The organism is Floccifex sp., assembly GCF_051873555.1.
Taxonomy (GTDB): domain Bacteria; phylum Bacillota_I; class Bacilli_A; order Erysipelotrichales; family Erysipelotrichaceae; genus Floccifex.
Genome location: NZ_JBJEEY010000069.1, coordinates 1 through 50,863 on the forward strand (window position 1 = coordinate 1; position 50,863 = coordinate 50,863).

56 protein-coding genes, 2 riboswitches and 1 other annotated feature are annotated in these 50,863 nt (G+C 31.3%); of the genes, 8 read left to right on the top strand and 48 right to left on the bottom strand.

Annotation, left to right across the window (positions count from 1 at the left end):
- Nucleotides 1-164 precede the first annotated feature (164 nt).
- From ACI32A_RS03955 to ACI32A_RS03975, 5 genes are all read left to right on the top strand, one after another.
- Complete coding sequence (locus tag ACI32A_RS03955) at nucleotides 165-293, top strand: hypothetical protein (protein WP_439753728.1); 129 nt, start codon at nucleotides 165-167, stop codon at nucleotides 291-293.
- Nucleotides 294-302: 9 nt separating this feature from the next.
- On the top strand, nucleotides 303-758 hold the full coding sequence (locus ACI32A_RS03960) for a pyridoxamine 5'-phosphate oxidase family protein (RefSeq protein WP_439753729.1): 456 nt from the start codon (nucleotides 303-305) through the stop codon (nucleotides 756-758).
- A gap of 97 nt (nucleotides 759-855) precedes the next feature.
- The gene (locus ACI32A_RS03965; RefSeq protein ID WP_439753730.1) at nucleotides 856-1,038 is read left to right on the top strand and encodes a hypothetical protein; all 183 of its coding nucleotides are present in this window, start codon (nucleotides 856-858) and stop codon (nucleotides 1,036-1,038) included.
- A complete protein-coding gene (locus ACI32A_RS03970) occupies nucleotides 1,035-1,256 on the top strand; it encodes a hypothetical protein (RefSeq protein ID WP_439753731.1) in 222 nt (73 codons plus the stop codon). Before ACI32A_RS03965 ends, ACI32A_RS03970 begins: the two co-directional genes overlap by 4 nt.
- A gap of 114 nt (nucleotides 1,257-1,370) precedes the next feature.
- A complete protein-coding gene (locus ACI32A_RS03975) occupies nucleotides 1,371-1,658 on the top strand; it encodes a hypothetical protein (protein ID WP_439753732.1) in 288 nt (95 codons plus the stop codon).
- Nucleotides 1,659-2,062: 404 nt separating this feature from the next.
- Here the strand turns inward: ACI32A_RS03975 and ACI32A_RS03980 are convergent, their stop codons facing one another.
- The 42 genes from ACI32A_RS03980 to ACI32A_RS04185 all read right to left on the bottom strand — a co-directional run bounded on the left by ACI32A_RS03980 (nucleotide 2,063) and on the right by ACI32A_RS04185 (nucleotide 42,506).
- Nucleotides 2,063-2,311: a DUF1294 domain-containing protein gene (locus ACI32A_RS03980; RefSeq protein ID WP_439753733.1), complete on the bottom strand. Its 249-nt coding sequence runs from the start codon at nucleotides 2,309-2,311 to the stop codon at nucleotides 2,063-2,065.
- A 17-nt stretch (nucleotides 2,312-2,328) separates the two neighbouring features.
- Nucleotides 2,329-3,198, bottom strand: a complete 870-nt coding sequence (locus ACI32A_RS03985) for an SPL family radical SAM protein (protein WP_439753734.1) — start codon at nucleotides 3,196-3,198, stop codon at nucleotides 2,329-2,331.
- 37 nt (nucleotides 3,199-3,235) lie between these two features.
- Entirely contained in the window at nucleotides 3,236-4,087 is an 852-nt protein-coding gene (locus tag ACI32A_RS03990; RefSeq protein WP_439753735.1) for a Cof-type HAD-IIB family hydrolase, read from the bottom strand.
- A gap of 2 nt (nucleotides 4,088-4,089) precedes the next feature.
- On the bottom strand, nucleotides 4,090-5,019 hold the full coding sequence (locus ACI32A_RS03995) for a hypothetical protein (RefSeq protein ID WP_439753736.1): 930 nt from the start codon (nucleotides 5,017-5,019) through the stop codon (nucleotides 4,090-4,092).
- A 10-nt stretch (nucleotides 5,020-5,029) separates the two neighbouring features.
- Nucleotides 5,030-5,770 carry a type 1 glutamine amidotransferase gene (locus ACI32A_RS04000; protein WP_439753737.1) on the bottom strand — a complete coding sequence of 247 codons (741 nt, stop codon included), beginning with the start codon at nucleotides 5,768-5,770 and terminating at the stop codon, nucleotides 5,030-5,032.
- Complete coding sequence (locus ACI32A_RS04005; protein ID WP_439753738.1) at nucleotides 5,767-7,083, bottom strand: MurT ligase domain-containing protein; 1,317 nt, start codon at nucleotides 7,081-7,083, stop codon at nucleotides 5,767-5,769. The genes ACI32A_RS04000 and ACI32A_RS04005 overlap by 4 nt, the downstream gene beginning before the upstream one ends.
- Nucleotides 7,084-7,125: 42 nt before the next feature.
- A complete protein-coding gene (locus tag ACI32A_RS04010; RefSeq protein WP_439753739.1) occupies nucleotides 7,126-8,304 on the bottom strand; it encodes a cation:proton antiporter in 1,179 nt (392 codons plus the stop codon).
- A 39-nt stretch (nucleotides 8,305-8,343) separates the two neighbouring features.
- Nucleotides 8,344-8,414, bottom strand: a riboswitch (Fluoride riboswitch).
- A gap of 23 nt (nucleotides 8,415-8,437) precedes the next feature.
- Entirely contained in the window at nucleotides 8,438-10,162 is a 1,725-nt protein-coding gene (locus tag ACI32A_RS04015) for a bifunctional homocysteine S-methyltransferase/methylenetetrahydrofolate reductase (protein WP_439753740.1), read from the bottom strand.
- A 2-nt stretch (nucleotides 10,163-10,164) separates the two neighbouring features.
- Complete coding sequence (locus ACI32A_RS04020) at nucleotides 10,165-12,483, bottom strand: homocysteine S-methyltransferase family protein (RefSeq protein ID WP_439753741.1); 2,319 nt, start codon at nucleotides 12,481-12,483, stop codon at nucleotides 10,165-10,167.
- Entirely contained in the window at nucleotides 12,473-13,135 is a 663-nt protein-coding gene (locus ACI32A_RS04025; protein WP_439753742.1) for a vitamin B12 dependent-methionine synthase activation domain-containing protein, read from the bottom strand. Before ACI32A_RS04025 ends, ACI32A_RS04020 begins: the two co-directional genes overlap by 11 nt.
- Nucleotides 13,136-13,172: 37 nt before the next feature.
- Entirely contained in the window at nucleotides 13,173-13,664 is a 492-nt protein-coding gene (locus ACI32A_RS04030; RefSeq protein WP_439753743.1) for a hypothetical protein, read from the bottom strand.
- A complete protein-coding gene (locus ACI32A_RS04035; RefSeq protein WP_439753744.1) occupies nucleotides 13,654-14,046 on the bottom strand; it encodes a DUF4430 domain-containing protein in 393 nt (130 codons plus the stop codon). The genes ACI32A_RS04030 and ACI32A_RS04035 overlap by 11 nt, the downstream gene beginning before the upstream one ends.
- 63 nt (nucleotides 14,047-14,109) lie before the next feature.
- Nucleotides 14,110-14,279: riboswitch (cobalamin riboswitch) on the bottom strand.
- A gap of 7 nt (nucleotides 14,280-14,286) precedes the next feature.
- Entirely contained in the window at nucleotides 14,287-15,171 is an 885-nt protein-coding gene (locus ACI32A_RS04040; protein ID WP_439753745.1) for a ketopantoate reductase family protein, read from the bottom strand.
- Complete coding sequence (locus ACI32A_RS04045) at nucleotides 15,168-15,755, bottom strand: M48 family metallopeptidase (protein ID WP_439753746.1); 588 nt, start codon at nucleotides 15,753-15,755, stop codon at nucleotides 15,168-15,170. Before ACI32A_RS04045 ends, ACI32A_RS04040 begins: the two co-directional genes overlap by 4 nt.
- A gap of 19 nt (nucleotides 15,756-15,774) precedes the next feature.
- Nucleotides 15,775-16,605, bottom strand: coding sequence for an Mrp/NBP35 family ATP-binding protein (locus ACI32A_RS04050; protein ID WP_439753747.1), 831 nt, complete (start codon nucleotides 16,603-16,605; stop codon nucleotides 15,775-15,777).
- Nucleotides 16,602-17,504: a tyrosine-type recombinase/integrase gene (locus tag ACI32A_RS04055; RefSeq protein ID WP_439753748.1), complete on the bottom strand. Its 903-nt coding sequence runs from the start codon at nucleotides 17,502-17,504 to the stop codon at nucleotides 16,602-16,604. Before ACI32A_RS04055 ends, ACI32A_RS04050 begins: the two co-directional genes overlap by 4 nt.
- Before the next feature lie 11 nt (nucleotides 17,505-17,515).
- Complete coding sequence (locus tag ACI32A_RS04060) at nucleotides 17,516-18,169, bottom strand: tRNA1(Val) (adenine(37)-N6)-methyltransferase (RefSeq protein ID WP_439753749.1); 654 nt, start codon at nucleotides 18,167-18,169, stop codon at nucleotides 17,516-17,518.
- Nucleotides 18,166-19,332: a DNA polymerase IV gene (gene dinB, locus ACI32A_RS04065; RefSeq protein WP_439753750.1), complete on the bottom strand. Its 1,167-nt coding sequence runs from the start codon at nucleotides 19,330-19,332 to the stop codon at nucleotides 18,166-18,168. Before dinB ends, ACI32A_RS04060 begins: the two co-directional genes overlap by 4 nt.
- Nucleotides 19,325-20,956 carry a DNA repair protein RecN gene (locus tag ACI32A_RS04070; protein WP_439753751.1) on the bottom strand — a complete coding sequence of 544 codons (1,632 nt, stop codon included), beginning with the start codon at nucleotides 20,954-20,956 and terminating at the stop codon, nucleotides 19,325-19,327. Before ACI32A_RS04070 ends, dinB begins: the two co-directional genes overlap by 8 nt.
- Nucleotides 20,949-21,674, bottom strand: coding sequence for a TlyA family RNA methyltransferase (locus tag ACI32A_RS04075; protein ID WP_439753752.1), 726 nt, complete (start codon nucleotides 21,672-21,674; stop codon nucleotides 20,949-20,951). The genes ACI32A_RS04070 and ACI32A_RS04075 overlap by 8 nt, the downstream gene beginning before the upstream one ends.
- Nucleotides 21,661-23,517, bottom strand: a complete 1,857-nt coding sequence (dxs, locus tag ACI32A_RS04080; RefSeq protein WP_439753753.1) for a 1-deoxy-D-xylulose-5-phosphate synthase — start codon at nucleotides 23,515-23,517, stop codon at nucleotides 21,661-21,663. Before dxs ends, ACI32A_RS04075 begins: the two co-directional genes overlap by 14 nt.
- Nucleotides 23,518-23,531: 14 nt before the next feature.
- Complete coding sequence (locus ACI32A_RS04085; protein ID WP_439753754.1) at nucleotides 23,532-24,380, bottom strand: polyprenyl synthetase family protein; 849 nt, start codon at nucleotides 24,378-24,380, stop codon at nucleotides 23,532-23,534.
- Complete coding sequence (gene xseB, locus ACI32A_RS04090; RefSeq protein ID WP_439753755.1) at nucleotides 24,364-24,576, bottom strand: exodeoxyribonuclease VII small subunit; 213 nt, start codon at nucleotides 24,574-24,576, stop codon at nucleotides 24,364-24,366. Before xseB ends, ACI32A_RS04085 begins: the two co-directional genes overlap by 17 nt.
- Nucleotide 24,577: 1 nt before the next feature.
- Nucleotides 24,578-25,900, bottom strand: a complete 1,323-nt coding sequence (gene xseA / locus ACI32A_RS04095; protein WP_439753756.1) for an exodeoxyribonuclease VII large subunit — start codon at nucleotides 25,898-25,900, stop codon at nucleotides 24,578-24,580.
- A complete protein-coding gene (nusB, locus tag ACI32A_RS04100) occupies nucleotides 25,897-26,274 on the bottom strand; it encodes a transcription antitermination factor NusB (protein ID WP_439753757.1) in 378 nt (125 codons plus the stop codon). The genes xseA and nusB overlap by 4 nt, the downstream gene beginning before the upstream one ends.
- Complete coding sequence (locus ACI32A_RS04105; RefSeq protein WP_439753758.1) at nucleotides 26,271-27,167, bottom strand: 5'-nucleotidase; 897 nt, start codon at nucleotides 27,165-27,167, stop codon at nucleotides 26,271-26,273. Before ACI32A_RS04105 ends, nusB begins: the two co-directional genes overlap by 4 nt.
- A 38-nt stretch (nucleotides 27,168-27,205) precedes the next feature.
- Nucleotides 27,206-27,529, bottom strand: coding sequence for an Asp23/Gls24 family envelope stress response protein (locus ACI32A_RS04110; RefSeq protein ID WP_439753759.1), 324 nt, complete (start codon nucleotides 27,527-27,529; stop codon nucleotides 27,206-27,208).
- 27 nt (nucleotides 27,530-27,556) lie between these two features.
- Nucleotides 27,557-28,516: a bifunctional riboflavin kinase/FAD synthetase gene (locus tag ACI32A_RS04115; RefSeq protein WP_439753760.1), complete on the bottom strand. Its 960-nt coding sequence runs from the start codon at nucleotides 28,514-28,516 to the stop codon at nucleotides 27,557-27,559.
- The gene (truB, locus tag ACI32A_RS04120; RefSeq protein ID WP_439753761.1) at nucleotides 28,516-29,346 is read right to left on the bottom strand and encodes a tRNA pseudouridine(55) synthase TruB; all 831 of its coding nucleotides are present in this window, start codon (nucleotides 29,344-29,346) and stop codon (nucleotides 28,516-28,518) included. The genes ACI32A_RS04115 and truB overlap by 1 nt, the downstream gene beginning before the upstream one ends.
- 42 nt (nucleotides 29,347-29,388) lie before the next feature.
- Nucleotides 29,389-29,967 (bottom strand): hydrolase, encoded by a 579-nt coding sequence (locus tag ACI32A_RS04125; RefSeq protein ID WP_439753762.1) that lies wholly within the window; start codon nucleotides 29,965-29,967, stop codon nucleotides 29,389-29,391.
- Between the two features lie 404 nt (nucleotides 29,968-30,371).
- Nucleotides 30,372-32,123, bottom strand: a complete 1,752-nt coding sequence (gene aspS / locus ACI32A_RS04130) for an aspartate--tRNA ligase (protein WP_439753763.1) — start codon at nucleotides 32,121-32,123, stop codon at nucleotides 30,372-30,374.
- Between the two features lies 1 nt (nucleotide 32,124).
- Entirely contained in the window at nucleotides 32,125-33,399 is a 1,275-nt protein-coding gene (gene hisS / locus ACI32A_RS04135; protein ID WP_439753764.1) for a histidine--tRNA ligase, read from the bottom strand.
- 40 nt (nucleotides 33,400-33,439) lie between these two features.
- Nucleotides 33,440-33,628 (bottom strand) — a binding site (T-box leader).
- Nucleotides 33,626-34,360 (bottom strand): YebC/PmpR family DNA-binding transcriptional regulator, encoded by a 735-nt coding sequence (locus tag ACI32A_RS04140; RefSeq protein WP_439753765.1) that lies wholly within the window; start codon nucleotides 34,358-34,360, stop codon nucleotides 33,626-33,628. Its footprint overlaps the feature before it by 3 nt.
- Before the next feature lie 43 nt (nucleotides 34,361-34,403).
- Nucleotides 34,404-35,357: a PhoH family protein gene (locus ACI32A_RS04145; RefSeq protein ID WP_439753766.1), complete on the bottom strand. Its 954-nt coding sequence runs from the start codon at nucleotides 35,355-35,357 to the stop codon at nucleotides 34,404-34,406.
- A 44-nt stretch (nucleotides 35,358-35,401) separates the two neighbouring features.
- Nucleotides 35,402-35,581 carry a 30S ribosomal protein S21 gene (gene rpsU / locus ACI32A_RS04150; protein WP_276983618.1) on the bottom strand — a complete coding sequence of 60 codons (180 nt, stop codon included), beginning with the start codon at nucleotides 35,579-35,581 and terminating at the stop codon, nucleotides 35,402-35,404.
- Nucleotides 35,582-35,649: 68 nt separating this feature from the next.
- Nucleotides 35,650-36,996 (bottom strand): butyryl-CoA:acetate CoA-transferase, encoded by a 1,347-nt coding sequence (locus ACI32A_RS04155; protein WP_439753767.1) that lies wholly within the window; start codon nucleotides 36,994-36,996, stop codon nucleotides 35,650-35,652.
- A 73-nt stretch (nucleotides 36,997-37,069) separates the two neighbouring features.
- Nucleotides 37,070-38,509, bottom strand: coding sequence for a UDP-N-acetylmuramoyl-L-alanyl-D-glutamate--2,6-diaminopimelate ligase (locus tag ACI32A_RS04160; protein ID WP_439753768.1), 1,440 nt, complete (start codon nucleotides 38,507-38,509; stop codon nucleotides 37,070-37,072).
- Nucleotides 38,500-39,786: a tRNA (N(6)-L-threonylcarbamoyladenosine(37)-C(2))-methylthiotransferase MtaB gene (gene mtaB / locus ACI32A_RS04165; RefSeq protein ID WP_439753769.1), complete on the bottom strand. Its 1,287-nt coding sequence runs from the start codon at nucleotides 39,784-39,786 to the stop codon at nucleotides 38,500-38,502. Before mtaB ends, ACI32A_RS04160 begins: the two co-directional genes overlap by 10 nt.
- Nucleotides 39,776-40,507 (bottom strand): RsmE family RNA methyltransferase, encoded by a 732-nt coding sequence (locus ACI32A_RS04170; RefSeq protein ID WP_439753770.1) that lies wholly within the window; start codon nucleotides 40,505-40,507, stop codon nucleotides 39,776-39,778. The genes mtaB and ACI32A_RS04170 overlap by 11 nt, the downstream gene beginning before the upstream one ends.
- 1 nt (nucleotide 40,508) lies before the next feature.
- Nucleotides 40,509-41,231 (bottom strand): pseudouridine synthase, encoded by a 723-nt coding sequence (locus tag ACI32A_RS04175; protein WP_439753771.1) that lies wholly within the window; start codon nucleotides 41,229-41,231, stop codon nucleotides 40,509-40,511.
- A gap of 1 nt (nucleotide 41,232) precedes the next feature.
- Nucleotides 41,233-41,775, bottom strand: coding sequence for an SMC-Scp complex subunit ScpB (gene scpB / locus ACI32A_RS04180; protein WP_439753772.1), 543 nt, complete (start codon nucleotides 41,773-41,775; stop codon nucleotides 41,233-41,235).
- Nucleotides 41,772-42,506 (bottom strand): segregation and condensation protein A, encoded by a 735-nt coding sequence (locus tag ACI32A_RS04185; protein WP_439753773.1) that lies wholly within the window; start codon nucleotides 42,504-42,506, stop codon nucleotides 41,772-41,774. The genes scpB and ACI32A_RS04185 overlap by 4 nt, the downstream gene beginning before the upstream one ends.
- A 69-nt stretch (nucleotides 42,507-42,575) precedes the next feature.
- Between ACI32A_RS04185 and ACI32A_RS04190 the strand changes: the two genes are divergently transcribed.
- The 3 genes from ACI32A_RS04190 (at nucleotide 42,576) to ACI32A_RS04200 (ending at nucleotide 45,328) form a co-directional block, all read left to right on the top strand.
- On the top strand, nucleotides 42,576-43,295 hold the full coding sequence (locus tag ACI32A_RS04190) for an N-acetylmuramoyl-L-alanine amidase family protein (RefSeq protein ID WP_439753774.1): 720 nt from the start codon (nucleotides 42,576-42,578) through the stop codon (nucleotides 43,293-43,295).
- Nucleotides 43,296-43,365: 70 nt separating this feature from the next.
- Nucleotides 43,366-44,556: an ATP-grasp domain-containing protein gene (locus ACI32A_RS04195; RefSeq protein ID WP_439753775.1), complete on the top strand. Its 1,191-nt coding sequence runs from the start codon at nucleotides 43,366-43,368 to the stop codon at nucleotides 44,554-44,556.
- Nucleotides 44,557-44,596: 40 nt separating this feature from the next.
- The gene (locus ACI32A_RS04200; RefSeq protein ID WP_439753776.1) at nucleotides 44,597-45,328 is read left to right on the top strand and encodes an alpha/beta hydrolase; all 732 of its coding nucleotides are present in this window, start codon (nucleotides 44,597-44,599) and stop codon (nucleotides 45,326-45,328) included.
- Nucleotides 45,329-45,341: 13 nt separating this feature from the next.
- On the opposite strand, the gene ACI32A_RS04205 is transcribed toward ACI32A_RS04200, so the two are convergent.
- The 6 genes from ACI32A_RS04205 to ACI32A_RS04230 all read right to left on the bottom strand — a co-directional run.
- Nucleotides 45,342-46,166: an alpha/beta hydrolase gene (locus tag ACI32A_RS04205; RefSeq protein ID WP_439753777.1), complete on the bottom strand. Its 825-nt coding sequence runs from the start codon at nucleotides 46,164-46,166 to the stop codon at nucleotides 45,342-45,344.
- Nucleotides 46,167-46,170: 4 nt separating this feature from the next.
- Entirely contained in the window at nucleotides 46,171-47,208 is a 1,038-nt protein-coding gene (locus ACI32A_RS04210; protein ID WP_439753778.1) for a threonine aldolase family protein, read from the bottom strand.
- Between the two features lie 81 nt (nucleotides 47,209-47,289).
- The gene (locus ACI32A_RS04215; protein WP_439753779.1) at nucleotides 47,290-48,081 is read right to left on the bottom strand and encodes an enoyl-CoA hydratase-related protein; all 792 of its coding nucleotides are present in this window, start codon (nucleotides 48,079-48,081) and stop codon (nucleotides 47,290-47,292) included.
- Nucleotides 48,082-48,095: 14 nt separating this feature from the next.
- Nucleotides 48,096-48,968 carry a 3-hydroxyacyl-CoA dehydrogenase family protein gene (locus ACI32A_RS04220; protein ID WP_439753780.1) on the bottom strand — a complete coding sequence of 291 codons (873 nt, stop codon included), beginning with the start codon at nucleotides 48,966-48,968 and terminating at the stop codon, nucleotides 48,096-48,098.
- Between the two features lie 18 nt (nucleotides 48,969-48,986).
- Complete coding sequence (gene acrA / locus ACI32A_RS04225) at nucleotides 48,987-50,078, bottom strand: acryloyl-CoA reductase electron transfer subunit beta (RefSeq protein ID WP_439753781.1); 1,092 nt, start codon at nucleotides 50,076-50,078, stop codon at nucleotides 48,987-48,989.
- A gap of 18 nt (nucleotides 50,079-50,096) precedes the next feature.
- On the bottom strand, nucleotides 50,097-50,863 hold a 767-nt coding region (locus ACI32A_RS04230), incomplete at its 5' end, for an electron transfer flavoprotein subunit beta (protein ID WP_439753782.1).

Consider the following 50,863-nt stretch of genomic DNA (forward strand, 5'->3'; position numbering starts at 1 on the left):
TTTTTCGATTGATAATTCAACCAAAAGTGGCTCACATTTAAATTAACAAATACACTTATTGGATTAAAGATACAGAATTTATAGAAATTGCTCAAGAAACGAATAAAAATGCGATTAAACACTATCCATTCGCATCAAACAAAAAAAATGTTGTAAAGAAAGCCTTGAAAGATAGTAAAAAACATAAAGCAGTTAGTACACCTGGTTTAGTTTGCAGCATGCATCGTATTATCGCAAAAGTAATTCCATATACTTGGATGATCAAAGTCTGGACTTGGATGCAAAAAATATAGGAGATTTATATGTTTAGAGAAATGAGAAGAAAGAAACAGGAAGTATCTAAAGAATGTTGCATCAAAATATTAGAACAAGAAAAAAGAGCAGTGGTTTCATTTAAAACTGAAGACTATCCTTATGCAATTCCGATGAATTATTTATATAAAGACAATAAAATTTATCTTCACTGTGGTTTTTCTGGACAAAAAATAGATGCAATGATGCATGATAATCGTGTTTGTTTTACAACATGGGATAAAGGCTATAAAAAAGAAGGAGATTGGGCTTATTATGTAACGAGTGTGGTAATATATGGTCGTATTCATTTTATAAAAGATGATATTATATTAAAAGCATTAGGAATGAAATATTTTCCAAGTGAAGATGAATTAAATATAATTATTGAAAAACATTATAAAAATGTGCAATTATTGTGCATTGAAATAGAACATATGACAGGTAAACTCGTTCATGAAAAATAATTTTATTTTTCTCCTTACTTTTTGAAAAAACCAAAAAAGAAAAGGAGTTTTCTTTTGTCTTTTGAAATGATTAAATGATAATAAGAAGGTGAAAGAAATGTTAGAAAAAATAGTATATGAAACATATGAAAAAACAATGCGATCTTTAAAAAGCTATGAATTTAATAATAGAAGTCGTATCTTACAAGAATGTAAAAAAAGTATTGATAAAATAGTAGATTATTACACAGAAAATGATTTTACTGTTTTAGTACAGTATACAAAAGACATAGAAAAATGATTCAATTGAATTTTATAACACCAAACGAAGATAAAAAAGGAATTGAAACATTTGTTGGATTTGAAAATATAATACAAACATATACAGATACACTTTCCAATTTAGCAATCAAATACAAGAATCCAGTATATCATTCTTTATGCATTGAATTTTTAAAAAATATTCAAAATGCGAAATGGCCAAACAGCATATTTAAACAAAATCTGACTAAACTTTAAATACAGCAGGAAAAAGAATATGAAATAAGTTTAGAACAATATTGGATTTCTCATTCAAGTTTAAAAGAAGAATTAGAAGGGAAGTTAAAGGATCTTCAAAAACAAAAAGAAGAAATGTGGCAAAAGTTATTAAAAATTGATGTTATAAAAAAAGTAAATGATTTAGAAAATGAAATAAAAGAACTAAACCAATATAAAAGAAAGTTGCCACTAATCAAACGAAAAGAAAAACATAGTACAATAGATAAAATAAATCACAAACAAAAAGAATTAGATATACTGAAACCACAAAAAGATGAAATTCTGAATCATAATGAAGATTTTCATAGATTAGAAACTATAGAAAAAAATATACAAGAAATAGAAAATCAAATGGCATGTAAAATGAGTTATAAAGAGTAACACACGTTACTCTTTTTTGGCATTATTTTACGAATCATTTACTTCGCATAATATATCTTATGTAATATTTTTATGAAATTATACTTACATATTTTTTTTATTACATAATTGTGAAGTATAAAATTTATATGATTCTTTCATTTAATAAAATAAGTGTCATTATTCATCTTTTATTTGAAATTGACTTCTCACAGGATAATATATTCTAAGATCTAATAGGTTTAAATAACTTGTAATGTTTTTTTTATTCATACTGTATCAATGATTCAATATTAAAACATATCAATTGTTGTATGTTGTTTTTCAATGTTGTAACAAGATATTCATTTCTAAATCTTATGCATACTGTTTTTAATTACTAAATTATAGGATAAATATGATTTATTGATAGAATAGGTTGCTTATTATGTGAAATATTTCACATATAATGTATATTGTATAACTAATAGAATTGGAATGCCAATGTAGAATTTCCTTTTTCGAATTTTATGACGAAAAACAAACATCGCACATAGACTTCCGATTCCCCCACCTAGAATTGTTAAGCACAGTAAGATATTTTCAGGTATACGATATTTTTGATGTATTGCTTTATATTTATCGACTCCATAAACTATAAAACTCAAAATATTGATAAATATACAATAAATCATTAAAACTTTCCTTTCTTTTAGAACAAAGTTAATTGTTCTATTTGTTTCTTTGCTTCAAATTTATTTAAATATTTGAATATTTCATCCATTCTATATTCAATTCCATACTGTTGACACAAAGAAACAAATAAATGATAGAGTTCATTTGCTCTTTGTACCGGCAATTCATATGCATTTCCATATTTTTTGATATATACTTCTTTTAATCCAGGAAATAATTTATCTAATTTCTCATAAAAATATTCACGATTTCCTTCTCGTAATGTTAATCCCATTCCAAAATTAATAATTCCTTTTACATTTTCTCTAGCACAAGCTTTTACAATTTGTTCAATATTATATTTTGTATCATTTATAAAAGGAAGAATTGGACACAACCATACAATAGTCGGAATTCCTTTTTCTTTACAAATATGTAATACATTTAGTCTAGAGGAAGTAGAACATACATTTGGTTCTAAAATAGAACACAATGCATCGTCATACGTTGTAATTGTCATTTGTACAATTGCTTTACTTGTTTGATTGATTTTTTCTATTAAATCTATATCCCTTAAAATCAAATCCGATTTAGTCAAGATAGCTACGCCAAATTCATATTTATCAATGATTTCTAAGCAACTTCGCGTTAATTTTAATTCTTTTTCGATATGAAGGTATGGATCACACATAGCGCCTGTAGCAATCATACACTTTTTTCTTTTTCGATATAAAGCACTTTCCAGTAATTCAGGTGCATTGATTTTGACTTCAATATCTTCAAAATCATGATTCATTTGATAACATTTGCTTCTTGAATCACAATAAATACAGCCATGTGAACAACCACGATATAAATTTATTCCATTTTTATTGGATAAAATACCTTTAACTTTTACAAAATGCATATACTTAACCAATCTAAAAAAGACTCAAAAAAGAGTCTTATAAACCAAGTACCTGATCGATGACTTTTCCAATGCCATTGTCATCATTGCTATCAGCAACCATAACCGCGGCCTCCTTAACTTCATCCATGGCATTGCCCATAGCCACACCAATTCCAACACGTTTTATCATTTCAATGTCATTTTGTGCATCTCCAAAAGCCATAACCTCATTCATTGAAATGCCTAACTTCTTTGTGATTTTTTCTATAGCACTGGCTTTGCTGACATTTTTAGGCATAATCTCTATCCATTGAGGACCCACTAATAATACATCATAATCTGATAAAGCTTGTTTTAAAGCATCTATATTTTTCTCAAAGAAATTCCCGGTTTGTACAAGAATTACTTTATTAATATCTTGTGTTAATTTTACTTGTTCATATGGTAAATTGATAAAATTACGATGCTCCATCCCAGCTTTTAAACCATAATCTTCTGGTTCACCAAAAATGAAAGACTTTACTTTTTTCTTCATTCGATTCATAGTGGAAACATAACTATAAAAGTCATACCCACATTGAAAAATACCTTCCACTTTGAATTCCTTACAAATCTTTTGAATCTTTAGACCATCTTCCATTGTTAAAACATCATCTAAATCATATTCTCGATTTTCAAAATCATAAACAATTTGTCCATTGACTAAAGCCAGAAAATGCGGGCCATTTTCTAAACCCAAAGGCTCATAAACAAATTTACAGCCATTTTTATCGCGTCCAGAAGCAATAATAATATGGATACCATTTTCCATTGCCTTTTGAATGGAATACAAAGTACGAGGATCAATTGTTTTCTGACTTGTTAATAAAGTACCATCTAAATCAAATGCTAAACACTTTATGGTCATAACTAACTCCTGTCCAGTTTAATTGTACGATCAATTCCCAATGCCTGACATGTCAATTCAATGGTGATTGGTTGTGGATCTTCTTCCTGATAATAAATGAAAGCATTGTGGAATGTAATCATAATATTACAACTCAATGACTGTTCAGGATCCAGATACAACAATGCATAGCCACCCGATTCACCAGAAATATTTTTTGTTTGTGCCAATAATCCATCCGTTTTTAAATCCAGTTTTTTAATATCATCCATTGACATAGATTTAAAGTCACCTTTTGATGCATAATCGGTTGTTAAACAACCGTTTAAAGTCCCTAAAGGTGTAACATAAGGAATAACCATTCTTTTATCTGTTTTATTTTCATATTTAATATAAAAATTTGATACCACAGTATTTCCTTCAAAGAAATTAATTTCAGCTTGTGAATAATCATAGCTAATCAATAATTCATCACTTTCATATAATTTCTGTGACATACCCACTTGTTTTGTCGCAACATCCTGATTACTGGCAGTACGAACTTTCGCATTTTTAAAAGCTAAAAAATCTTTGGAAGAATTAAATTCAATTCCTATATTTTTCTGATCATTATTTGGAAAGCCAATATAACCAGCAATATAAGCTTTTTCCCCGGCTGGAACAATTTTAGAAGGAACAAACTTCTTTTGATCAATGGCTCCAATTTCTTTGTCACTTCCCTTTTCTTTGATGGAATACGACAAATTATCTAAATCAAACTCATCATCTGAACTGTTTTCAATGTCCATTAAATAATAATAATAAATCGTATTTTGTGCATCATTTTCTACTTTTAAAACATCTGATAACGTTAAAATAACATTATCTGATACTGTATAGGAAGGATTTTTTGAACAACCAAATAGAGAAAGACACAAAAATAAGCTCATGAAAAGACTCAATACTTTTTTCATTTTTTCCTCCTTATTCCACATCAAAACGCTTAAAAAGAACATCTCTGGCTTTTTGTTCAAACAAAGAAGGCAAAGACTTTAAATCACTAAATTCAATGACGGGATTTCGTTTCTTTAATGCTTTATAAATCACAAAATCCGCAACAACTGGATTTTTAGGCAGCAAAGGACCATGTAAATATGTTCCTAGAATTTTTCCATCATAAAAGCCTTCAAAACCAGCATCAAAACTATTTCCATATCCATGAAGGACTTTTCCTAACGGACTTGAAACATTTAAAGTCTGTCCACCATGATTTTCAAAGCCAATAATTTTTGTTTGAATACCATCTAAATTCGCATCAATAATTATATTACCAATACAACGAGACCCTTGTTTACCTGTATCCGTATAATAATCATAGAATTTTAATCCATCAATTTTTTGTCCATCTGCTGCAATATAATATTGACCAAATAATTGATAGCCACCACAAATCAATAAAACAAATGTATTTTCGTCCATGGCTTTTTTGATATTTTCTTTTCGAGAAAGTAAATCCGGAATCAAACTAATTTGTTCCTTATCAGCGCCGCCTCCTAAAAATAATAAATCATATAAACTTAAATCCATTTTTTGTCCGATTTGGCAAGTATCCAATTGAAAATCAATACCACGATCTAAACAACGTTTTTTAAGGACCATCATATTTCCTTTATCACCATATAAATCCATAATATCATGATACATCCAGCATACTTTTAAATTCATAGGCCCATCTCCTTTACAATGACATGACGAACAGGCAGAAGAGCTGTATATGTCGCGATAACATAGACTTTTTCAGGAAAAGAAAAACTTTTAGAAACAGCTTGTTCCATTGTATCATAGACTTCAATATCACCTTGGTAGCCACCATATTCAATACGCAAAGCCATATCATATCCACGCGTACCCGTACAAATGATACGCTTTGTTTGTTTATTCATAATTTTTTCAAAAAAAGTATCATAAATCCAGCTGACATCGGTTCCATCTTGTTCTCTATCATTTAAAACAATACAAATTGTTTTATTTTCTAAATCCGTTTCAATGACTTTCATAACTTCATTGGCTCCCGTTGGATTTTTAACTAAATTTAAAATACAAGTATGATTATAATTATTAAAAGATTCATTTCGACCTGCAGGTTGAGGAGCATGACTAAATACATATTCAATAACATCTGTTTTAATATTCAAGTATTTGCATACTGCACATACCGCCGCACAATTATACATAGAATACAAACCATGATACGGTTGACGGAAAGTATGCCCATCACAAGTAAAAGATTGTTTATTCAAATCAATATTTTTTAATTCAACATATAATTCAGGTGTCTGAAAATCACAATGTGAACAATGAAATTTTCCAATATGTGAATACTGATAAAAAGAATAATTTAATTTATGACCACATTCAGGACAAAACTTTCCTTCAGAAGCTTCTGAAGTATTCTTTAAAGAATATTTATTCTTTTCCATTCCAAAATAATAAACATGACTATTCACAGCTTTTTGTGCTAAACGAACCACGTTGGGATCGTTTCCATTTAAGATTAAGTCTCCTCTATAATTTGGCAAAACATCTTCAATGGTTTCAATCAGCTGCTCCATTTCTCGTGCACGATCCAATTGATCGCGAAAAAAATTATTCACAACAAAACAAGTAACAGGAATAAAAGGAAGAATATGGCGAACATTTAATTCATCGACTTCTAAAACACAAGCCGTAGCATGGATGCGTCCACTTAAGGAAGCATTCGTCAACAATGTCGTTGTGATGCCTGCTTTTAAGTTATCGCCTTTTCGATTGGAAATCACATGATATCCTGCATGAGCTAAACAATCCGCAATCATGTTGGCTGTACTTGTTTTTCCATTTGTTCCTGTCACCAAAATAACAGGTCCAGTAAAATCCAATTTATTTAAAATTTCGTGATCTAATTTTAAAGCGATTGAACCAGGTAAAGACCCTCCACGTCCAATGCATTTTAAAAATAGAGAAGATATTTTGGCAGCGCAAATCGCAAGTGTCTGCATAACAATCACTCCTTCACTATTCTTCTATTATACACGAAACTTCTATTGGGATAAATACTCCTTTTCAAGACACTTTTGATCGAGAATATGCATCAAAATGGCGCCTAGTGGTGCACTGACTAAAATGGAAAGAACAGAAATTGCCAAAATAAATTCTCCTTGTGATAGTCCCATTGCCAATGGAACAGAACCAATAGCTGCTTGAACCGTGGCTTTTGGACAATAAGAAACAGCTGTAAAAAAGCGTTCTTTTTTATTTAATGGTGTTTTGATCAAACATATAAATACACCAAGAATTCGAATCAATAAAATAACAAATAAGAATAAAACACTAATCCATCCATAATCAAAGGCAACACTTAAATTTACACTGGCACCTACTAAAACAAATAAGAAAATTTGTGCGATATTCCATGTTTGATTATAAAAATGGTTCAAAGACATACAAGAATTAGATGTATTATGCAAGGCAAGTCCCATAGCCATAATTGAAATATATCCGCTAAAAGGAATGGGTAAATTCTCTAATTTCATTAATAAAAAAGAAAAACATAATACAAAAATAAATTCATTTATAGAATGCATTTTTATTTTATTCAAAAATAAAGACACAATTTTTCCAGTTCCATATCCAATCAAAATACCAAAACCAATGGAAAAAGGAACACGCAATAATTCACTGGCATGAAAACCATTTCCCATCGCTAAAGAAGTAAAACAAGAAAACATTACAATCACAAAGACATCATCCACCGATGCACCTGCTAAAATCATTTGCGGAATTCCCTTTTTGGTACCTAGCTTTTTATCCATGCATTCAATCATTTTCGGAACGACAACTGCAGGAGAAACCGCTGCAATTACACTTGCCAGAATAGCTGCATCTAATGTGGAAATTGAAAAGAATTTTGGTGCGAAATAAATAGTAGCTGCCATTTCAAAACAAGCTGGCACAAAACACATTAAAATAGCTGGGCGACCTACTTTTTTTAAATCCGAAATATCTAAGGATAAACCAGCACGGGTCAAAATAATGATCAAAGCCATTTGTCGAATTTGTGAAGATACTTCTAGAATAGATATATCTAATAAAGATAAACAATAAGGACCTAAAATCATACCAGCAATAATCATTCCTAACAAACGAGGTAAATGACATTTTTGAAATAAAAAACCTAGAAACAATCCCAATAAACAAATATACGCAATACTCTCTACCATAAATCCTCCAAAAAGAAAAAACTGATGACACAACAAAAAAATGTTGTAGAAGTCATCAGCTTTATGCGGTTTTGCAATATGCAAGGGAGACATTCATTCCCTTTGAAAAGAAGAACTTTCCGAAAAAATACTATCACATTTTTTTATATAAATCAATAATTTTTACCATTAGTTCACTACGACCAAAAGGCGTCATCAAATAAAAACCATCTACATAATTTTCTATTTTCTTCATAATTGTACTTGAAACATGAATCGCAATTTCCTGGGCTTGTTCTCGATTTTTATTGACATATAAATCCATAATTTCTTTACAAACATGAATTCCATTGATTTCATTTTCCATGAAAACCGCATTTCGATATGAAACAACAGGAATAACGCCTCCTAAAATATAGGCATTTAATTCCTTTTTTGCTCGTTTTAAATTTTCAAATGCTTCTAAAGATAAAATAGGCTGCGTAAAGAAACCAACCATTCCATTTTCTATTTTTTCTTTTGCGATTTTTAATTGAATATCAAAATTCAATGCATTGACATTTAAAGCCCCAAATAAATGAAAAGGAGACATCATTCCTTTTTCTTCTAAAGAACAAATATATTTTGCCATTTTACGAGAATTAAATTGATATACCGTCTTAACTTCATCACGAGAATCACTTGGAATAGGATCTCCCGTAATTAAAAGTACATCACGGATTCCCTGGGCATAATCTGCCAATAATAAAGCCTTTGTCGCATTTAAATTACGATCTCGACAAGTCATATGTGGCAATACATCCATATTTAATTCACGTTTTACTTTACAAGCCAGTAAAGAAGCATCCATTCTTGCTCGTCCAATAGGACAATCCGCAATTGTTAAAGCATCTGCCACTTCTTTTAATTGCCAGGCCCCTTTCATAAACTTTGATAAATCCCAATTTGATGGAGGATCTAATTCCACTGCAATAACTTTTTGAAGATTGGATAATTTTTTATAGAAATCACTTGGATCTTCTATTGTATCAATATGTTTGATTTCCTTTTTTATAGGTTCATTTACTTCATAATTTGAATGCAAAGAATTTACAAGTTCTTTAATATGATCTGGTGTTGTTCCACAACAACCACCCATCATAAAAATATTATAATTTCTCATTTTCAACATTTCTAAAGCAAAATAAGAAGGATTAACTTGATAATATGTTCGATTATTGACAATGGTTGGATAACCAGCATTAGGCGAAACATAAGAAATATCTTCAAAAGATTGTAAAAGAGATACCATATGTGATACACCACATCCACAATTTAATCCAATTACATCAAAATGATTTTTTGTATGGGATATTAAATCTTGAATATGGATACCAGAACTTGAAAATCCATCACTTTGAACTGAAAAACTTACAATTAAAAAAGCATCTTCAACTTTGGAATGAATATAAGAAGCGATTTCATTTAATCCATCAATTCTAGATTGCGTCTCAAAAATAAAATATTTTATATTTTTTTCTAAAAAACGATCTACGACCCATTTCATTTCTTCAAACGCATCATATTCACTTGAAATGGGGCCAATGTCTGCAAATACAAAAACATCAAAAGCATTGGCAATATCACAAGCTTTATAAATAGATTCTTTACAATATGTTTCATCTTGAAAATATGGACGATTACAACAAAAAGTATTGGTTTTAATAGCTTGTGCACCCGCTTCAATATATTCATTATGAATCTGAGATATCCATCGCGGATGAATCACATTCATTTTTTCTACGCATTGTCTTTCAAATGGATGCAGTTTGGAAAAATAAGTACCCATAGCCCCATCAAAAACCAGTATATGATTTTTACAATATTCCTGAATCTTCATAACTATCCTAACACTTTCTTGGCAATATCTGCACTTTGTTTTGCATCTTTTGAATAATAATCGGCACCTATTTCTTTGGCATACTCTTCTGTTAAAACGGCTCCTCCAACCATAATGACACAAGGATGTTTTGAATCTTTCAGTGCTTGAATTGTTTTTTTCATTGATTCAACTGTTGTCGTCATTAAAGCCGATAGTCCAATTAAATAAACATTATGATAAATGGCTTGTTCCACTACTTTTGCAACTGGAACATCTTTTCCTAAATCAATGACTTGATATCCATAATTTTCCAATACAACTTTAACTATATTTTTCCCAATATCATGAATATCGCCTTCAACTGTAGCTAAAAGTATTTTTCCTTTTGAAATGTTTTGTCCTTTATTGGCAATACGCTCTTTTATACAATCAAAACCAGCACAAGCTGCATTGGCGGCATTGATTAATTGTGGTAAAAACAATTTATTTTGTTCATATAATTCTCCTACTTTATCTAAAGCCGGAATTAACTTTAAATTAATGATATCCATTTCATTCATGGTCTCTAATTCACGTAACGTGCATTTATAACATTCTTCTTTTAAGCCTTTAATGACAGCTGATTCAATATCCATACCAGAAGAAGAAATAACTTTTTCTTCTTTAATATTCGCAAACCGTTGAATATAATCCTGACAATCTTTGTCTTGACAAGAAATGGCTTTAAAAGAATGGATACAATCCATAATAGCCTGACTATTTGGATTCACAATAGGTAAATCCAAACCACAATATAAAGCACTCGTTAAAAAAGAACAAATAATATGATTTCGACTAGGTAAGCCAAAAGAAATATTAGACACACCCAATGTGCAATACAAACCAAGTTTTTCTTTGATTATCTGCATGGCTTTTAATGTCTCCATAGCCTGATTTTGTTGCGCAGAGATCGTTAATGTCAAACAATCTATAATAATATCTTTATCATCAATATCATAAGACTTAGCTTTCTGATAGATTCTTTGAGCAATATTAAAACGAGAAATCGCATCTTGAGGTATACCGTTTTTATCTAAAGTTAAACCAATGACACTGGCTCCATATTTTTTTACAATGGGTAGAATACTATCACAATTATCGCCATTCACTGAATTCACAATGGCTTTTCCATTACAGACTCTTAAACCCGCTTCAATGGCTTGTATATTCGATGAATCAATTTGTAAAGGAACCGTAACAACGCTTTGAATGGCTTTTATGACATCAATCATCATAGAAATTTCATCAATACCAGGTAATCCTACATTAACGTCCAATACATCGGCACCTGAATCGACCTGGGCAATTGCTTGTTCCATGATATAATTTAAATCATGTTCTTTTAAAGCTTGCTGGAATCGTTTTTTTCCTGTTGGATTGATTCTTTCACCAACGACTCGCACTTGATTTAATTCTATCATTTGACTGCTTGAACAAATACCGTGTTTTGATTTCATTGAAATTTTTTGTATTTCTTTGTCTTTGTTACAAGCCTGAATAAAAGAAGGAGTACTGCCACAACATCCACCAATCATAGAGACACCTAATTCTTTAAACGCATTGATTTTTTCTTTGAAAGTAGAGGCATCCATTTGATATTCACCTGTTGCTGGATTGGGTAAACCGGCATTGGGTTTTACAATCAAATCAATATCGGTCCATTGTTTCATTTCTTTGATTAAAGGATAAATTTCATCTGGTCCTAAAGAACAATTAATTCCCATGGCATCGATTTTTAATGAATCTAAAACACATGCCATACTAGCTACTTTTGTTCCAGTAAAAGTTCTTCCGTTTTTTTCAAAACTCATTGTGACCCAAATTGGTAAATCACAATGTTCTTTTGCTGCTAATACACCAGCTTTTACTTCATATAAATCGGACATTGTTTCAAAAACAACGATATCAATTTCCTGTGTTTTGGCTATATCAATAATTTGCGCAAAAATATCATAAGCTTCTTCAAAAGATAAAGTACCATAGGGTTCCATTAACTCTCCAATTGGACCAATATCTAAAGCTACTTTACATTGATTGCCCGCTGCTTTTTTTGCGATTTGAATATTGGCAATCAATAATTCTTCCAAAGAATAATTTAAATTCGATACTTTATGACGATTTAAACCAAACGTATTGGCATAAATAACCTGACTTCCACTATTAATATATTGACGATGAATATTTTCTAAAATATCTGGATGTTCTAAACCAAAGACTTCAGGTCTTTGGCCTAAACCAAGTCCATATTTCTGCAACATGGTTCCCATAGCACCATCTAATAAAATATATTCATTTTTCACAAGTTTGTCCTCTCTTTCTAAATGCACATGTCATAAATAAAGAACATACTTCACAACCTTTATGACGATGTAAATATGCATGATTTGAAATTGCGATAAGACCGGTCACTGATTTTCTTGGAATTAATATATAATTTTTTGTTAAACAAACACCAATTGTTTTTGAAATCTGAAGAAAATCACATAAAGTATTTTGAAAGGATAAAGGACAATCTCCATATCCAGGTGAAAACCGATCAGAACAAAAATCATTAGAAAACATATGATTTATGTCTTCTTCAAAATTGTCACAGACATTTTCAATGGCTGCATTACAGCATGCATCAAAAATAAGAGCATCTGCCACATCACATACTTCTTTTTTTCGTAAAATTTGTTCCACTTCTTGTCCTAATGTACACGCAAAAAAGATAATAAATTTAGCTGGATTTATCATTTCTTTTAAATCATTTCCAGGAAAATCAATAGATGTATATTGTTCCTTTGATAACAGACGATATATCAGTTTAGGTTGTATATTAGATACAATTTTAATGTTATTTTGTATTTGATTTAAAATTTGAGAATCCAATATCTGATCTTTATAGCCTAAATAATAAAGCACTTGTGACAAAGGAATTTCAGTGATTCTTGCTTGTATTTGAAATTTCATGTCATTATTATAATAAAAAAAAGACGAGAAATCTCGTCTATTTCAAAAATCGATCAAATATTTTTGCACATGGCTCATATAACCATAAAATAGAAATGAAACTACTTGCGGCTAATAAGAATTCAAATAATAAATCGGCCATAAAATACGATACAAAATTGACATGCATTAAGAGAATGGAAGCCAATACAAAGATCCAGGAATATAAGAAAGAATATAAAACACCTGTACATGCTAATGAAAAAGATGATTCACATTTTTTAAATAGAGTGTTTGATAAAATTGGAATCAAAGCCCATCCCATCCACATAAAAGGCGTATAATACAAATTAAAACTTCCCAAAATTAAATTATCAAATAATACATGCAATGTAATCACGAGTAAAGTTTCATGTATTTTAAGTTTTTTAGAATATAATACCAATAAAAATACAGTTAATTGAATATTCGGAAGAAAGGTTAATACTTCTTCTTGAATGGTTAATATAGCACTTAAAAAAGCCAGTAAAACCAATCTTTTAGTATTCATAATTTAATTCAGTCATGATAAATGAAACTTTCATTCCATCTTTTACAACAATATCATTAATACCTACTTCACTCATTTGATCATCGACATAAATACAAATGTAACTTGACCAATCTTCTGGTGTTGTTAATTCATCAATTGTCATCAACATTCCATTGTCAATAGTTACATTATCAAAATTTTCTTCTACAAGATTCACTAAGGTATCCCCTTCCATGAATTCCACATTTTTGTCTTGAAGAACATTTTGATCTAAATCAATGACTTCAATTTGAATAGATCCATCAGCTTTTGATTGCGATAATATTTGACGACCAAACAAAGCCGCTACAATGGCTACTAGAACAACCACTGTCACAATAAGTTTTTTTGAATTTTTCATTTCTTTTTCTTCTATCTAGTCCATTTATTCAAACCCCAGTAAATAAATAAAATAAATAGAAATCCTCCTATCTAGATTCAGGTAAGTCTTCTGACTTGGTTTCACTTTACTCTCAAGCCTTATCAATTACTCAATGACATATATGATTTCATCAACCTTACAGCTGCCGGGACAGTTCAAGCTTTTCACTTGATTCCTTATTAAGAAATACCGCCTGAATTCTTATAACATTATATCATATTAAAAAATATTGTCATTCTTTTCTTCAATACATTTGATGACATGATAGCACATTTCACTATAAGGAAGACAAACATTGAATTCCTTGGCCATTTTCAACAATTCCCCTAAAAACATGTCCACTTCTGTATGCTTCTTTGCTTGTATATCCTGTAACGTCGAATAAATATTTCCTGAATCACTGCCAGGAAAAATACAAACATTTTCTGGTATTACAATTTCTTTTAGACAAGCAATTTTATAGACCTCCTTCCATAAGACACTCGCTAAAAAATATCCGTGTTTAGATTTTGTATACATTAATGAATTAGCTTGAACAATTGCTTGTGGCAAGTTGTTGGCAATATTGGAAGCATATTTGATCCACATTTGATTGATAATGTCTTTAATGCAATGATAATGAATCAATGAATTCGAAAATAGATTTATACAACGATTTTCTAATTCTATATTGTTTGAAATACTTCCAAAATATACATCAGAAATCAACTGATCATTGAATGTAATATGATTGCCATTTCGATAAGAAGCTAATTTAATAAAAGAATGAAGAATATGTTTTGAATCTATGACTTGTGCAATTTTTTCTTCACTTGTCACGCCATTACATAAACACAAAACAATGGTATTTTCATGAATCAATTGTGGTAAAAATTCTAATACAGAATTTAAAGCTGTATATTTTGTACAAATAAGAACCATATCTTGATAGCCAGCATCTTTTGGTGTTTTTACATTGAGCTTATAATGAATATCATTGATATAAATTCCATTTTTTTCTAAATTTTCTTTTCGTTTTCCTTGTGCAATAACTGTACATTGATTTCTAAATCCATAAATAAAATAAGAACCAATGGCACCGGCTCCAATAATGGCTACTTTCATTTTGACTCCTTTATTTTAAATATTAAATCTGGTTTTGAAATCTTTGAATAATCTGGATACCACTGATGAACTAAATCATAAAATTGTTTCGAATGATTGGGTATAAATAAATGCGCACATTCATGAACGATGGTTGCATATATAAAAACATATGAAGTACAAATTAAATAGGCATTTAAATGAATTTCTCTTTTCTTTGTTAAACAACTTCCCCATTGGCTTCTGTAACAGCCAATTTTAAAAGATACATCTTGAATTTGAAGATGATTTAAAGTTTTTTCTAATAATGCAGGTAATACCTCTTTTGCGATTTGAAGAAGAATTTGATCAAAATCTTTTTGATTTCGAACATATATTTTATTTTCTTCGATTTTAGTTTGATTGGAAATACAAAGAATATATGGTTTTTCCAGAATATGAATACTATCTTCATTTTTTAAAAATTGATCTTTTTCTTTTTGAAGCTGATTTATGATCCAGTCTTTATTTGACTCTACAAATTCATCAATTCGTTGTTTAGAAATATAAACAGGACATGAAACAATGACTTCCTGATTTTTTACTTTTAGAATCATTTTTTTCATGCCCTTTTTTCTTTGAATCTTATAAATCATTTAATAACGCATCACAACAAGATTCTAAATATTTTTGTACTTTTTCTTTTTGATCTTGTTGATAAAAATCAAATTGATTAATATCACGAATTAAATCAATCATTGGTAAAGTCGCATAATTTTTGCATTTTGTTTCTTCAAAGAACGCCTTTAATTCATCTTCATTATAAAAATCAATTCGCTCATGACAGTTTGGACATTCTAAATAAGCCATATTTTCTATCACACCCAATACCTTTATCTTCATTTGTTCACACATATGAATAGCTTTTGAAACAATCATTGAAACCATTGGCTGAGGTGTCGAAATCATAACAACGCCTTGTAAAGGTAAAGACTGCATAATGGTTAAAGCAACATCTCCTGTACCAGGAGGCATATCAATCAACAATACATCCAGTTCTTCCCATAATACATCGGTATAAAACTGTTTGACAACACCGGCAATGACAGGTCCTCTCCAAATAACGGGATCACTTTCATTTGGTAATAAAAAATTTAAAGACATCACTTTAATGCCTTCTTTTGATTCAACAGGAATAATTTCTTGTTTCTCTGTGGCATAGGCAACATTTTTTTCAATATTCAATAAACGAGGAATACTAGGCCCAGTAATATCGGCATCCATGATTCCAACTTTTAATCCTTTTTGAATCATTTGCTTTGCCAATAAAACGGTAATTGTAGATTTTCCTACCCCGCCTTTTCCTGACATGATCGCAATAACATTTTTAATTTTATTATTGGGATTTTGAACAATCCCACAGCTCGAAGAATTTTTCGAACAATTTCCTTTACTTGGACATCCTTCACAACTCATTTTTTTGTCTCCTTTTCTATACTTGGAAAATACGAATCATATACATTTTTTAATCGAGTATCTTGTATATGCGTATATATTTGCGTGGTCTGTATATCGCTATGCCCCAGCAATTCCTGGACCACTCTTAAATCCACGTTTCCATTCAATAAATGTGTCGCAAAACTATGGCGAAAACTATGAGCAGAAATATTGGGATTTAATTGTAATTCATTTACTTTTTTCTTAATCAATTCATGAACATATTGCCTGGTTAAAGGATGTGATAACTGATTAATAAAAAAATAAGGACTCTTTTTTTTATCCCATTGACATCGAACCAAAGAAAGATATTGATTCATTTGATCAATACAATCCGAAGCAATCGGAACCATTCTTTCTTTACCACCTTTTCCTTTAATTCTTAATAGCTTTTCCTGTAGATGAACTTCATTACTTTGTAAACAACAAAGCTCGGATACTCTTAAACCGCAGCTATATAATGTTTCAATAATAGTTCTATGAAAAATTCCTTGATCGGATTCATCAAAGGAATGAATCAAACGAAATACATCTTCTATTTGCATATAAACCGGTAAATGCTTCTGATTTTGAAATCCATGAAAATATAATATAGGATTATTAATTTCAGGATGATTAAGCGTTGTATATTTATGAAACGAACGAATCGAAGCTAACATTCGATTACAAGATGATGGAGCATGGGATTTTGCATAGTCTTGAAAAAAAGAATCTACTTTTAAAATCGTAATGTCTTCCATTTTTTCAATGTTTATTTTTTCTAAATAAGACAAGTAACAATTTAAATCACGTATATAGGCTTCAATTGTTTTCTGTGCTTTATTTTCAATTACCATTAAATTGATTTTAAAATCATTTAAAGCTTCTCTACATTTCATATAGTTTCTTTCTAAAGCCAGATGAGTGGCAATATATTACATTTACAAGAAGAATCTTTTATGGCTTCTATACAAACATTTTTACATTCCTTTGAATTTGAATCAAAACCAAACTGCATTTTGCTGACTTGAAAATTGTTTTCATGTAAACAATGCATAATTTCATTTAAACGTGATGGACGATGAACAAAATAGAATCGTCCCTTTGATTTTAATAAACGAGAGGCATGAATCATTAATTCATTTAAAGATAAATTTACTTCTATGCGTCCTAATTGTCGAGCATTTAAAGTAACATTTTTATTGGTTTCTTCTATGGAAAAGAAAGGCGGATTGGATACAATCACATCAAATTGATTATGTTGAAATTCTTTTATATCACAATGAATAAAAGTACAAGGATGTTTTATAAATTGCTGATTCAATAAAGCATTTTCATAAGACTCTTTTACAATTTCAACACCAATGCATTCTTTAAAATCAAATTGATCTAAATATACTAATAAAGCACCATTATTGGTTCCAATATCTAAAATTGTTTCCTCTTTTTTCACTTGAACAAACTGAGCCAGAGTCCTGGTATCAACATTCATTCGAAATCCATCTTTTCTTTGATACAATTTATATTCTGGATTGACAATATAATCCAATGTATATTCATTCATTGTCTCTTTCCTTTCAATAAATCCGATGCACTCATAAATACATTTTGTTTCATTTCTCGATTTAAGGATTCAATAATAGATTTTGAATCTTGCATCGGTTTTTCGAATAAATTCATTTGATCTATAATTTGATTCGCATTTTGAATGGAAGCCATTGTCAATGCAATAAACCGATATCCTACGGGTTCAAAATTTTCTTCTATTAAAGATTGAGCTATTTCATAAATCATTTGATATTGATTGGTATATGCATTCATTGGTTTTGAACGAACAATGGTATGAAAACTCGTATCACGCAATGAAATCGATAATAGTTTTCCTTTTTGATTGTCTTTTATTAAACGAGAAGACAATTCTTTGCTTAATTCCATAGTTTTATTATATACCTCCTGAATTGTATATAAATTTGTAGTATATGTTTTTGAAACGGAAATACTTTTTTGTGTCGAGGAATAATGCAACAAAGAACTACTATGCCCTCTGGCTTTTTGAATCAAAGCATATCCACTGTTTTTCATCAATTTCAATATTTTCTGTTCGTTTTCAACATTGGCAAAATCACCAATGGTTTGAATACCAATTTGACGAAGAACAGGAATGGTTTTCTTTCCAATTCCATGCATCTTGGAAATATCCAAAGGCCAGAGTTTTGTTTCAATTTCAGAAATACGAAGAATGGTAATACCACTTGGTTTTCGCATATCACTGGCCATTTTGGCTAAAAAACGATTCGGTGCTACACCAATAGAAACACTTAAACCCGTTTCTTGTTTAATGCCACTTTGTATTTGATAGGCTAAGTCTAATGGTCGCTTATATTGCTTAATAATTTCAGTTACATCCATGTAGCATTCATCAATACTTGCTGGTTCAATTTGATGGGTATATCGTTTTAAATAATTAAAAAATTTATTTGATAACATGCGATAATAATTGAAATCGCCTGGTTGAAGAATTAATTCTGGGCACAATTCCAATGCCTGATATACAGGCATAGCACTATGAACGCCTTTTTCTCGTGCAATATAATTGGCTGTTGAAATGACAGAACGCTTATTTTTAGAACCAATCGCTAATGGTTTTCCTATAAATTCTGGATGCCGAATTTCTTCAGCCGAAGCAAAAAACGCATTGATATCGATATGAAACAAGACTCTACCCATTTTTTACTCTTTCCTTTAATTCTTTGGCATTGTTTAAAGAAGCAGGGCTAATATTTCCACTGGACATCACAGCCAATTCTTCAAGACATCCTTTTTCATCTAATTCTTCAATTGAAGTAAATGTTTCCTGATTTTTTACGTTTTTAAAGACACGATAATGTGTATCAGCCCAGCAAGCTACACTGGATAAATGTGTAATACATAAAACCTGATAATGAGAAGATAATAATTTCATTTTCTGTCCCATGCTTAAAGCCACTTTTCCAGATACGCCTGTATCTATTTCATCAAAAATAATAGTTTCAATGGAATTTTGAACTTGAAAAACGACTTTTAATGCCAACATCAAACGAGATAATTCCCCTCCTGATGCACTTTTTTTCAAAGGAGAAAAAGGTTGTCCTGGATTCATAGATACCATGAATTCTATGGCATCCATTCCTTTTTTTGTAGGATTGATAGATTGAATATCAATTTTAAATTTCGCATGTTCTAACATTAAATCATGACAATGACTTTCAACTTGTGAAGATAAAGAAGATAAACATTGAACACGTGATTCATGAAGTTGTAATGCGAATTGATCGTATACTTTTTTTGATTGTTTACATTTTTTTTCTAATTTATCAAAGACATCTTGACGATGCAAAATTAAATCTACTTTATTCATATAAGACTGCAGCATTTGCTGCATTTTTTCAAAAGAACCACCATATTTTCGAAATAACTTCTTAATTTTATATTCACGTTCCATTAAAGTATCTAGGTCTTGTACATCATTTTGAAAACGATCTCTTTTTTCTTTTAAGTCTTGTGCAATAGCTTCTAACTGATAATATTCATTTTCAACAGAAGAAGACAGTACATCATTTTTAGATAAAATTTTATGAAGCTGATATAACTGATCTAAAATACCATTTTCCTGGTCTAATAAATAAATAGAACGCTGAAAGTCTTCCATGTTTTTTTGAAATTGACTGGCTTGTTTGATTTGTTCTTGTAGTTGTTCAAGTTCATTTTCTTTTACATCTGCCTGATTGATTTCATTGATACAGCTAGTAATATAATCTAATTCATCATCAGAAAAAGTTTCATTTTGTGCTTTTTCTAATTCTTTTTTGTTTTTGGCATAGATTTGATACGCTTCTTGTACTTTGCTCAATAATGCATCATTTCTAGCATATTGATCTAGTAAAGACAATTGAACGTCTGTATCCATTAATTGAATGGTATCCATTTGAGAATGAATATCCAGAATTTGATTCATTAACTGGCGAACATAATTTAAAGTGGTCGTCATCATATTCAATTTAATAGTAGATTTGCCATTCTTTGATACAATTCTTTGAATCATCAATTGATCTTCAATTTCATAGCCATCTTCTTCTAGTTTTGAACAAATTGTTGAATTTGGTAAAGAACAGACCATTTGAAGAATACATTTTTCTTTTCCTTTACGAACAATATCTCCATTGATTCGATCTCCACATAAATAGCCAATCGCATCGATTAATAAACTTTTTCCAGCCCCGGTTTCTCCTGTGATTACACTCATTCCTTTATTAAAATCAACACAGGCATAATCAAATAAGATATAGTCTTTAACGGTTAATTGCTCAATCATGGTCTCTCCTTTCTTTGGCATATAAAATATATTCCTGATTTCCATTTCTTCCAGTAATAGGACAAGGAATAACAGAAACTTTCTGATAGTGAATAAACATGAATTGTTGAATATCGGATACAATTTTCTGATGAATTTTTTTGTCCTTGCAAACACCTTGTTTATTTAAGTATTTAGGACCACATTCAAATTGAGGCTTAATTAAAATGGCCATATGCTTTGGTTGTATCTCCTTAACAATCACATCCAATATTGTTTTACAGCTGATAAAACTGACATCCATACAAATAAAATCAATGATATCTTCAAACCAGTCTGCTTTCATATGACGTGCATTTTTTCCTTCCATTTCAATGACTCTTTTATCTTCTTTTAAAGAAGGAGCCAATTGAAGATGACCTACATCCAATGCATATACTTTCTTTGCACCTTTTTGTAAACATAAATCCGTAAATCCACCCGTACTGGCACCAATATCTAATACAATTTGATTTTCAATTGAAAAATGAAATACATCAAAAGCGGCTTTTAATTTATAAGCAGCTCTGGAAACAAAGTCTTCTTCTTTCAAGATTACTTTAATTTCATCGGTTTCTTTAATATCATAAGATGCTTTTTGAATGCATTTACCATTCACATAGACTCTACCCTCTTCTATGGCATCTTGTGCTTTAGAGCGCGATGAAATAAATTGTAAACAAGCTTTATCCAATCGCATCTGAATCCTCACAAATTTTTTGAAATAAACCATTAATATGTATGTTTTCTTCTATACGAAGTGAGCGAATTGATCCATGTCCAACAAAATGATCTTCGATACCCATTATATCAATATCTTTATTGATATATTCTAAAATGGCACTGCTTAAAGAACCAATTTTACAATCTGTTTGATAAATATATATTTTTAATTTTGTTTTCATTAATTCATCTATCATTTTTGTATCAATGGGTTTAAAGAAACGAGCATTGACTACAATCATTGACATATTATTGATTGTTGCTTTTTCAATGACTTTATCTACTTCTGGTCCATAACAAATAACTATACAAGAAGGATGATTGCCAACAACTGTTTTTGTCCATGTTCCTGGTTGAATATAAGTATATTCTTTATTTTTTTCATATTTCACAAAACCACGTGGATAGCGGATAAAATATGGTTTTCTTTCCTGGAAGGCACTATATAATAGATTTTGTGCTTCAAAAGCATCTTTTGGCTGTGATAAAATCACATTTGGAATACTTCTAAGAAAAGAAATATCAAAAACACCTTGATGTGTTTCTCCATCATCTCCTACCAATCCAGCTCGATCAATACCTACAACAACTGGTTCATACATACGTGCCATATCATGGTTTATTTGATCATAAGCTCTTTGTAGAAACGAAGAATAAATACTGACAAATGGTTTTAATCCTGCTTGAGCCATTGCAGAGGCCATTGTAATGGCATGTTCTTCCGCAATGCCACAATCAAAAAAGCGTTTAGGGAATTTGTGTGCAAATTCTAAAAGCTTGCTTCCCTGTGCCATTGCCGGAGTAATAGCTACAATTTTCGGATCGTGATATGCTAAATCCAATAATGTTTTAGAAATCACTTCAGACCAGCTTAATTCATCATCTGGATGCTCTAATAATGGCATGCCCGTTTGAATATCAAAAGGAGATACACCATGCCATTTACCGACTTCATCTTTTTCTGCATACGGATACCCCTTTCCTTTTTTTGTCAGAACATGAATCACAATGGGTCCATCACTGTTTTTAGCGGCTTTAAATGTACGAATTAATGCATGGATGTCATGTCCATCCACAGGACCTATATAATTGATATTAAAGTTTTCAAATAAAGGCGCATTAATCACTTCATCACGAATGTGATCTCGAATATTTGTCATGGATTTTAATAAATTAGTTCCATATGATGTATTTTTTAAGTTTTTCTTTACATCAATTTTCATATTCTGATAAAACGAACTCGTTCGTATATTTGTGATTTTTTGTTCAATGGCACTATGATTTTTTGAAATTGACATATTATTATCATTGAAAATAATAATCATTTTTCTTTGTTGTGTTCCAATATCATTTAAAGCTTCCATAGACATTCCAGAACCCAAAGCTCCATCTCCAATCACAGGAATGACTTCATAGTTTTCATGCAATAAATCTCTGGCTGTCGCAAAGCCTAAAGCTGCGGATAAAGAAGTTGAAGAATGCCCGGCTTCCCAGCAATCGTATTCACTTTCTTTTCGTTTTTGAAATCCTGAAAGTCCATCCTTTTTTCTAAGAGTCGAAAAATAAGGCGCTCTTCCAGTTAATATTTTATGCGTATAACATTGATGTCCTACATCAAAAATAATTTTATCTTTTGGAGCATTAAATACATAATGAAGACAAACACTTAGTTCTACAACGCCTAAATTACTCGATAAATGACCACCCGTTTTAGAAATATTTTCAATTAAAAACTGTCGTATATCTTCACACAAGCTTTCCAACTCCTGAATGGAACAGTTTTTAATATCTTGTGGTGAACGAATATCAATAACTCGCATGAGTGCCTCCTGTTCTAATACGTCCTATGTAATAAGAATTCACATATTTCATTTAGATATGTAGTATCTGCATGTAATTTCTGAATGTATTTTTTTAATAAAGCATCGTATTCATTGACTGTTTCAACAGCTTTTTCTAAACCAAGTAAAGAAACTATCGTTAATTTTTCATTTTCTGTATCACTTGTAGATTTTCCAAGTTGGTCACTGGTCTGTGTTACATCTAGAATATCATCTTGCATCTGAAATTGAATACCTAATAAAAATCCAATCTTTTTCACAATTTCAAGATCTTGCATCTGATTGGCTATAATACAAGCACAAATGAATGGAAGTGTTAATAATTTAGCAGTTTTATATTCATCAATTAAAAGTAAACGATTAAAATCTAACTGTAAATCTGATTCAGATTCTATATCTAAATCTTGTCCATAAATCATGCCATCAATTCCTGCATAAGAAGATAAATAATATATCAATTGTACTTTTTGAGTGTCACTGATATTTGATTCTAAAGCCACTTCAAAAGCCTTTGTTAAGAGTCCATCACCAGCTAATATTGCTGTTGCTTCATCAAATGCTTTATGACAACTTGGCTTTCCTCTACGTAAGTCATCATTATCCATAGCAGGTAAATCATCATGAATCAGTGAATATGTATGAATCATTTCAATGGCACATGAAACAGGAAAACCAAGACTTGGATTGATTCCATAGCCTTTTAATAGTGCAAAACACAATTGAGGACGAATGCGTTTTCCTCCATTCATTAATGAATAAGACATAGCTTCTTTCGTTTTACTAGGAATTCCTTCATTTACTTTTTGTTCTAAATACTTTTCAAATTCAGTTGTTAGAATCATTTTCTTGCTCCTGTTTTAATAAAGAATCCATTTTGGTTTCAAATTCTTTTAATTGCTGATCACATTGCTTTGATAATTGAATGCCTTCTTCAAATAAAGCCATAGCTTCTTCTAATTCCAGATTGTTTCCATTCAATTTAGAAACAATTTCATCCAATCGATTCATTGCTTCTTGAAACTTTAATTTTTTTGCCATTTTACCCTTCCTTTTTTTGAATTTTTGTTACTAAAAAACCATCGTGTAATACAATCTTGATTTCATCTTTTAATTTGACATCATTTATACTTCGAATGATTTTATTTTCTTTTTGTGCAATCGAATAACCTCGACTCAATATTTTTAAAGGACTAAATGCATCCAATAATTTTATATTTTTTTGAAACAATAGATTTTGTTGTTCAAAATAAGATTGAATCGCATTCATTAGAAATATATTATTTTTCTTTATTTTATAATTTTCTAAAAATAAAGACGTATAAGAGTTTAATTTCGTTTTATTTTCTTTTAATTTAGATTCATAAATTGATAATTGATTTCTTGTATTTTGAAACACAAAATCATAAGAATCTAATAATATTGTTTTATCGACTATAAAAGTATGTGGATCTATTAAATATGGATGACTCTGAATATGAGATAACTGCATCTTTTTTTGATTTAAATTCATTTTCATGGATGAAATCAAAGAAATATGAAGCTGTTTCCATTTATTTCGTAATTCATGAACATCTACACTTACATATTGAGCTGCTGCTGTAGGCGTTAAAGCCCTGTAATCACCTGCTAAATCTGCAAGAGACGTATCTGTTTCATGTCCAATTCCTGTCACAATAAAAGTTTGAAGATGGAAAATACATTTAACTAAGTCTTCATCATTAAAACAAAATAAATCTTCAAAACTTCCGCCTCCACGAACCAGTAAAATAGCATCATGCTGGTTTAAATCGGCTTTTTTCAAAGCCTGAATAATGGATTGACTGGCATTTTTTCCTTGAACATAAGCTGGATATAATTTTATTTTCATGGCTGGAAATCGATGTGAGATTGTTTTCAATACATCTTGTAAAGCCGCTCCTTCTTTTGCAGTCACTATACCAATATTTTCAATCCAGTCGGGTTTTATTGTTTTATGATCCAAATTGAAATAACCTTCTTGAAATAATCGAGATTTACGTTGTTCGTATTCCTGATACAATTGACCGATTCCATCTTCTTTCATTGTTTTGACATACAACTGAAGTGAACCCCGTGGCTCATAGACTTGAATGGAGCCTTGCACACATACTTTTGTTCCTTCCTGAAGATTAAAATTTATATTTTTTGTATAACTCGAAAACATTACACAATTTATGGAAGCATATGCATCTTTCAAAGAAAAATAATAATGACCTGAACGATGTTTTGTTAAGTTTGAAATTTCTCCTTGAATCCATACTTCATTTAATTGAATATTTTGATTTAATACATTTTTTATTTTTAAAACCAATGAAGAAACGGAAACAATAAAATCCGATTTCATAGTTTATCTAATACTCCATTAATTAATTTATAAGAAGAATCATCACAATATTTTTTAGACAAAGTAATGGCTTCGTTAATCACAACAGCTTTAGGCGCTTCGTTAGCCAATATTTCCTGAAAAGACATTAATAAAATTGCCTGTTCTAAAATACTTAGACGATCAAAGGTCCAGTCACTTCGCAATAAAGAATTGATTTTATCAATGTAGATGCCTTTATTTTCAATGGTACCAATGGTCAGACTATATAAAAAACCATCAATATTATTTTCTCCTTTCATTGCATCAAAAACACATTTCCGGATATCTTTTCCCAATAATAAATGTTGATATAAACTTTCCATCGCAATAATTCTTAATTCATGCCGGTTCATTTTGTTTCTCCTTCTGTATATGGTACACGAGCGCTGGGAACAACTTCACTTGCAGGGCGTGCATGTACATCTTGGTCATCAAAAAATATATTGGCACGAAAACATTTTAAAATATCGCTTTTTTTCGCACCTTGTAGAAAAAATACTTCATCCACTGTGACATTCCATTTTCGAAGTGTTTTGATGACACGTATACCTGCACTTCGATCTCTTGCTGTCACAATAGCTGTTCGAATACATTTTTGTTCTTGACAAACAGTTTGCAGTCTAGCTAAACGAAATAAAAACTTAGCCAATGGACCTTTTGATAGTTCCTGATTTTGATGAATTGTTTCATTTTTTTGAAAAGCTTCCAGACCATCTTTTTGAAAAATCTTTTCCGATTCATCACCAAATAAAACCGCATCCGCATCAAAAGCAATACGAATTTGTCCATTGTCTTCATATTGAATATCTGGCGAATAAACCAGGGCAGCTGGAATTCCATTTTGAAGTGCATGTGAAACATCTTGCTCATTACAAGACAAAAATAAATCCACATCAAATACTTTTAAATATTTCGATACATCTTCACCAGAACTCATTACCATACGTCCAATATCTAAATGATAATAATCTAAAGAATTCATTATGCGAAGGGATGTTTCGGCAGAATTTCGACTCATCACAATGACTTCCACATACTTATGATGAAGCTTTTCATTGATTGCCAGTAAATTCTTAACAAGAGAAAATCCACTTCCTGGCATAAAAATATCATCTTCATGTTCAATTTGATACTCTCGATAAGCTTCTAATCCCTGCGTTTCAAATATTTCATTTTCTTTTTCTAAATTAAATAAAGCACGAGATGATATTCCAATAACTAAATAATCATCAAATTTAACTGCCATATAATTCCTTTCTAAAAAAAAGGAAATCGAAAGATTTCCTAAAAGATAAAGCCAACAACCTCAATCTCAATGGATTCAGGTTTTAATTCTGTCATATAAGAAATACTTTCAAAGATCTTATTTTGAAGTTGTGAACAAACATCGGAAACATTTGCTTTGTGATTGATTTTGATGGAAACTTTTAAATTTAATCCATTATTTTCAATACGAGTCACAATTCCATTTTTTGTTCGAGTATCGACTAATCTTACATTTTCATCTTCTTCAATCACATTTTGTGCAATAGAAGAAAATACACTTTTATTTAATTGAACTTTACCAAGTTCATTAGAACTTTCTAATACAATATATTCTTGTGCCATAAAACATACCTTTCTTTCTTTTCTATTTTAACACACTTCTTTTCCAAAGAAAATTTTTCTTGTGTTTTTCAAATAAGTATTTTCTTTTAGTCGTTTTTGACTTTGTTCAATATCAGACAATAACTGATTTTTTAAAGCTTGAACACTGTCAAATTTTTGTTCAGAGCGTAAATAATCTACAAAAAAGAAGCGAACAATGCTATCATAGATATTTGCATTAAAATCAATAATATGGGCTTCTATGCTTTTCTTTGTATTTTCAAAAGTCGGATTGTTTCCAATATTGATCATGGCCTTATGAAACTGATTATTCACAAAAACCAAACCAGCATATACACCATTTGCCGGTAAAATATATTCGTTTTCAACTTCTAAATTTGCGGTAGGAATCTGTAAAATTTGACTTCCTCTTTTAAAGCCATGAACCACTTTACCGGAAATAGAATAAATATAGCCTAGTAGTTCATTAGCTTCTTTCATTTTTCCGTTCATAATTAAAGGCTCAATACGACTCGTAGAAATTTTTAAATTCGAAAAATTAACACTATCCACAACGATCACATGAAAATCATGTTGTAAAGATAAAGACTGAACATTTCCACTATTTTTTTTGCCATATTTAAAATCAAAGCCACAAACTAAAGTCTGAACATTGATTTGTTTTAGAAGATTATGAAAAGAAGAAATCGAAAGAGAAGCAAATTCTTTTGTGAATTCTAAAATATATAGATAATCAAATCCAAAAGAATCTAGAAACCGTATTTTATCTTCTAAAGTTGTTAAATGCTTCTGTTGTTCTTTTTTAAAGATAACCCATGGATCCGGATCAAAAGTAATACAAACTTTTTTTAAGTTTTGTGCATTTTTTATACATGTATTAAATAATTGCTGATGCCCAAGATGCATGCCATCAAAATAACCAATACACGCACAGCTTTTTTCAAAATCATCCGAAATTGAAAACGCATCAATTCGTTTAATTATCATTACCATAACCCCCGGATGCTTTTAAAAACATCAAAATGATCTCTTTGATAAATGGCTATGGGTTTTTCTTTGTCATAAATACAGACTTGATTGGCATTAGTTTGAATGCGAACATGTTTTCCATTATAAATATCCAGAACAGGTTCATAGTCAATGCGTTCTATATGATCTAAAAGATAAGACAATGGATATAATTTTACAGTATCTATTTCAATTTCATCTAAATTTTGTGCCATATCTAAAGTGAATCGACCTACTTTTGTTCGTACTAATTCTTTCATACAACATAAATTATTGGTTTTATATCCAAAATCACGGCAAATAGATCGAATATATGTGCCAGAGGAACAATGAACTTCAAAAGAATAGTTTTCTTTTGAAAGAACGGAAATGGAATAAATTTCAATTTCATTGTATACATCTATATTTGAAATACCTTCTCTTTGATATTCCATTAATTTTTTTCCATTGATTTTTTTAGCTGAAGCCATAGGAACTTTTTGTTTTTGAGGACCTATAAAAGATTGTAAAACTTTTTCAAAATCAAAATCATAATTGATTTCTTTTACTTCTATCTTATTACCAAAAATGTCATCGCTATCTGTTATATATCCAAATTCAATCGATGTTTGATAAGTTTTATCTGTATCTTTCAAAAACTGCAATGCTTTACAAGCTTTTCCAGCCAATATTAATAACACACCAGAAGCTTCAGGATCTAAAGTACCAGTATGTCCAATTTTCTTTTGTTTTAGTTTATGACGTAATACATTGACTACATCATGACTTGTCATGCCTTTAGGCTTGTTGACTACTATAATTCCATCCATTTTATCACCTTGCATAATTTTATAAAAAAAGTAGATAAAAATCTACTTCTTTATATCACAAAAATAAGTGGCTTCCATATCGGCTGTGCTCAAAGCAAAAGCCAATGGAAAATGTTCAAAAGTATAGCCTACATTATTTTTTGGGTCCTCATTACTAAATCCCATATGATAACGAATTGCAAAGGCTTCTTCACGAGATAATTTCATAAAAGGTGTAATCATATATACACTTTTTTCTCCATGACCATATGGCATTTCATCTTCAAATTCATAAAACGGAACTTCAACCCATTTTCCATTTACTTTCTTATTTCGAATAGAAGACTTGTAAACATTAATTTTGCAAACATCGTGTAATAAACTCACAATTGCGATTGTTTCATCACTGTAATTCATTCCATATTGATTTTTGACACGATTTCTAGAACAATAGTCTTTTAAACATTCATAAACATGAATGGAATGATCCACTAAGCCACCTTCGTAGTTTCCATGAAAGCGAGTCGAACAAGGTGCTATAAAAAAATCAGATTTAGATGAACATAAATAGTCTAAGAATTCTTTAGCGCCTTCTCTTTTAATATTTTTTTGATAAATTTCAATGAATTTTTCTTTACTCATAGTTCCTCAATTCTTTTTTTATAAAATAAACGATACTATAAATCATTCCTATACCACCTAAAAATTGTCCCAGTGCAATAAGACAAAAAACAGGGTCAAGAAACATACATTGTAAAATTGAAAACATAGAACCATCTCCTTATGATTCTAATATACCATTTAATTTGACATTATTTATGACAATTTAAAAGTCCAGAAGTTGAGATCTTTCCCTGTATATACAGGTGGGTGACCTGTGAAATATATTAGGATTCTAACTCGTAGTCAGCTTTCAACACAATAAGTCAACATCCGGTCTCCCTTATCTCTTCATGTAGGAAAAATATATACCTCTGGACAGTTTCATAATATCGAAAGAATGCCATTTATTCAACTATTTTTTACATTCAAAAGAAAAAGACAGATTATTCTGCCTTATCTTTTATAATTTGAATATGCAATTCTTTTAATTGTTTATTATCAACTGGTGTAGGAGCTTTTGACATTGGACACTTTGCATTGGCATTTTTTGGAAAAGCAATAACATCACGAATGGAATCACTTTCACTTAAAATCATCGCAATTCGATCCAATCCAAAGGCTAGTCCTCCATGTGGTGGTGTGCCGTATTGGAAAGCATCCACAAAGAATCCAAACTTATTTTGAATATCTTCATCACTCAATCCCAGCAATTCAAAAATCTTTGTTTGAAGTTTATTATCATAGATACGAAGCGATCCTCCACCTAATTCATATCCATTTAAAATAATATCATAAGCATTGGAACGAACCGATCCCTGGTCTGTATCCAATAATGGAATGTCTTCTTCTTTTGGTTGTGTAAATGGATGATGACAAGCTACCCATCTTTGTTCTTCTTCTGACCAGTCAAACATTGGAAAATCAACAACCCATAAATAAGAGAATTCATCTTTTTTCTTGAATCCCAATTCAGTGGCAATGCTATTTCGTAAAGCCCCTAAAGCATTACAAGTTTTATTCCATGTATCACTGACAATGAATAAGACATCGTTTTCTTGTAAAGACAGTTTAGAATATAAGCTTTGAATTTCCGTTTCAGATAAAAATTTTGCAGCCGATCCAGTTAATGTATTGTTTTGTGCTTTTAATGTAACCAATCCTTTTGCTCCATTTTTCTTGGCACAATTTGTCCATTTATCGATTTCTTTTCGAGTGATATGGGCAAAATCATTAACAACAATTCCTTTAATAACACCGTTAGATTCTATACAATTTTTAAAGACTTGAAAATTAGATTCCTTAAAAATAGAAGTTAATTCCTGCAATTCCATTCCAAAACGATTATCGGGTTTATCCGATCCGAATCGATTCATTGCTTCTTTATAAGTTAATCGAGGAAATGGACGTTGTATATCCATATTTTTTACATCTTTCATCAATTTCACAAGCATTTCTTCTGTAAAATCAATGATTTCATCTTGTGTTAAAAAACTCGTTTCAATATCAACTTGGGTAAAATCAGTTTGACGATCGGCTCTTAAGTCTTCATCTCTAAAACAACGAGCAAATTGATAATAGCGTTCAAATCCAGCAATCATCAGCAATTGTTTATATAATTGTGGAGATTGTGGCAAAGCATAGAAAGAACCTGGATGCACACGAGAAGGCACTAAATAATCACGAGCTCCTTCTGGTGTACTTTTTCCTAACATCGGTGTTTCGACTTCAATAAAATCATGAGTATCTAAATATTCACGCATAGAACGTGTAATACGATGACGCATCATTAGTTTTTCCTGCATAACAGGACGACGTAAATCTAAATAACGATATTGAAGTCTTGTATCTTCTAAGGCGTCTGTTTCATCCGCAATAATGATTGGTGTTGTTTTTGCGGTATTGATAATTTCAAATGATTCGACTTTTACCTCGATTTGCCCTGTCTTTAAATCGAGATTGGCACTTGTTCTTTGACAAACTATACCAGAAACTTGTAATAAATATTCATTTCGAACTTCTTTTAAAGCATCTTTCATGGTTTCATCAAACACTAATTGACAAATTCCTGAGCGATCTCTTAAATCAATAAAAACCAATTGACCAAAATTTCTTTTTTTATTAACCCATCCCACTAAGTCTACATGCTGGTTGATATGTTCCAGTCGTAGTTCTCCGTTTTTATGTGTACGCTTCATTTTATTCAAACTCCTTATCTAAATATTCAATAATTTGTTGCACTGGAACTTGACTCTGCACTTGTGTTTCAATATTTTTAATAGAAACAACTTGATTTTCAAGTTCTGTAGAACCAATTATAATTGCGAATTTTGCTTGTGTTCGTGCCACGGCTTTAAATTGACCTTTAAAACCTCGTTGAAGATAATCCATATCAGCTCTAAATCCATTGGCACGTAATTGCGTTAAAATTTCAAACGCATATGTCTGTGCTTCTTTGTCTAAACACATCACAAAAGCATCCAATCCTGGTTTTTCTTCTAAGAGAATTCCTTCGGATTCTAAAGCAATTAATATTCTTTCCATTCCAAGAGCCCATCCAATGCCACTCATTTGTTCAGGGCCTCCAAAATAAGGAATTAAATGATCATATCGTCCCCCAGCTAATACAGTTGATTGAGCTCCCATACTGGAATTTACAGACACAATTTCAAATACTGTATGTGTATAATAATCCAATCCACGAACGAGTTTGTCATCGACTTCATATGGAATATCTAAAGATTTTAATAAAGAACATACTGTTTCAAAATATTGTTTACTTTCTTCATTAAGATAATCTTTCATGCTTGGTGCATTTTTCATAAATTCTTTGTCATGATCGACTTTACAATCTAAAATACGAAGTGGATTTTGTTCAAATCGTCTTTTACAATCGGAACATAATTCATCATAATATGGTGCGAAATGTTCTTTTAATGCACTTCGATACGCATCTCTGGATGCATCATCTCCTAATGTATTCAAACAAACTTTAATGTCTTTTAATCCCAGTGATTTTAAAATTGAAAAAGCCAATGTGATGGTTTCAACATCGACATATGGACTTTTATTTCCTAAGCATTCAACTCCAAATTGATTGAAAATACGCATTCTTCCTTTTTGAGGGCGTTCATGACGAAACATAGGCCCCATATAATATAATTTGACTGGAAGATCCGGATTGGAATACATTTTATTTTCAACAAAAGAACGAACAACACCAGCTGTTCCTTCTGGGCGAAGTGTTAAAGACGTAGATGAATTTGCCAATGTGAAGGTATACATTTCTTTATTGACCATGTCACTCGAATCGTTTTCTCTTTTAAATACATTTGTGTGTTCAAAAATTGGTGTACGAATTTCATCATAATTATATAAAAAACAAAATTGTCGTAAACGCTGTTCTAATTCTTGCCATGCATATGATTTTGATCCATATACATCGGCCGTTCCTCTTGGTATTTGATAAGCCATATTATTTTTCCTTTCTAATAAACAAAAAACGCCCTTATATTATAAGGACGTGATTGACGCGGTACCACCTTATTTCTCCAAATGGAGCACTCAATGCTTTAACGCAGCAAACGATCGCTTTTTAGTGCGATTCCTCCAAAGTGTCCAAATAAAAGGTGCCTGATAGTTTACACCCGCCACTATCTCTCTATAAAACAATCTTTTATTTTCTCTTCTTCAACAGATTTTATTCAGCTTCATCAATATTTTCAACGTTATGATATACATTTTGTACATCATCAACATCTTCTAATAAAGTGACTAAACGTTTAAATAAAGTTAAATCTTCTCCTGATAATGTAACTGTTTCGTTTGGAACCATTTTATCTTCCAATACTTCAAATTTGACATCTGGAATTAATCCTTCTACAGCAGTCTTGGCATCATCCACTTGTGTTGGATCTACTGTAACTGTCATATATCCGTCTTCAACTTCAATATCACGTACATCAATATCTGCCATCATTAAAGCATCTAACATGGCTTCTTCATCTTCATATTGAATGACAATGACTCCTAAATGTTCATATCCAAATGAAACCGATCCCCCAACACCTAATTTTGCGTGTGCTTTATTAAAGCAGGCACGTAAATTTGCAATGGTACGATTGGCATTATCTGTTAAACAATCAATGATAATGGTAGAACCACCACCTGAACCAAATCCTTCATAACGACTGGATGAATAATTTTCATCGGCACTTGATTTTGCTTTATCAATGGCACGCTTAATAACATCAGCAGGTACGTTATTGGCTTTTGCTCTTTCTATAGCTTTTTTCAAAGCCTGATTCATGTCTGGATTTGCATCCCCATTCTTTGCTGCTACTAAGATTTCTTTTGAGTAACGTGAATAAATTTTCGCTTTTTGATTGGCCGTTTTTTGCATTGCAGCCGCTCTAACTTCAAAATGTCTACCCATACTTTCACCTTCCAAATTCTTTTTTAGTATATAATATGTCTATTTATTTTTCAATCATCGAATAACGCTCAATGATTTTTTGAACCAATGGATTTCGAACAACATCATTACAACTCAAATGAACAATTTCAATTCCTTGAATTCCTTCTAAAATCGAACAAGCCTGTGTTAAACCAGAATCTTGTTTCTTAATTAAATCAATTTGTGTTGTATCTCCATTAATGATTAGCTTTGTATTCTTTCCCATTCGCGTCAAAAACATTTTCATTTGTGCTTTCGTACTATTTTGCGCTTCATCAAGAATCACAATGGCATCATTTAAGGTTCTTCCTCTCATAAAAGCAAGAGGCGCAATTTCAATAATTTGTTTTTCAATATATTTTTCGACCGTTTCTACGCCCAGCATATCATATAAAGCATCATATAAAGGACGAAGATATGGGTCAACTTTTTCTTTCATATCCCCTGGCAAAAAACCAAGTGATTCACCTGCTTCTACAGCAGGTCTTGTTAAAATAATTTTTTCAATCGCATTATTTTTCAATTGTGAAACAGCATAACAAACCGATAAATATGTTTTTCCTGTACCAGCTACACCAGTGGCAAATATAATTTCATTATTTTTAAATGCCGTACATAATTTTGCTTGTCCAATGGTTTTCGGATAAATCAATTTATGAGATTTTGTTTTTCCAATAGCACATAATTGAGAAGCTTTGAATTCATGTAAACGATTTTGTAAAGAAAGTCGACATAAATAATTCATATCTTGTGCATGCAACTGATGCTTATTGGCAATAATATCAAAACAAGTTTGTACAACTTGTTCTATATTCGAGCTGTATTCATTTTCTTCAAAATAAAAAATATTATTTCGAATATTACACTGGGTTTTAAATAATTTTGAAATAATATCAAGATTTTCATCATGAAGACCAGTAAATACTTGTACTTCTTCATATGTATAACCTGATAAATCAATGGATCGAAAAGCCAACTAAAAATCCTCCTCAAGAAAAAAATCTGCATAAAGCAGATTTATTATTTACCCCTACGTGCCTTACGTGCCGCTTCTGATTTAAGTTTACGGCGAACACCAGGTTTAACGTAATATTCTCTTTTACGGGCCTCAGCAAGGGTACCATTGCGAGAAACTTGACGTTTAAATCTTCTTAAAGCGTCATCTAATTGCTCATTTTCTTTCACAATTACTTTTGCCATGAAACAAACCTCCCTTCCCGAGTTAGCATAGACATTATATCAAAAAGTCAAATAAAATCAATACTTTTTTATCGATTATTTGATTTTTTCCAGATTTTCATTGCTTCTGCCTGTTGAATCAATTCTTCTCTAAAATCTGGATGTGCCACAGAAATAATCGCTTCTGCTTTTTGCCACGTTGTCAATCCTTTTAAATTGACACAGCCATATTCTGTACATAAATAATGAATGTTTGCACGTGTATCTGTTACGATGGATCCGTTTGATAAAGTAGGCACTAAACGACTTTCTAATTTTCCTGTTTTCTTATTCATAAAAGTAGAACTTAAGCAAATAATGGATTTGCCACCATTACTCAAATAAGCACCTAATACAAAGTCAAGTTGACCACCAGCTCCTGAAATATGACGAATTCCAGCACTTTCAGAACTGACCTGCCCAAATAAATCGACATTTACTGCATTATTGATGGAAATAAAATTATCTAAAGCAGCGATGGAACGAATATCATTTGTATAATTAACAGGTGCTGACATACATTCTGGATTGTTGTCTAAATAATCATATAATTTTTTTGTTCCGGCACCAAAAGCATATACCTGACGTCCTTTATCAATATTTTTATGTAGCCCTGTTATTTTTCCGGCTTTGGCAATATCCACAAAAGCATCAACATACATTTCAGTATGCACACCTAAATCTTTTAAATCACTTTGTGCAATTAAGGAACCCACAGCATTTGGCATACCACCAATTCCTAACTGAAGACAAGCTCCATCTGGAATGAGCTGTACAATTTGTTTAGCCACTGCAATATCCACTTCACTGGCAGGTCCTGAAGCGCCGAGTTGACCAATTGGAGCATTGTTTCCTTCTACAATATATGTGACATCATTTACATGAATGCCTTCTTCAAATCCACCTAAACAACGTGGCATATTTTCATTGACTTCAACAATGATGACTTTTGCTTTTTCGCAAACAGCAGCCATATGAGACGCATTTGGACCAAAATTAAAGTATCCATGTGAATCCATAGGAGCTACCTGGAAAATCGCAACATCTACTGGATCATTAGATTCTCTATAATAACGAGGAAGTTCCGAGTATCGTATAGGTGCATAAAAACTAAATCCTTTTGAAATGGCCTTTCTTTCGATTCCACCCATATGCCAGCTATTCCATGTCATGTGTTTTTCTGGATGATCGATTTTAAAAATTTCTGGTTCTTTTAATAAAATTCCGCCTCTAAACTTAACATCTATTAATTCAGGTAAACGCTTAGCTAAAGCAGCATCACAAACATCCGGTGTTCCAGTACACCAGCCATAATCCACCCAGTCACCATTTTTAACGACTTCTACAGCTTTTTGAGCAGATACACATTTTTGTTGATATATTTCTTGTATACTCATTTAATTTCCCTCCAATTGTTAAAAAATTATCAAATGAATTATAGCACACATGCAACATCAAAAAAAGAAAGACTTATGACAATCTTTCTTCTATACATTCCTTAGCTGCATTATTATCTCCAATCCAAGGTACTCGACCCGATTCATGATACATAAAGACTTCATCGCCTTTTCCTAATAATAAAATCACATCGCCTGCTTTTGCATATTGAACAGCTTGTCGAATGGCTTCATATCGATCAGGAATAAATATATTGGTTTTTGTTTTGATACCTTCTTTAATTTGTCTGGCAATATCCGCACTGCTTTCATCGCGTGGATCATCTTCTGTTAAAATAATATAATCACAATATTCTTCTGCTATTTCTCCAAATACTTTTCGTTTGGCAATATCTCTTTTTCCAGCTGAACCAAATACCGCAATCAAATTATTGTCTCTGGCAATATCACGTCCAAATTTCATCATTTTTTCCATTCCATCTGGTGTATGCGCAAAATCCACAATCACATGAAAATCTTGTCCACAATCAATTTGTTCCATTCGACCTTCAATTTGTGGCAAAGAATCACAAGCCGCTAAAATGATTTCCAGATCCATTCCTGTTTCATGTAAAGCAGCAATGGCAGCTAATAAATTATAGACATTATATAATGCCACCATATTGGTTACAACTCGATATTCTTTTTGATCATAAACCAATGTAAATCTAGATTCATGAGGCGTTAATTTTAAATCTTTTGCGTAATAATCTGCCTTGTTTTTAATTCCATAAGTGACTACACGAGCTCTTGAAATTTGTTTTAAATCCTCATATTTATCATCATCCATATTTAATATTGAAACACCTGTACTTTTTACTCGTTCTTTAAATAATAAAGATTTGGCTTCAAAATAGTTTTCAAAAGTTCCATGAAAATCTAAATGATCATATGTAAAGTTAGTAAAAATAGCGCAATCAAACTGAATGGCATCTACACGATGCTGTGCTAAACCATGAGAACTCACTTCCAAAGCACAAGCCTTCATACCAACACGCACCATATCTGCTAATTTCTGATGAAGAAAAAGAACATCTGGTGTAGTTAAGTCTGGTGCTAAATGAATGTCTCCATAGCGAATTGCGATAGTTCCAATGTATCCACATGGTTTATATGGATTTAAAATTGCCTGAATAATATTAGTAATAGTACTTTTTCCATTGGTTCCGGTTACACCATACATCATCATTTTATCCGAAGGCCGGCCATAGAAAATACGTGCACAAATATTTAAAGCTTCTGTTACATTTTCTACTTGAATATAAATCACATTGGCATCTGTTTTTTCCAATATTTTAGAGTGAACAATACAAATAGCTCCTTTATCAATGGCCTGATCAATGAAATCATGTCCATCGAAAGTCATACCAGGTAAACAAAAATAGATGTTTCCTTTTTTGACTTGTCGTGAATCAAAACAAAGTCCTGTAATATTTACAGTCGGAGCATTTTTAAATAATTTACTTAATCGCATATATTTCCTTCTTTCACAATATAAACGCCATTTTCTATATGATCATAATGAACTTGGATTCTTCCAGATAATGGTTGACTTGATTCAATTTGAACAGAATGATATTGATCGCTATATCCCATATAAATTGAGTCTTTCGAACTTTCAATTAAAACATTTAATTTAGAAAAACGCTTCATGTCTTCTTTTCGTAAAACATTAGAAAGAGAAATTAATTCATTGACTCTTTCTTTTTTGATTTTCCCATTTACTTCTCCTTTCATAAAAGAAGCCTTGGTTCCATCTCTTTTTGAATACGGGAAAACATGTAAAAACGAAAACTGAATATCTTTTAAATTTTGTTTTGTGATTTCAAATTCTTTTTTACTTTCTTGTACAAATCCTGTAATAACATCAGTTGAAATTGAAATATCTTCAATTTCATTTCGAATCCATTGAATGCGTTTTTTAAATTCTTCTATAGTATAAGGACGATTCATTCTTTGTAGAGTTTCATTGCATCCTGCTTGAATTGGAATATGTAAATGATGACAAATTCGTTTGTTTTCCTTCATTAATTGAATTAATTCATCACTGACTTCTGTAATTTCAATACTACTGATACGATAATGAATACGCTCTGGTGTATATTTTAATAATTCCTTTAATAACTGCGTTAAATCACAAGAACCATCACGATATCTTCCTGTATGAATGCCAGTTAAAACTATTTCTTCGTGATCTTGTTTTGATAGTTGAATAGCAGTTTGTATAACTTCTTCTTTTTTCTGACTTCTTTCGTGCCCACGTGCAAATGGTATGGCACAATATGAACAATATTGATTGCACCCATCTTGAATTTTTAGAAATGCTCTTTTCTTTGTTTCAAATTGCGTAATTGGCATCGATTCAAAATCATTAAAATCTTCAATAGATATAATTGAATTTGCTTTCTGATGTTGAATATAATCCTGAAGAATAGAGGCCAATTGATTTTTATGATTCGCGCCAATGACTATATCCACGCCCAATTCATTTCGTTTATCATCACTAAGATATTGCACATAACATCCAATGGCAACAACAATCGCTTGTGGATTTTCTTTTCGAGCGAAATGAATGCGTTGTCTGGATTTACTGGCAGCTGTATTTGTCACTGTACAAGTGTTAATTAAATATAAATCACAAATTTCATCGTCTTTTCCTTTTTCAAATCCAATAGATTGCAATTGTTCCTGATAAAACTGTGATTCATAGGCATTGACTTTACAACCTAATGTGAACAATTTATATTTCATTTTCATCCTCTTCTAAATATTTTTGATATTCAATACAAGCCAAACAATATAAACTGGCGGTTTCCGCTCGTAAAATGGATTTTCCTAATGAAACGCTTTGAAAATGATCGTCATTTAAAATATCAATTTCAGCTGGATCAAATCCACCTTCCGGTCCAATACAAATTGTAATGCTTTTTGGATTGGATTTTAAATACTTTGAAATATGAGATGATTCATTTTCTTTTTCATAAGCCACTAAATTACATTCACTTTGAAATTCATGTAAATTTTCAACACGCTGAACAGGCGTTAATTCCACTAAATCATTGCGATTGCATTGCTTGCAAGCCGATAATATAATTTGTGACCATCGATCTAATTTTTTTTGTTCTTTACTGGCATCAATATGAACGACACTGTATCGAGATTCAAAAGGAACAATTCGTGTTACATTGAGTTCACAAGCTTTTTGAAGCATCCATTCAAATTTATCTTGTTTAATTAGACTGACACATAAAGTAATGTGCTTATTTTCTTGTGGTACTTCAATTTCAGAAAAAATATCTAAGTAAGGACGATTTGAAGGATGTGCTAAAAAAACACGATGATTATGTGTCACAACTCGAACAATTTCTTTTTTTTGAATACGAAGAACATCAAATAAATGATGTGCTTCCTGATCATTTAAAAGAATTCTTGAATTGACATCACAGTCTTGTGTAATAAAAACCTGTTTCATCTTATTCCCCTTGTATAGCCATTGCCTTTAATTGCTTGACTTCAAATGGTTTCAATTTACGATATTGACCAGGATTTAATCCGTCTACCGTAATATTGGCAAAAGAAATACGATGTAATCGACGTACTTCATATCCCAAAGCTTTCATCATATTTTTAACTTGATGATTTTTACCTTCCTGAATAGTTAATTCAAATTGACAGCGATTACGAGTTGGATCCACTTCCAGCATTTTGACTCTTGCCCCCTGGTATCTTTCATGCCCGGTTTTAATTCCTTTACGAATCTTTTTTATATCTTCCTCGGATAAAATTCCTTGTAGATTTACGCGATACTTTTTTGGTAAATGATAACGTGGATGTGTCATTAAATTCGTGAATTCTCCATCATTTGTTAGTAATAAAACACCTGATGTATCATAATCTAAACGTCCTACACAGTAAATTCTTGCATTTGTGTCAATATAGCTGATGGCTGTTGTACGATTTTTATCGTCATTGTTTGTGCAAATGCATCCTTTTGGTTTATGTAAAACATAATATTCTTTTTCTTCAAAAGAAATTTCCTGTCCATTGACTTCAATGATATCGTTTCCAGAAACTTTAATTCCCATTTCTTTTACAACGTCTCCATTGACAACTACTTTTCCTTTTGAAATTAATTCTTCCGCTTTTCTTCGCGAACAAACGCCCGCTTTTGCGATAACTTTCTGTAATCTTTCCATTTTATAAAATCTCCTCAAATAATTCGTTTTCCGCAAAATTTTTGTTTGATAGTTCTGGTAATTCTTTGAGTGTTTCCAATTGAAATGTATCTAGAAATGTTTCAGTTACACAATATAAAAGAGGTTTTCCAACAACATCTTTTCTTTCATTGGCTTCAATTAAATGACGAAGCTGTAATTTCTTTAACATCATTTCACAATTTACACCACGAATTTCTTCAATTTCAACACGTGTAACAGGTTGTTTATAAGCAATTATAGCCAATGTTTCTAATGCTGCCTGACTCAAAGTAGGTGCTTTGACATTTTCAAATAATTGTTGTGCATATGGATATACAAATTCTTTTGTGATGAATTTAAAGCGATTCGCAAATTCAACACATTCAAAGCCTTTGTCATCGTTTTTATAATCTTCTTTTAATTGTTCAAGAATTTGAATAACTTGTTGTTTTTCTATTTGTGTACAATCACAAATTTGTTCGACTGTTAAGCCCTCTTCTCCGCTTAAAAATAATAAACCTTCTACAATTGCTTTTTGATTCATAGCTGGTCTCCTTTAATAATCCATATGATTTCATTTTCATCAATTGTAAATGTTATTTTTGCTTGATGAATCAAATCTAAAATCGATAAAAATGTTACAATAACCATATGTAAATTCGTACAATCATTACATAAAGAATCAAATGAAATCTTTTCATGAATATTTTGAATTCGATCTAAAACTTGACTGACACGTTGTTCTACGGATAATTCTTTTATAGTAACCTTTGTTTCATATGGTTTTAAAATTGCCAAACGTGACAAGACACGATTCATAGCTTTTAATAAATCATAAGGTGATTGTTTTTCTAAGATATCACTAGTATTTTGATTTTGCCATTGTGAAACAATGGAAGCTGCCTGGCGAGTATAACGCTTTTGTCTTTGTTCGTATTCAATTTTTAAGGATTCACTTGCTTCTTTATAACGCTGATATTCAATTAATCGATTGACCAATTGATCACGTTTATCTTCTTCATAATCTTGTGAAACTTCTATATTGGTTCTTGGAAGAAGCTTTCGACTTTTATATTCAACTAAAGAAGCCAATTCTTCTAAATATTCACTGGCAATTTCTAAATGAATGTCTTCCATTTTCTGGATATATTCAATATATTGACTCGCTAGAATATTCATATCCAAGTCAAATAAATCTAATTTATTTTCTTTGATTAGATGAAGCATTAAATCCAATGGCCCTTCAAATTGATCAATCGTTACTTTAAATTCCATAATCTCACCTTTTCTATTATATCAAATAAAGTAAATTTATGGTATTATTTAGTTCTAAGGGAGAAAACAATGAATAAAACTTATTTTTATATCATTATTGCGCTATTTTTAGCTTTAGTGGTTCAACCCAATATTTCTGTAAAACCAAAAGAAAGTGTACGTATTCCTGAAAATCAGGATGGAACAATAATGACCAATGATACAGTTGATTTAAAGACAAGTGAGTCTAAATCTGTTATTTGTATTGATCCTGCTTATGGAGGTGCCAATGTTGGATTTGTGGAAGAAGGAAAAAAAGATGCGAAAGATATTACTTTGGAATTAGCATTGGTCATTGGTCAAACATTAGAACAATCGGGTTATACGGTTGTTTATACAAGAACTGATGATAATATTTCTTTTTATAACAATGAAGAAGAAAATGAAAATTATCGTATTAATATTGCCAAAGATCAAAATGCTGACTATTTATTGCATCTTGAAGTGAATTATAATCGAGATACATTGGAAAAAGGTTATACAATTTTTACTCAGCCAAACGATGATATTATTGATTTGTGCAATGTTATAGCACAGGAATTTATGAAAATTAATTATTCTGAATTTAAAGGATTAGATAGTGATCACTATGGTAATTTTCCTGTTTTAGCTGACTCAGATTTACCCACGATTTCCATTGAATTGGGTTATATGTCCAATCCCTCGGATTATACTCAAATGACCAATGAGGAATATCAAAAAAAGATTGGTTCGGCTATCGCAAAAGCTTTTCTACAAGAAATAAATTAGCTTTTGCTTTTTTATTGTGATTTTATCAAAATAAGAGTATATTTAAAGAAAAAAAGAAAGAGAGGAATTTATGAATTTTGTATTTATTTCCCCTAATTACCCTGACAATTACTGGATGTTTTGTCGAGGTTTAAAAAAATATGGTGCAAAAGTTTTAGCCATTGTTGATAATCCTTATAATTCTTTGCAACCAGAATTAAAGGAATATTGTGATGAATGTTATGTTGTTCAAAGTTTTAATAACTATGACGATATGGTCCGTGCCCTTGGATATTATACATTCAAGTATGGAAAAATTGATTGGATTGAATCCAACAATGAAGCCTGGCTAACATTAGATGCTCGTCTTCGAGATGATTTTAATGTAAAAACTGGTTTTAGTTTTGCTCAAATTGATGAATTTCAATCTAAAGCAGCTATGAAAAAGTATTATGAATCTGTAAATATTCCTACGGCTCGTTATACTTTAGTGGATTCTTTAGAAACTGCTTTAGATTTTGCGCACACTGTTGGATATCCATTGGTCTTAAAACCTGATCATGGCGTTGGTGCAAGTTTTACTTATAAACTTCATAACGATGATGATTTAAAAATGTATTACGAAAAGACAACACAATACCATATGATATTAGAAGAATATGTGGATGGTACTGTCTTTACTTTAGATGGTATTTGTGATGCAGATAGTAATATTCGTTTCTTAAGTAGTATGGATTATATCGGAAGTTGTATGGAAAGTGTTAACAATCAATTGAGTATGGCTTCTTATACTACTTTGGAAATCAGTGATGAATATTGGCAATTGGCACAAAAAACAATTAAAGCCTTTAAATTAAAGAATCGATTCTTCCATTGTGAATTCTTCCGTTTAAATCGTGATGTTGAAGGATTGGGTAAAAAAGGATTTGTTTTAGGATTGGAAGTTAATTTCCGTCCACCTGGAGGAATATGCCCAGATTTGATGAATTATTCATGTGATGTGGATGTATATGACTTATGGGCAAAAGTTATTTTAACGCAACAATGTCCAGAATTTAAAAATAAACCATATTCTGCTGGTTTTGCAGGTCGTCGTAATAACTTAAACTATAAATACAGTGTAGATGATTTGAAAAAAGAATTTGGAAATGAAATTATTTATGTAAAACATTTACCAAAAGCTTTTGCAGCAGCTATGGGAGATGTTCTTGTCTTGGCTCGTTGGAAAACAAAAGAAAGAAGACAGGAATTCTATGATAAAGCTTTAATGTTAGCAAATTAAAAAGGAGTCTTTAAAATTGCTAGAGAAATTTAATATTCACATGGAATCATTCGATGAAGATCGAATGATTCATTTATATTTACCAGATGATTATCTAACATCCAATAAACGATATCCTGTTTTATATATGTTTGATGGTCAGAATTTATTTTCGGATGAAGATGCTACTTTTCATTCTTCCTGGCATTTAGCTCAAGCTATTGAAGAACGACAATTTGAATTAATTGTTGTTGGTCAGGAATGTTCTCATACAGGAAATGATCGACTGGATGAATATGGTCCCTATCCTTTTGCGGATTTTGAAGCCAAAGAAGCTTTTAATGGATATGGCGATTTAACAATGGATTTTTTCATTCATGAATTAAAACCATATATTGATGAACATTATCCAACAATGCCACAAAGAGAAACTACCTGGATTGGAGGCTCTAGCTGTGGTGGATTAATGGCTTTATATGCACATATTGTCTATAGCGACATATATTCAAAGTCTCTTGTTTTATCACCTTTTGTATCTCCAGTTGAAGATTATCTATATTTGGAAGCTTTTTATAGTGAATTAATGCAAGATAATCAAATGTATATTTCCTGGGGTGCATTAGAAGAAGGAAAACATGAATTTGTGAAAGAAACAAAGATCATTTCAAATATTGTTTCCATTTTATCTCAAAAAGGAATGAAATTTCATTTAAATGTAAAAGAAAATGGCCGTCATTGTGAACAAGACTGGGCACAAGAATGTAATGAATTTTTAGAATTTTTATTTGAATGAAAACGAAGTGAGTTCACTTCGTTTTTTGTATTGCATAATAATGTTTTGCAGCATATAAAAATTCTTTTTCAAAATGATAAATTGCCTGTTTACTGATTTTTCGAAATGGAAGAAGCATATCAAAGGCATGAAATCTAGTAGGATATATATCAAAATGCACGGGAATGCCTTCATTCTCTAAATGATTTATATATGTCATAGTTTCACAATAGAAAATTTCTTTATTTCCAATGAATGTATAAGCTGGTGGTAATCCTTTATAATTGGTTTGAATTGCTGGAACAGCATAAACAGGAATATCAGAATCAATATTTGATAGATATCGTTTCCATGCAGAATGATTTTTCTTTGTATTCCATGAAATGCCATGATGATTGCCAGAAGAAGGTGTATCTCGATTATCAATCATAGGATATAATGGCATTTGAAAAGCAATATTGACTTCTCCCTGATCTCGAGCATACATGCACAGAGCAATTGTTAATCCTCCACCTGCACTTTCGCCTCCTACCATAATCTGATTTTTATTACATTCCAATATATCGGCGTTTTCTTTTAAATATAGCAAAGCTTTATAACAATCATTTAAAGCAGCTGGATAAGCTTTTTTTGTTGCTAGAGTATAATCAACAGAAATAACAACAGCTCCATATTTTTTGACAAGATTAAAAGCTCTGGATATATAGACCATTTCTGCCATTCCAGTTACATAACCACCACCATGAATCCATAAAATAGCAGGCGTATCTTCTTTTTTCTTTTTATTCTTGGTTGGCTTTAATATCAGAAGCTTTAATCCATCAACTTTTATTTTATTTACAAGATAGCCTGAATCCATATGTTTATTCTAAAGCACTAGCTTCTTGAAGTTTTTGAATTAAAATATCTACATCTTCTTGTTTTGTACACCAGCTAGTCACAAAACGAATGATCAGCATGTCTTCTCGTTTATCCCAGACTTCAAAGTCAATGTCTTGTGATAAATATTGAAATTGTTTTTCGCTAACAACTGGAAAAACCTGATTGGTATCACTTTTCATAAATAATGGATATTTTAAAGAAACTAGTTCATCTTGAATCATTTTTGACATTTTATTGGCATGTTTTCCACATGTAAAATAATTATCATTTGTGAATAAACCAATAAATTGAACGCCCAATAACCATCCTTTTGCCATCATAGCTCCATTTTGTTTCATATTAAAACGGAAATACGGTTTTAAAGATGGATTTGTGATGACAACAGCTTCTCCCATTAAAGCTCCATTTTTCGTTCCACCAATATAGAATACATCGCACCATTTTGCGATATCATTTAAATCATAGTCACATACATTCGATGTGAGAGCCTGTCCTAATCGGGCTCCATCCATCATCAAATATAACCCTAGTTCATCACAAATATTACGTAATTCCATGAGTTCTTTTTTTGTATATACAGTTCCAAATTCTGTGGCATTGGAAATATAAACCAATTTTGGATACACCATGTGTTCATATGTTAACATATGCTCATTAAAACATTTTTTAATAACTTCAGGCGTTAATTTTCCATTATTGTTTGGTAACATAATGACTTTATGACCTGTAGCTTCAATTGAACCAGTTTCATGTGTAGAAACATGTCCTGAATCACAAGCTAAAACAGCTTCAAATGGTTTTAAAATATGTTTGATAATGGTTTGATTGGTAATAGTTCCTCCAACTAAAAAATGAATATCTACTTCTAAATCCGGTATATAAGATTGAATCATTTGTTTTGCTTTTGTACAATAAGGATCCATTCCATATCCTGTGACGTTTTCTAAATTTATTTTTTGTAAAAGATCTAAAATATCTTGTATACATCCTTGTCCATAATCGTTTCTAAAAAATAACATATGGTACCTCCAAACTGTTATTATTTTATCATATTGGTCTACAGAAAAAAAGAGTCCTGATTCAGGACTCTAAAATGAACATTATTTATTTTGGAAAGGAACAATTTTTAATTTTTTAGACTTATCTTTTTCTAAGAAATTTGCCATTCCAGCTCTTTGATCTTCTGTTTCAAAACAATCACCGAATAATTTTTCTTCAATAACAATTGCCTGATCCATATCTACTTGTAAACCATCATTGATAGCTTTTTTACAATTACGAACCGCAATTGGGGCATTTTTTGAAATAGTAGAAGCTAATTTTTGAGCAGCTGGTAACAATTCTTCCAAAGGATAGACTGCATTTACCAATCCAATACGATAAGCTTCATCCGCTTTGATATTACGAGCTGTATAAATCATTTGTTTAGCAACTCCAACAGGAACTACACGAGCCAAACGTTGTGTTCCACCAAATCCAGGTGTAATTCCTAAACCAACTTCTGGTTGTCCAAATACAGCATTTTCAGAGCAAATACGGATGTCACAGCTCATAGCAATTTCACATCCTCCTCCTAAAGCAAATCCATTAATGGCTGCAATAACAGGAATTGGGAATGTTTCAATTTTACGGAAAATATCATTTCCTTTTTTTCCAAAGGCTTCGCCTTCTTCTTTTGTTAAAGTACTCATTTCACCAATGTCAGCTCCAGCAACAAATGATTTTTCACCAGCTCCTGTTAAAATTAAACAGCGAATGGCATTTAAATCAACTGCATCTAAAGCCGCATTTAGTTCTTCTAAGACTTGCGAATTTAAAGCATTTAATGCACGTGGACGATTAATGGTAATAGTACCAACAAATCCTTCTGTTTCGTATGTAATGAATTCCATTTTAATTCTCCATCTTATAGTTCATCAACAGGTGTTTTTGTACGATCTGCATTATATTGATAGAATCCTTTACCAGATTTAACACCTAAATTTCCACCACGAACCATTTTACGTAACAATGGACAAGCACGATATTTACTGTCACCTGTTTCTTTATATAATACATCCATGATAGCTAAACAAATATCCAGCCCAATGTAATCTCCTAATTCTAATGGTCCCATAGGATGGTTTGCCCCCAATTTCATAGCTGTATCAATTCCTGCAATATTGGAAACGCCTTCCATTTTGATAAAAGCTGCTTCATTGATCATAGGAATCAAAATACGGTTAACAACAAATCCTGCAGCTTCATTTACTTGAACTGGTTCTTTTCCAATTTCAACAGAAATTTCTTTGATTTTTTCAACAATTTCTACAGGTGTATTTACACCAGCAATAACTTCGATTAATTTCATACGATCTGCTGGATTAAAGAAATGCATACCAACAACTGGACGATTAACTCCTTTTCCAATTTCAGTAATAGATAAAGAAGAAGTGTTTGATGCAAAGATGCATCCTTCTTTACAAATAGCATCTAATTCTTTGAAAGTATTTTGTTTTACTTCCATATTTTCGAAAGCAGCTTCAACAATTAAGTCACAGTCTGCACATAAATTTTCTTTTAATCCTGGTTCAATAGAAGCTAAAATTGCATCTACTTTTTCTTGTGATAATTTACCTTTACTAACTAAACGAGCATATCCTTTTTCGATTTTTGCTTTTCCATTTTCAGCCCATTCTTGTTTGATATCACATAAAGCAACACTATATCCTTCTACTTGAGCAAATGCTTTGGCAATTCCTTGCCCCATTGTTCCAGCACCAATAACTCCAACTTTCATGAATAGAACCTCCCTATTTTAAGCAGCTTTTGCTTTTTTGATTTCTTCAATTAATTGAGGAACGACTTTAAACAAATCGCCAACAATTCCATAATCTGCTACACCAAAAATAGGTGCTGCATCTGTTTTATTGATTGCGATAATACATTCTGAATCTTGCATACCAGCTGTATGTTGAATTGCTCCAGAAATACCTAAAGCAACATAGATTTTTGGATGAACTGTCTTTCCAGTTTGACCAACTTGATGCATTGCATCTAACCAACCTGCATCTGTAACAGCACGAGAAGCACCAACAACGCCTCCACCTAATACATCGGCTAATTCTTGAGCTAGAGCAATTCCTTTTTCTACGTCTTTGCTGATTCCACGTCCAACAGAAACAATAATATCAGCACCGATTAAGTCAACCATTTTTGTAGCGGCTTTTTCAATGGATAATACTTCTGTTTTAATATCAGCAGCACTTAATTCAAAACTAGGTTCAATGACTTGAACCGCATCCGCTTTGGCTTTGTCAAATGCAGCTTTTTTCATAACACCTGGACGAACTGTTGAAATTTGAGGACGGAAACGAGGACAAATAATAGTTGCCATCAAGTGTCCTCCAAAAGCAGGACGAGTCATCTTTAAGTTACGGTCTTCCCAGTCAAATGTTGTATTATCTACATCAATTGTGCTGGATTCACGTAAATATTCAACATATCCTTTAGTATCAATATCTAAATGAGTAGCATCAGCTGTCAATCCTGTATGTAAACGCGCTGCAATTCTTGGCGCTAAGTCACGTCCAATATTTGTTGCACCAATTAATAATACTTCTGGTTTAAATTCATTGACCATATCACATAATACTTTTGCATAAGCATCTGTTGTATAGTCTTTTAATAATGGACTGTCACATACAACCACTTCATCGGCACCATATCCACCAATTTCACTTGCTAAGCCTTTAACGTTTTCTCCTAATAAAAGTCCAACAACTTTACAGTTTAATTCTGTTGCCAATTTTTTAGCTTCTGAAACTAATTCAAAGTCTGTATTTTGTAGTTCACCTTGACGTTGTTCACAGAAGACCCATACATTTTTGTATTCGCTAAAATCTGCCATTTTATTTTCTCCTTCTTCTTAAATCAAATGTTTTTTTGCTAAGATGGAAGCCATTTGATTGGCAACATCGTCACCGCTTAACATTGTTCCAGCTCCTTTTTGTGGAGGAGTAAATGATTTAAATACATTTGTAGGTGAACCCTTCAAACCAATTGTATCCACTTCAATTAGTGGATCATCTTGTAATGCAGGATAATCTAAAACTTCGATTTCCTGATCAAAACAAGTAAAGCATCCAGAAACACTCATATAACGAGGTTGATTTAATTCTTTTACGCAAGTAATTAAACAAGGAGTTTGTACTTTAATTTTCATGAAACCGTCTTCTAATAAACGTTTAACAATTAAAGAATTTCCTTCTTTTTCAATTTCTGCTGCATAAGTAACTTGAGGTAAATTTAATTTTTCAGCAATTTGAGGTCCAACTTGTGCTGTATCCCCATCAATTGCCTGACGACCACAGAACACAACATCTTCTGGTCCAACACCAATTTTATTGATTCCTGCCGCAATAATTTGAGAAGTCGCAAAAGTATCGGATCCACCAAATTCACGTCCAGAAATTAATACAGCACGATCTGCTCCACGAGCAAGACATTCACGTAACATTGATTCAGCAGTGAATGGTCCCATTGAAACCACAACGACTTCACATCCTGTTTCGTCTTTTAATTTTAAAGCAGCTTCTAAAGCAGCTAAGTCATCTGGATTGGTAATGGTTGCCATGGAAGCACGATCTAATTGTCCATTTTCTTTAACGGCAACTTTTCCTGAAGTATCAGGTA

Excerpts from the sequence above, each read along its gene's own strand:
- rpsU (WP_276983618.1), bottom strand. The coding sequence starts at position 35,581 with ATGGCAAAAGTAATTGTGAAAGAAAATGAGCAATTAGATGACGCTTTA.
- ACI32A_RS03995 (WP_439753736.1), bottom strand. The coding sequence starts at position 5,019 with ATGAAAAAAGTATTGAGTCTTTTCATGAGCTTATTTTTGTGTCTTTCT.
- ACI32A_RS03980 (WP_439753733.1), bottom strand. The coding sequence starts at position 2,311 with ATGATTTATTGTATATTTATCAATATTTTGAGTTTTATAGTTTATGGA.
- dinB (WP_439753750.1), bottom strand. The coding sequence starts at position 19,332 with ATGGGTAGAGTCTTGTTTCATATCGATATCAATGCGTTTTTTGCTTCG.
- ACI32A_RS04190 (WP_439753774.1), top strand. The coding sequence starts at position 42,576 with ATGAATAAAACTTATTTTTATATCATTATTGCGCTATTTTTAGCTTTA.
- ACI32A_RS04050 (WP_439753747.1), bottom strand. The coding sequence starts at position 16,605 with ATGAGTTGTGAAGGATGTCCAAGTAAAGGAAATTGTTCGAAAAATTCT.
- ACI32A_RS04210 (WP_439753778.1), bottom strand. The coding sequence starts at position 47,208 with ATGTTATTTTTTAGAAACGATTATGGACAAGGATGTATACAAGATATT.
- ACI32A_RS04025 (WP_439753742.1), bottom strand. The coding sequence starts at position 13,135 with ATGAAATTTCAAATACAAGCAAGAATCACTGAAATTCCTTTGTCACAA.
- mtaB (WP_439753769.1), bottom strand. The coding sequence starts at position 39,786 with ATGAAATATAAATTGTTCACATTAGGTTGTAAAGTCAATGCCTATGAA.
- ACI32A_RS03965 (WP_439753730.1), top strand. The coding sequence starts at position 856 with ATGTTAGAAAAAATAGTATATGAAACATATGAAAAAACAATGCGATCT.
- aspS (WP_439753763.1), bottom strand. The coding sequence starts at position 32,123 with ATGAAGCGTACACATAAAAACGGAGAACTACGACTGGAACATATCAAC.
- ACI32A_RS04110 (WP_439753759.1), bottom strand. The coding sequence starts at position 27,529 with ATGGCACAAGAATATATTGTATTAGAAAGTTCTAATGAACTTGGTAAA.
- ACI32A_RS04000 (WP_439753737.1), bottom strand. The coding sequence starts at position 5,770 with ATGAATTTAAAAGTATGCTGGATGTATCATGATATTATGGATTTATAT.
- acrA (WP_439753781.1), bottom strand. The coding sequence starts at position 50,078 with ATGGCAGATTTTAGCGAATACAAAAATGTATGGGTCTTCTGTGAACAA.
- ACI32A_RS04035 (WP_439753744.1), bottom strand. The coding sequence starts at position 14,046 with ATGAAAAATTCAAAAAAACTTATTGTGACAGTGGTTGTTCTAGTAGCC.
- ACI32A_RS04055 (WP_439753748.1), bottom strand. The coding sequence starts at position 17,504 with ATGAAATGTAGAGAAGCTTTAAATGATTTTAAAATCAATTTAATGGTA.
- ACI32A_RS04195 (WP_439753775.1), top strand. The coding sequence starts at position 43,366 with ATGAATTTTGTATTTATTTCCCCTAATTACCCTGACAATTACTGGATG.
- nusB (WP_439753757.1), bottom strand. The coding sequence starts at position 26,274 with ATGAACCGGCATGAATTAAGAATTATTGCGATGGAAAGTTTATATCAA.
- hisS (WP_439753764.1), bottom strand. The coding sequence starts at position 33,399 with ATGGCTTATCAAATACCAAGAGGAACGGCCGATGTATATGGATCAAAA.
- ACI32A_RS03990 (WP_439753735.1), bottom strand. The coding sequence starts at position 4,087 with ATGACCATAAAGTGTTTAGCATTTGATTTAGATGGTACTTTATTAACA.
- scpB (WP_439753772.1), bottom strand. The coding sequence starts at position 41,775 with ATGAATCAAAAAGCAATTGTAGAAGGTTTATTATTTTTAAGCGGAGAA.
- ACI32A_RS04115 (WP_439753760.1), bottom strand. The coding sequence starts at position 28,516 with ATGATAATTAAACGAATTGATGCGTTTTCAATTTCGGATGATTTTGAA.
- ACI32A_RS04185 (WP_439753773.1), bottom strand. The coding sequence starts at position 42,506 with ATGGAATTTAAAGTAACGATTGATCAATTTGAAGGGCCATTGGATTTA.
- ACI32A_RS04075 (WP_439753752.1), bottom strand. The coding sequence starts at position 21,674 with ATGCGATTGGATAAAGCTTGTTTACAATTTATTTCATCGCGCTCTAAA.
- ACI32A_RS04105 (WP_439753758.1), bottom strand. The coding sequence starts at position 27,167 with ATGGCAGTTAAATTTGATGATTATTTAGTTATTGGAATATCATCTCGT.
- ACI32A_RS04005 (WP_439753738.1), bottom strand. The coding sequence starts at position 7,083 with ATGCAGACACTTGCGATTTGCGCTGCCAAAATATCTTCTCTATTTTTA.
- ACI32A_RS03970 (WP_439753731.1), top strand. The coding sequence starts at position 1,035 with ATGATTCAATTGAATTTTATAACACCAAACGAAGATAAAAAAGGAATT.
- ACI32A_RS04085 (WP_439753754.1), bottom strand. The coding sequence starts at position 24,380 with ATGATTCTAACAACTGAATTTGAAAAGTATTTAGAACAAAAAGTAAAT.
- ACI32A_RS04215 (WP_439753779.1), bottom strand. The coding sequence starts at position 48,081 with ATGGAATTCATTACATACGAAACAGAAGGATTTGTTGGTACTATTACC.
- ACI32A_RS04160 (WP_439753768.1), bottom strand. The coding sequence starts at position 38,509 with ATGCGATTAAGTAAATTATTTAAAAATGCTCCGACTGTAAATATTACA.
- xseA (WP_439753756.1), bottom strand. The coding sequence starts at position 25,900 with ATGAAATCGGATTTTATTGTTTCCGTTTCTTCATTGGTTTTAAAAATA.
- ACI32A_RS04220 (WP_439753780.1), bottom strand. The coding sequence starts at position 48,968 with ATGAAAGTTGGAGTTATTGGTGCTGGAACAATGGGGCAAGGAATTGCC.
- ACI32A_RS03985 (WP_439753734.1), bottom strand. The coding sequence starts at position 3,198 with ATGCATTTTGTAAAAGTTAAAGGTATTTTATCCAATAAAAATGGAATA.
- ACI32A_RS04045 (WP_439753746.1), bottom strand. The coding sequence starts at position 15,755 with ATGAAAAAAATGATTCTAAAAGTAAAAAATCAGGAAGTCATTGTTTCA.
- ACI32A_RS04205 (WP_439753777.1), bottom strand. The coding sequence starts at position 46,166 with ATGGATTCAGGCTATCTTGTAAATAAAATAAAAGTTGATGGATTAAAG.
- ACI32A_RS04015 (WP_439753740.1), bottom strand. The coding sequence starts at position 10,162 with ATGAAGATTCAGGAATATTGTAAAAATCATATACTGGTTTTTGATGGG.
- ACI32A_RS04175 (WP_439753771.1), bottom strand. The coding sequence starts at position 41,231 with ATGGAAAGATTACAGAAAGTTATCGCAAAAGCGGGCGTTTGTTCGCGA.
- ACI32A_RS04155 (WP_439753767.1), bottom strand. The coding sequence starts at position 36,996 with ATGAGTATACAAGAAATATATCAACAAAAATGTGTATCTGCTCAAAAA.
- dxs (WP_439753753.1), bottom strand. The coding sequence starts at position 23,517 with ATGCGAGTTATTGATATTCGTTCACCACAAGATATTAAAAACTGTTCC.
- ACI32A_RS04140 (WP_439753765.1), bottom strand. The coding sequence starts at position 34,360 with ATGGGTAGACATTTTGAAGTTAGAGCGGCTGCAATGCAAAAAACGGCC.
- ACI32A_RS04070 (WP_439753751.1), bottom strand. The coding sequence starts at position 20,956 with ATGATTGAGCAATTAACCGTTAAAGACTATATCTTATTTGATTATGCC.
- ACI32A_RS04040 (WP_439753745.1), bottom strand. The coding sequence starts at position 15,171 with ATGAAAGTAGCCATTATTGGAGCCGGTGCCATTGGTTCTTATTTTATT.
- ACI32A_RS04170 (WP_439753770.1), bottom strand. The coding sequence starts at position 40,507 with ATGAAACAGGTTTTTATTACACAAGACTGTGATGTCAATTCAAGAATT.
- ACI32A_RS04200 (WP_439753776.1), top strand. The coding sequence starts at position 44,597 with ATGGAATCATTCGATGAAGATCGAATGATTCATTTATATTTACCAGAT.
- ACI32A_RS04060 (WP_439753749.1), bottom strand. The coding sequence starts at position 18,169 with ATGAATGAATATACATTGGATTATATTGTCAATCCAGAATATAAATTG.
- truB (WP_439753761.1), bottom strand. The coding sequence starts at position 29,346 with ATGGATGGAATTATAGTAGTCAACAAGCCTAAAGGCATGACAAGTCAT.
- ACI32A_RS03975 (WP_439753732.1), top strand. The coding sequence starts at position 1,371 with ATGTGGCAAAAGTTATTAAAAATTGATGTTATAAAAAAAGTAAATGAT.
- ACI32A_RS04030 (WP_439753743.1), bottom strand. The coding sequence starts at position 13,664 with ATGAATACTAAAAGATTGGTTTTACTGGCTTTTTTAAGTGCTATATTA.
- ACI32A_RS04125 (WP_439753762.1), bottom strand. The coding sequence starts at position 29,967 with ATGAGTAAAGAAAAATTCATTGAAATTTATCAAAAAAATATTAAAAGA.
- ACI32A_RS03960 (WP_439753729.1), top strand. The coding sequence starts at position 303 with ATGTTTAGAGAAATGAGAAGAAAGAAACAGGAAGTATCTAAAGAATGT.
- ACI32A_RS04010 (WP_439753739.1), bottom strand. The coding sequence starts at position 8,304 with ATGGTAGAGAGTATTGCGTATATTTGTTTATTGGGATTGTTTCTAGGT.
- xseB (WP_439753755.1), bottom strand. The coding sequence starts at position 24,576 with ATGGCAAAAAAATTAAAGTTTCAAGAAGCAATGAATCGATTGGATGAA.